46 protein-coding genes, 1 tRNA gene and 2 pseudogenes (1 of these 49 running past the window's edge) are annotated in these 57,671 nt (G+C 44.2%); 27 read left to right on the top strand and 22 right to left on the bottom strand.

All coding sequences use genetic code 11. The features are described from left to right. From RWY97_RS00245 to RWY97_RS00230, 4 genes are all read left to right on the top strand, one after another. Positions 1-1,056 carry the 3' end of a TonB-dependent receptor gene (locus tag RWY97_RS00245; protein WP_242400665.1) on the top strand. 1,266 nt of this gene lie to the left of the window's left edge, so 1,056 of the gene's 2,322 nt are visible here — the last part of the coding sequence; the start codon falls outside the window, past its left edge; the stop codon is at positions 1,054-1,056. A gap of 12 nt (positions 1,057-1,068) precedes the next feature. After that, complete coding sequence (locus RWY97_RS00240) at positions 1,069-2,511, top strand: hypothetical protein (RefSeq protein ID WP_315564921.1); 1,443 nt, start codon at positions 1,069-1,071, stop codon at positions 2,509-2,511. A 205-nt stretch (positions 2,512-2,716) separates the two neighbouring features. Continuing rightward, positions 2,717-4,123 (top strand): hypothetical protein, encoded by a 1,407-nt coding sequence (locus RWY97_RS00235; protein ID WP_315564920.1) that lies wholly within the window; start codon positions 2,717-2,719, stop codon positions 4,121-4,123. Between the two features lie 21 nt (positions 4,124-4,144). Next, positions 4,145-5,224, top strand: coding sequence for a DUF4876 domain-containing protein (locus RWY97_RS00230; RefSeq protein WP_021583184.1), 1,080 nt, complete (start codon positions 4,145-4,147; stop codon positions 5,222-5,224). A gap of 240 nt (positions 5,225-5,464) precedes the next feature. On the opposite strand, the gene RWY97_RS00225 is transcribed toward RWY97_RS00230, so the two are convergent. From RWY97_RS00225 to RWY97_RS00215, 3 genes are all read right to left on the bottom strand, one after another. Further along, positions 5,465-5,800, bottom strand: coding sequence for a hypothetical protein (locus RWY97_RS00225; RefSeq protein ID WP_315564919.1), 336 nt, complete (start codon positions 5,798-5,800; stop codon positions 5,465-5,467). A 12-nt stretch (positions 5,801-5,812) separates the two neighbouring features. Further along, the gene (locus RWY97_RS00220; protein ID WP_315564918.1) at positions 5,813-6,703 is read right to left on the bottom strand and encodes a hypothetical protein; all 891 of its coding nucleotides are present in this window, start codon (positions 6,701-6,703) and stop codon (positions 5,813-5,815) included. Between the two features lie 258 nt (positions 6,704-6,961). Continuing rightward, the gene (locus RWY97_RS00215; protein WP_315564917.1) at positions 6,962-7,291 is read right to left on the bottom strand and encodes a hypothetical protein; all 330 of its coding nucleotides are present in this window, start codon (positions 7,289-7,291) and stop codon (positions 6,962-6,964) included. A gap of 108 nt (positions 7,292-7,399) precedes the next feature. On the opposite strand from RWY97_RS00215, the pseudogene RWY97_RS00210 reads away from it, so the two are divergent. Further along, positions 7,400-7,801, top strand: a pseudogene (locus RWY97_RS00210) (DNA-processing protein DprA); the annotation flags it as partial. 35 nt (positions 7,802-7,836) lie between these two features. Here RWY97_RS00210 and RWY97_RS00205 read toward each other — a convergent pair. The 8 genes from RWY97_RS00205 to RWY97_RS00170 form a co-directional block, all read right to left on the bottom strand. Further along, positions 7,837-8,985 carry a thioredoxin family protein gene (locus RWY97_RS00205; RefSeq protein ID WP_315564916.1) on the bottom strand — a complete coding sequence of 383 codons (1,149 nt, stop codon included), beginning with the start codon at positions 8,983-8,985 and terminating at the stop codon, positions 7,837-7,839. A 9-nt stretch (positions 8,986-8,994) separates the two neighbouring features. Further along, entirely contained in the window at positions 8,995-10,164 is a 1,170-nt protein-coding gene (locus RWY97_RS00200) for a hypothetical protein (RefSeq protein ID WP_314078061.1), read from the bottom strand. Between the two features lie 67 nt (positions 10,165-10,231). Continuing rightward, complete coding sequence (locus tag RWY97_RS00195; RefSeq protein WP_315564915.1) at positions 10,232-11,944, bottom strand: S8 family serine peptidase; 1,713 nt, start codon at positions 11,942-11,944, stop codon at positions 10,232-10,234. A 71-nt stretch (positions 11,945-12,015) separates the two neighbouring features. After that, positions 12,016-12,903 carry a putative zinc-binding metallopeptidase gene (locus tag RWY97_RS00190; protein WP_315564914.1) on the bottom strand — a complete coding sequence of 296 codons (888 nt, stop codon included), beginning with the start codon at positions 12,901-12,903 and terminating at the stop codon, positions 12,016-12,018. 14 nt (positions 12,904-12,917) lie between these two features. Further along, positions 12,918-14,417, bottom strand: coding sequence for a RagB/SusD family nutrient uptake outer membrane protein (locus RWY97_RS00185; RefSeq protein WP_315564913.1), 1,500 nt, complete (start codon positions 14,415-14,417; stop codon positions 12,918-12,920). 17 nt (positions 14,418-14,434) lie between these two features. Beyond that, on the bottom strand, positions 14,435-18,076 hold the full coding sequence (locus tag RWY97_RS00180; RefSeq protein WP_315564912.1) for a SusC/RagA family TonB-linked outer membrane protein: 3,642 nt from the start codon (positions 18,074-18,076) through the stop codon (positions 14,435-14,437). A 61-nt stretch (positions 18,077-18,137) separates the two neighbouring features. Next, positions 18,138-19,310, bottom strand: a complete 1,173-nt coding sequence (locus tag RWY97_RS00175; RefSeq protein ID WP_314741045.1) for a FecR family protein — start codon at positions 19,308-19,310, stop codon at positions 18,138-18,140. A 17-nt stretch (positions 19,311-19,327) separates the two neighbouring features. Continuing rightward, positions 19,328-19,861: an RNA polymerase sigma-70 factor gene (locus tag RWY97_RS00170; RefSeq protein WP_273177504.1), complete on the bottom strand. Its 534-nt coding sequence runs from the start codon at positions 19,859-19,861 to the stop codon at positions 19,328-19,330. A 924-nt stretch (positions 19,862-20,785) separates the two neighbouring features. On the opposite strand from RWY97_RS00170, the gene RWY97_RS00165 reads away from it, so the two are divergent. The 15 genes and pseudogenes from RWY97_RS00165 (at position 20,786) to glmM (ending at position 35,987) form a co-directional block, all read left to right on the top strand. Next, positions 20,786-21,697 carry a glycosyltransferase family protein gene (locus RWY97_RS00165; protein WP_024991895.1) on the top strand — a complete coding sequence of 304 codons (912 nt, stop codon included), beginning with the start codon at positions 20,786-20,788 and terminating at the stop codon, positions 21,695-21,697. Between the two features lie 424 nt (positions 21,698-22,121). After that, positions 22,122-23,906, top strand: a complete 1,785-nt coding sequence (locus RWY97_RS00160; RefSeq protein ID WP_314078057.1) for a type VI secretion system Vgr family protein — start codon at positions 22,122-22,124, stop codon at positions 23,904-23,906. Positions 23,907-23,909: 3 nt separating this feature from the next. Next, positions 23,910-25,208, top strand: a complete 1,299-nt coding sequence (locus tag RWY97_RS00155) for a tetratricopeptide repeat protein (protein ID WP_315564911.1) — start codon at positions 23,910-23,912, stop codon at positions 25,206-25,208. After that, complete coding sequence (locus RWY97_RS00150) at positions 25,205-28,876, top strand: DUF6531 domain-containing protein (RefSeq protein WP_315564910.1); 3,672 nt, start codon at positions 25,205-25,207, stop codon at positions 28,874-28,876. Before RWY97_RS00155 ends, RWY97_RS00150 begins: the two co-directional genes overlap by 4 nt. A gap of 45 nt (positions 28,877-28,921) precedes the next feature. Then, positions 28,922-29,527, top strand: coding sequence for an RHS repeat-associated core domain-containing protein (locus RWY97_RS00145; RefSeq protein ID WP_315564986.1), 606 nt, complete (start codon positions 28,922-28,924; stop codon positions 29,525-29,527). Positions 29,528-29,556: 29 nt separating this feature from the next. Next, complete coding sequence (locus tag RWY97_RS00140; protein ID WP_315564909.1) at positions 29,557-30,168, top strand: DUF8309 domain-containing protein; 612 nt, start codon at positions 29,557-29,559, stop codon at positions 30,166-30,168. 156 nt (positions 30,169-30,324) lie between these two features. Next, positions 30,325-30,510 (top strand): annotated as a pseudogene (locus tag RWY97_RS09890) (RHS repeat-associated core domain-containing protein); the annotation flags it as partial. Positions 30,511-30,737: 227 nt separating this feature from the next. Further along, positions 30,738-31,085: a hypothetical protein gene (locus RWY97_RS00130; RefSeq protein ID WP_314741062.1), complete on the top strand. Its 348-nt coding sequence runs from the start codon at positions 30,738-30,740 to the stop codon at positions 31,083-31,085. Between the two features lie 262 nt (positions 31,086-31,347). After that, complete coding sequence (locus RWY97_RS00125; RefSeq protein WP_315564985.1) at positions 31,348-31,602, top strand: RHS repeat-associated core domain-containing protein; 255 nt, start codon at positions 31,348-31,350, stop codon at positions 31,600-31,602. A gap of 25 nt (positions 31,603-31,627) precedes the next feature. Continuing rightward, on the top strand, positions 31,628-31,879 hold the full coding sequence (locus tag RWY97_RS00120) for a hypothetical protein (protein WP_315564907.1): 252 nt from the start codon (positions 31,628-31,630) through the stop codon (positions 31,877-31,879). Next, entirely contained in the window at positions 31,879-32,340 is a 462-nt protein-coding gene (locus RWY97_RS00115) for a hypothetical protein (RefSeq protein WP_315564906.1), read from the top strand. Before RWY97_RS00120 ends, RWY97_RS00115 begins: the two co-directional genes overlap by 1 nt. Next, positions 32,297-32,596 carry an RHS repeat-associated core domain-containing protein gene (locus RWY97_RS00110; protein WP_314740948.1) on the top strand — a complete coding sequence of 100 codons (300 nt, stop codon included), beginning with the start codon at positions 32,297-32,299 and terminating at the stop codon, positions 32,594-32,596. Before RWY97_RS00115 ends, RWY97_RS00110 begins: the two co-directional genes overlap by 44 nt. A gap of 226 nt (positions 32,597-32,822) precedes the next feature. Further along, on the top strand, positions 32,823-33,860 hold the full coding sequence (locus RWY97_RS00105; RefSeq protein WP_315564905.1) for a DHH family phosphoesterase: 1,038 nt from the start codon (positions 32,823-32,825) through the stop codon (positions 33,858-33,860). Positions 33,861-33,960: 100 nt separating this feature from the next. Further along, positions 33,961-34,575: a BamK family beta-barrel-assembly machinery protein gene (locus tag RWY97_RS00100; RefSeq protein ID WP_021583258.1), complete on the top strand. Its 615-nt coding sequence runs from the start codon at positions 33,961-33,963 to the stop codon at positions 34,573-34,575. Positions 34,576-34,598: 23 nt separating this feature from the next. Next, entirely contained in the window at positions 34,599-35,987 is a 1,389-nt protein-coding gene (glmM, locus tag RWY97_RS00095) for a phosphoglucosamine mutase (protein ID WP_315564904.1), read from the top strand. A 66-nt stretch (positions 35,988-36,053) separates the two neighbouring features. Here glmM and RWY97_RS00090 read toward each other — a convergent pair whose 3' ends face one another. Both RWY97_RS00090 and RWY97_RS00085 read right to left on the bottom strand, forming a co-directional pair. Then, entirely contained in the window at positions 36,054-37,325 is a 1,272-nt protein-coding gene (locus tag RWY97_RS00090; protein ID WP_315564903.1) for a M64 family metallopeptidase, read from the bottom strand. A 3-nt stretch (positions 37,326-37,328) separates the two neighbouring features. Then, positions 37,329-38,246, bottom strand: coding sequence for a glucosaminidase domain-containing protein (locus RWY97_RS00085; RefSeq protein ID WP_314740940.1), 918 nt, complete (start codon positions 38,244-38,246; stop codon positions 37,329-37,331). Positions 38,247-38,452: 206 nt separating this feature from the next. On the opposite strand from RWY97_RS00085, the gene RWY97_RS00080 reads away from it, so the two are divergent. Further along, a complete protein-coding gene (locus tag RWY97_RS00080; protein ID WP_315564902.1) occupies positions 38,453-38,851 on the top strand; it encodes a 2-amino-4-hydroxy-6-hydroxymethyldihydropteridine diphosphokinase in 399 nt (132 codons plus the stop codon). Between the two features lie 92 nt (positions 38,852-38,943). Here RWY97_RS00080 and RWY97_RS00075 read toward each other — a convergent pair whose 3' ends face one another. The 3 genes from RWY97_RS00075 to radA form a co-directional block, all read right to left on the bottom strand. Next, the gene (locus RWY97_RS00075) at positions 38,944-39,390 is read right to left on the bottom strand and encodes a hypothetical protein (protein WP_315564901.1); all 447 of its coding nucleotides are present in this window, start codon (positions 39,388-39,390) and stop codon (positions 38,944-38,946) included. A 355-nt stretch (positions 39,391-39,745) separates the two neighbouring features. Continuing rightward, complete coding sequence (locus RWY97_RS00070; protein ID WP_314740934.1) at positions 39,746-40,996, bottom strand: phosphoglycerate kinase; 1,251 nt, start codon at positions 40,994-40,996, stop codon at positions 39,746-39,748. 160 nt (positions 40,997-41,156) lie between these two features. After that, entirely contained in the window at positions 41,157-42,575 is a 1,419-nt protein-coding gene (gene radA / locus RWY97_RS00065) for a DNA repair protein RadA (RefSeq protein ID WP_315564900.1), read from the bottom strand. 151 nt (positions 42,576-42,726) lie between these two features. Between radA and RWY97_RS00060 the strand changes: the two genes are divergently transcribed. Then, entirely contained in the window at positions 42,727-43,635 is a 909-nt protein-coding gene (locus RWY97_RS00060; RefSeq protein WP_024991879.1) for an ABC transporter substrate-binding protein, read from the top strand. Further along, positions 43,632-45,824 carry a tetratricopeptide repeat protein gene (locus RWY97_RS00055; protein WP_315564899.1) on the top strand — a complete coding sequence of 731 codons (2,193 nt, stop codon included), beginning with the start codon at positions 43,632-43,634 and terminating at the stop codon, positions 45,822-45,824. Before RWY97_RS00060 ends, RWY97_RS00055 begins: the two co-directional genes overlap by 4 nt. A 308-nt stretch (positions 45,825-46,132) precedes the next feature. Here RWY97_RS00055 and RWY97_RS00050 read toward each other — a convergent pair whose 3' ends face one another. The 6 genes from RWY97_RS00050 to RWY97_RS00025 form a co-directional block, all read right to left on the bottom strand. Next, a complete protein-coding gene (locus RWY97_RS00050) occupies positions 46,133-46,891 on the bottom strand; it encodes a lysophospholipid acyltransferase family protein (protein WP_021583325.1) in 759 nt (252 codons plus the stop codon). A gap of 21 nt (positions 46,892-46,912) precedes the next feature. Next, positions 46,913-48,082, bottom strand: coding sequence for a metallophosphoesterase (locus RWY97_RS00045; protein ID WP_315564898.1), 1,170 nt, complete (start codon positions 48,080-48,082; stop codon positions 46,913-46,915). Further along, a complete protein-coding gene (locus RWY97_RS00040; protein WP_315564897.1) occupies positions 48,079-49,410 on the bottom strand; it encodes a dihydroorotase in 1,332 nt (443 codons plus the stop codon). The genes RWY97_RS00045 and RWY97_RS00040 overlap by 4 nt, the downstream gene beginning before the upstream one ends. A 17-nt stretch (positions 49,411-49,427) precedes the next feature. Next, complete coding sequence (locus tag RWY97_RS00035) at positions 49,428-50,243, bottom strand: DUF4369 domain-containing protein (RefSeq protein WP_273177930.1); 816 nt, start codon at positions 50,241-50,243, stop codon at positions 49,428-49,430. A gap of 136 nt (positions 50,244-50,379) precedes the next feature. Further along, positions 50,380-50,808, bottom strand: a complete 429-nt coding sequence (locus tag RWY97_RS00030; RefSeq protein WP_314740950.1) for a hypothetical protein — start codon at positions 50,806-50,808, stop codon at positions 50,380-50,382. Continuing rightward, positions 50,792-51,130: an FtsB family cell division protein gene (locus RWY97_RS00025; RefSeq protein ID WP_314740923.1), complete on the bottom strand. Its 339-nt coding sequence runs from the start codon at positions 51,128-51,130 to the stop codon at positions 50,792-50,794. Before RWY97_RS00025 ends, RWY97_RS00030 begins: the two co-directional genes overlap by 17 nt. 89 nt (positions 51,131-51,219) lie before the next feature. Here RWY97_RS00025 and RWY97_RS00020 point away from each other — a divergent pair, with 89 nt between their 5' ends. From RWY97_RS00020 to RWY97_RS00005, 4 genes are all read left to right on the top strand, one after another. After that, positions 51,220-52,938, top strand: coding sequence for a DNA polymerase III subunit gamma/tau (locus RWY97_RS00020; RefSeq protein ID WP_315564896.1), 1,719 nt, complete (start codon positions 51,220-51,222; stop codon positions 52,936-52,938). A 399-nt stretch (positions 52,939-53,337) separates the two neighbouring features. Further along, positions 53,338-53,411 (top strand) — tRNA-Arg (locus tag RWY97_RS00015). A 156-nt stretch (positions 53,412-53,567) separates the two neighbouring features. After that, positions 53,568-54,791: a peptidase T gene (gene pepT, locus RWY97_RS00010; RefSeq protein ID WP_273177935.1), complete on the top strand. Its 1,224-nt coding sequence runs from the start codon at positions 53,568-53,570 to the stop codon at positions 54,789-54,791. A gap of 48 nt (positions 54,792-54,839) precedes the next feature. Further along, the gene (locus RWY97_RS00005; protein ID WP_315564895.1) at positions 54,840-57,089 is read left to right on the top strand and encodes a cation:proton antiporter domain-containing protein; all 2,250 of its coding nucleotides are present in this window, start codon (positions 54,840-54,842) and stop codon (positions 57,087-57,089) included. Positions 57,090-57,671: the final 582 nt, after the last annotated feature.

The following is a 57,671-nucleotide window of genomic DNA, read 5'->3' as shown; positions in this document are numbered from 1 at the left end:
AAATTATGGAATATGTCTACGGATGCCGGCATATCCAACACTTATCAAACCAACTATAACTATCCTGGAACGAAACAGCCAGCTTTCGTGCCCAACTTTGCGGCGCTGTCTATGGGCGGTTACTTCCTGCATAAGGCACAGTTCGGCAAGCTGCAATGCGCACTGGGAATGCGCTACGATTTCCGAGTGATGTCGGTCAATGGTTATACCAGTTTGAGCAATTATACCTATTACGACGACTTCAAGCTGTATAGCAATTTCACTTCCAGTTTTGCCGCGCACTATCAGTTTAACGATAACTGGGATATGCGTGCCAATATCGGATGGTCGTGGCGTCCGCCCGATATTAACGAGCTGTATGCCATTGGTTTGCAAGACGGCTCTTATTGGGTGGTAGGCAACAGACATCTGGCAAGCGAACGAGGCTATAAGTCGGTGATTGGTGCCAGATACCGCAACACATGGCTGTCCATAGAGCCGAGTGCATTCTTCCAACGTATCAACAGCTATATTTACGACCATATTGGTACGGGTAAGGACAGGTTCCATAATCATCCCAGTGGCAAGTATCCTAAGTTTATCTACGATCAGGATGACGTGAAGCTCTATGGTGGCGATATCGAAGCTACGGTTACGCCCATCAAAGGACTTACCTTTGTGGGTAAGGGCGAATGGATGTTTGCTCGCAATATCACGCGCAACGACTGGCTGCCCTTTATGCCCTCAGACAGGTATGGACTGTCGGGTACTTACAACCTGTCGTTCAAGCAGGACAAGAAATACGCTGCTTCGGTTTCACTATCGAGCATTTATGTCACCAAGCAGACACGTTTCGATCCGGATAAAGATCTCGTGCCCGACTCTCCCGATCCTTATTTCCTGCTCAATGGTACGGCAGAATTCAGCATCAAGTTGCCGCAGCATAGAGAGGTGAAGTTTATGATAGTCGGTGAGAATATTCTTAACGCTTTATATAAAGAGTATACCGACCGTTTCAGGTACTATGCCCACGAACGAGGTGCGAACTACTCTGTCAGAACATTATTTAAATTCTAAACACACAGAAAAATGAAATCGATATATACCAAATTTATAGGACTCATTTCCTGTGCAGCGATGTTGTTTTCAAACTGTACGAATGATCAGGTAGACGACTTTTTCAAAAAGTTCATTAAGGCTCCGGCTTCTTCTATTGAGCGTGACGTGAAAGGGCACGATCAGATTTATGCCGTTCATGCCATTTTGAGGATGGGATATAAGGGCGGACTTATTGGTGTAGGTCCTAACGGAACGGATTCGGTTCTGGCCTACAACACCTACCACGTAATAGGCGACACCACTTCCATCCCCATTATGCAGGAAATAGACATAGCCAAAGACGATGACGGACAAATGACGGTAACAACGGAGCGCGATCATTTCGATGTGGTGGCATCTGATGACATCTATTACGGCTTAGAATTGAAGTATTATGATCAGAACGGAATGCTTATCAACCATCAGTTCTCGGGCTATCCTTTTATGAAAGACAAAGATGGGGTAAACGTTCCTGATGAGAACAACTCTACGCTTTTGGTGCACCAGCATTTCTTCGGCATCGGCAACTCATCGCTTAATAAAGAAGCAAAAGATACGGGTAGTGGGCAGAAGAGTATGCAGTTGGCTTATCCGCGCTCATTGGATGAGAGGCCTACTTATTATGATAGGTACACGTTCAGGGAGAAAGGTGGAAACCCTGAACCGGCAACGAAATTCTCGGCATCCAATATCTTTGCTCCCGAAGGCTTTACCTTGGGGCAGAACAAGGTGGTTTACGATACGGAACTGGCCTGGAAGTCTATCGAGCTCTCGGGAAAGCCCGAGGCTCTGCTGCCTTATACAGCCAAAGACGGTAAAACTTATCGCCTTTATAGAACAATCGACTTAATGAAATTGAACAAGATAACACCCGAGATATTCACCTACGAGTATCGCGATACTGATCCCGTGGAAGAAGAGTTGGGCAAGTTGTTCGTAGACTCTTATAATGACGACTTTATCGACCCTGATACCGATGCACCACGCCAACGCTATGGCGAGACCGTAGGCTTCTTACGGCAGAATCGAAGTCTTGATAAAGGAACGGAAAGAGATCGTCTTGGTTTTAAGGGACTGTTGCAGTTTCATAAGGCCGACTTGGCTTTCCAATTGCAAGTGAAGATCTGCCATATCCTCAATAAAGGTCAGCAACACGTAGGCGAACCCGAGAAACCGGCTAAATATTGCAATACTAATAACAGCGAAAACGGTTATCTGTGGGATTTCAACCAGATACAACCCGGTTGGGACAGTTTTGACATCGATTATCCTATACCTGTTCGGGTGATAGCCAATGCCAAAGATGGAGCGGAGAAGTGTTACCGAGATGTAAAGCGCTTTTATCCCAATGTGAATAAAGACCAACTATGGCAGATGTTATCTGCCCCTGGCAGCTTCTTCCGGCAGTATAGAAGGAATATCGTATTGATGTAGCGCACATTCTCCCCTTAGGGATGACAATGGTCTACCCTTAGGGTAAACGACTGCCATCCCCAGGGGTAAACGATGGTCTACCCTTAGGGGTAATAACAGCCTTCCCTTAGGGATGGAGATTGATACCCCTTGGGAGGATCGGCGAAACAATATCAATTGATACGAATCTCACAAATAACAGTAGTAATGATAAGGAGATTATAGAATGAATAAAACAATAAAATACATATCGGTTACGGTGGCATTCATCGCCCTTTGTACGTCGTGCGACGATTTCGTGTTCGGCAATGTGAACGTGGATTATAATGACAATCCCTTGACGTCGAAATCCGTACCCCATAGCGGCGCAGACCGTTATGTGGATAGTCTGAAAAAAGTAAAAGTGGATGGTAGTCTTGCTAATCCCGACCCTGATGGAGCTTTCAACAATTGGGCAACCTGTCTGGCGATGTTTAAGGAAGGCCACTCGCACGGAGATGCGATGATGCATGGTAATTTCGTATATCAAAATGCGCCCTGGAAGCAGGAAGAGTTTGTCATTATCCATAACAATGCCGGTAAATGGCCTACTGTCGATGTGCAACGGCAGAGTACGGTAACTTACCTCGAACAGAATGAGGGAAAGCAAGGGCCCGACTATATCCGTATCATCGGTGGTAAGCTGAAACGGTGGGGACTATGTCTCTATTTTTTCGATAAAGACGGAAAACTGCTGAATGATGACATCTTGGAGCATTCGGACCAGTATCAGATTTTCTTCACCGTGAGCGAGGTAGATGACAAGGGCAATCCCTATGAGGTGATGGATTGCCGTGGCACGTGGAAACCCAATAAAGATAAATACGGAGAGTGGAAGAAAGGCGGAACGGTAGACACGACACCCGTCCCGTCCCCGTTTTTTGCCGGCAAGACGAAATGGAAAGAAAGAGCGGATGCTACACCGAAGATATTTGAGTATACTTATCGCGACACGTGGATACAGGATGCGATGGGCGACGGAGCACGCGAGCTGTTCAACCAAAGACTGCTGCCGCCGTTGACACGTAACGACGCCGATTGGGCGGTAGCGCCGTACGACCAAGACCGTGTAGGCTTGAAAGGACATTTCAACTTTGATATTGATGCCGACGAAAACGATAAGTTGCACGAGGAATGGCCATTTGAGATAACCAAGCGGGTAGACCCCGCAACGGGCGAGAGCGGCAGATATACCCGTCCCTCGTATCTGCTGCCCAAATTCTATCTCTCGATTCGGGTGATGAAATGCCCGAAAGGCAAGAAAGCCATCATCCCGCGTGATGAATATCTCAGTCGTCATTCAACCTATGAGTTCATCAGTAAGTTCATCTGTGCCGAAGCCTATAATCCTGATGAGCCCAAAGAGTATGGTGGAGACTCGGAATGGAAAGAAATCGTGCGCTTCAATATTCCCATTAAGATATTTTGCAGCAGTTTCGATACCGACCCCACAGCCATCGACCCTAACGATCCTTTTTATTTCTATTTGGGAAAGGAGATCGGATTGTCGTCCGAAGATGCTTTGGAAGCGGCGCAGAATGTCCAGACTCACGGTATCGGTGGTGGTTCTGGCTTCGGCAACTGGTTCTTGTAAAACATAAAATAATAGAAGACAATGGAAAAAATAAAGAAACTTCGACTCTTTGCAGTCCTTGCTGCACTTGCTGCCTTGACAAGCTGCACTCGTAACGAGATGCCCCAAAAGCAATCCAATTCAAGGACAAAGGTAGACCACCTCATCATCAAAGAGGTGTTTTACATAGGGCATTATTGGATGAAAGATCTGCGGAAATGGAATATGGGGCGTTCAACCCAGATGTACAACGATGACCAATACATCGTTATCTATAACCCCACAGATGAGGTGAAATACCTCGACGGACTGGCTTTGTGCGCTAATGCTATCGACCCGACGAAAGCAATTAAGTTTGCACCGAAAGACGATTTCGTCAATCGATACTACGGTGTCGTTTCTCTGTCCTATTTCCCTGGTAGTGGGCACGATCATCCCGTGAATCCCAAACAGTCTGTCGTCATTGCCAAATATGCCGTCGACCATAAGGCGCGGTTCCTAAAAGAACTTGAAGGCGAGGATCTCTCTTTGTACAAAGGCATCGATGCCTTCTTAGATTTGAGCAAGGCCGACTTTGAATGGACTAACATCGAATATGAACCTGATCATAAGAACAATCCTGCCATACCTGATATGAAAGCCATTATGACGTGGAAGGACAAGAAAGGGAAAACCGTTCCGTCTTATAATTTTCAGGAACTCACCGAGCACGGCGGCATTGCTTTGATAAGCTTACCGTGGACGCCCGAAGATTTCAAACAGAATTACAAAGATACAAAAGGCAAAAAGGGGTATCTGCATTATATCACTGTCACCAGCAGTAGTTTTGCTGACTTTGAAGCTATTGAGATTCCTTTTAAAGACGTTATAGACTGTATGACGATTTGTCCGAGAAGTCAATTCCAGATGCGGCCGAGCAAGTTGGATAAGGGCTATAACGCCGTGACCGATATCCCCTTTGTCAGTGTCAAAAAGAGCGACTATCCCACTTATTCGGGGCTGGCGTTGACCCGTAGATGGGATGGAAAGAAGTTTGTTGACGACAACAACTCTACATCGGATTTCGGCGTAAAGGTTGCCGCTTTGTCAAGAAAAGACGAAAGCGGAAAGATTATTAAGTAAGGAAGAGTTGGCAGCTGGCAAATAACGATTGCCGAGAATATCAGAAAATAAGAATGTGTATCTCTCAGTTATTCGCAAGAGATACGCATTTTTTTAAGATTTGGAAATAAACAGGTAACTTCTGATAAGTAATTTTTGCCGATAATGTAAATTGAACTTTATATTCACTCCATATCGATAATGCTATTCGTCAATCATAAATCATCGGAATAGATTAACTTGTTTACTCGACAAGAACTCTTATATTGTTTGAAGGAATTTTGAGAATTCATCTATTGATGTAAAATTTTTCATTATTACAGACTCTGTGTTTCTGGTACGTTTCTTCTTTCTTCCTTTCCAAACGATATCCATCATCTTTTGAACGTTTTCTTCCTTGTGTAGAAAATGGACATTATTATAATCCTGTGTCAGATTATAGAGTTCATCTGCAAACGACCGTGATATAAAAGTGACTCCTTCCATATCTATTATATATGGTATGCTTTCTACCATTTGTGATTTGATGGTAGTAATCGGAATCCTTGACCGTATTTCGGATCCGATAAGTTCTTTTATTTTTATCATCTTTCCCATATTCTTGTCTTTTTATTCTATATAATTATAAAAATCAAATCCTTTCGGAGCTTCAATAGGAATTTTAATTAGAATAATCGTACCATCCCATCTGTATGCATTCGGAATATTCACGATATTGATTCCATTTATGTCGTGTCGATAGAAAGCCGTACCCGAAAGCATAAAGAAAGCTCCACTCAGCCCTTTAACCACCATCTCTCTTGATTTAGAGATTCCATATCCTCTGTTCTCGGCTTCAGGTCTGTCTTTTGTTGAATATCCCTCATTGGCTATCCTTATAGCCTCTGCTTCATTTTTTCCCACAATATTAATGTATTTTTGTGTATCAATATAGCTTCCGTAAATCGTTTTTCCATTATCTGCAATGGTAATATATAATTCTTTTTTTACCCGTTGACAGAAAAGATAACCATACTTACTCCCCGAATGTTCGCCAATATTGCCGACAAGTTCACTGAGTAAATGTGATATAGGTTTTTTCATCTTGGAGGAGATCTTTGATTGGATTTCTATGATACCTTGGAGAATTTCTTGGATTCGATCTACATTTCCTCCGTTGATTAAAAAACGGGAGATTGGAATATAGCTTTTCTCCAAATAGGTACGAAGGGTATCTTGATTTGATAAGTCTGACGCATCGTATATTTCCTTGAAACATATGACTTTGAAATATTCTTCAATATTACTATTCAGGTCACTGCAAATAATATTTTTCTTGCAATAATCTTTGTAAATTGCAAGTGGTGCAAGGAAGAAAGGATGTAAAAATAGTGTACTTTTAAAACTCCATTCGATGTCGTTTGGTCTAGATTCTGTCTGTTGAATGACGATGAAAAGGTGGTTGAAAGCACTGCCAATCCTGTCATCTCTTGTTATATTGGGTATAGGAATTTTGGTCATATCCCCTTATTCTTTTTCTGCAAAGATACATTATTTTATAATGCAAAGCAAGATTTTAACAAATTTAGATAGTCTCTAAAAACTAAAAAATGATCAAAAATTGATAGTAAAGATGCCCAATAATCTTTGGATATGTCAGAATTCTGCATAGAGAGTTTTCTTCTGTCATTTTTTAAGGCATATTTTTGTTAAATAAGAAGTCGTATAGAGCTGCCTGACAAGTCGTATAGAGCAGCCCCACTACTATGGGACTTGTTGTCAGTCAATAGAGAGAGAGTTATTGAAAGATTTGAGACTCGGCCCATTATCAACATAATTGTCTGGCGTGATTGACGGAAGCAGTTTCTCGATTTGTTCCATTAGTGTCATCAAAAAGGAAGAATAGAAGTAAAGTCTGATTCTTTTCAGCAAGCGTGGAGAATAAACTGAGATATGACAAGGTACATCGCTGAAGCTGTCTTTGTCCAAATCATAGCCACTGTTTTTATCCCAATAGTTGTTGTTAAAGACATTACCGTTGAAAGAACTATTCGTCGATACATCAAAGGTATTCCCGATAAAGTTATTATGAGTGATAGTATCGTTCATAGAACTTGCCACCACACGCATTCCACAGCCATTTTTATGAAAGAGATTATGCTGCAAAGGTAATAAATAAAGGATATCCGAGAGGTTTCAGCCTACCAAATGTCCATTACGCCTAATAAAATGGTTTCACGTGGCGGATTGCTTACCGATTTTCATCCGCACCAATGCTGATAAAGCCAATTTCGTGCGGCGAAACCGTATCGTAGCCGATATGAGCGACGTCTGCATCCTTATGGAAAGTGTAGCGTATAGCGGCGGACTTATTACTGCAAGGCTGTCAAGCGACTGCAACCACGACGTTTTTGCATTCCCGGGTGCAGTGGGACGGAATACAGCGAAGATTGCAACAATATGATTCGCGATAATGTAGCCGCTTTCATCACTTTTGCAGAAGATTTTGTGAAAGCAATGGGATGAGCTATCAATCGCCTTGCTACAATACTTTTCAAACTGGAAATGGAAGGTATTGTCAAGTCGATAGCTGGCGGAAGCTATCACCTCATACAATAAGTATTTCTACAATAATTCTGAAAGTTTGGAAATACTTATTTTATCATCTTTTGAATCATCAATTCCAGCTCTTCGGATTTAGGTCCCACGACCTGTTGTGGCAATCCCTTTGCGGGAATCATATATAAAGTAGGTAAAGCTCCGATGCCCAAATCCTTGGATAATTGTTGTTCTGTATCGTAATTGACTTTGAAGAATCGAATCTTTCCCTTATACTTTTCTGCTAACCGGTTGAGTAAAGGAGAGAGCCGTTTGCAGGGAATACACCAGGTAGCCCAGAAATCTATCACAGCAGGAATTGTATCTTTATAGGCAAATTCACGATGGGTAGTGTATTCCCAAATATGATCTAAAAAATAGGTCCGGCCTATCTCCGCTACCTTTCCGCTCAAAGTAAGCAGTTGTTTTTTGGCAGATGAGCTGTAAGAGACGGGATTTTCGTCGAATGGCTGAAAATAAACAGCCGACTTGGTAAAGTCTATCGAAAGCAGTCCATAATGCAATAGGTTGTGCCCCAAATATGATCGGGCTGGCTGATCCGACTTGAATGCTACGCCCTGAATCGTGGTATTGGCAATGCGTACCGTGCAAGAATCTGTGCTTTCGATGCTTTTTCGATCATCGGGAGTTAGATAAAGAAGCGAAGGAAGATGAAGTAAAACGGGTAAAGAGAAATTCTTACCGTTAATAGAAAGAGGTATCCTCACTTCCTCTTCGGGTTCCGTCTGCAACCTGATCCGGTTGGATAACTTTATGAAATCAGGTCTGTAAGGACTGGAAAAGGTCAGTTTCCGAAGTCTGGAATCTATTGTCAGAATTACATTCCGCAACATATCGAGACCTAAGATTCCGACAATCTTATATGGTTGGAAACTTGATGGTCGTTTTACATATGGGAAAATTCGTCTGTCGGCATATAAGCTTTTCCCCAAAACAAGGGTATGAGGAATGTCGGGTGTAGCTTCTTTCGAGCACGTTTCGCTGAACAGAGCTGTTTTGTTGGAAACACTTAATACAAACAAAGCATTCTGAGAATCCATTTGTAAGGTGACGGCTATGGAGCCATCGGCTAATTCTTGGTAGTCGAAAGTTTCTTGCAGTGAGTTGACCGATTGGGCAAACAGACTTGAATGAGCCGACAATAAAAGAAGAAATAAGAATAGAAAAGAGTTGAGGATATGCATAATAGTATTTTAACGCCGATAAATGTTAATATCGAATTTCCGCTTTTTACGCCGAATTGTAATCGTAGCTTCGGAAGAAGTGATTTGGTCGAAGATATCGGAAACAGCTATTTCGCTTAAAGGTAGACGGGTAATGTCTTTTCCATTGACGGCTATCACCTCGTCGCCTATATCGACACGGTCTATAAGAGGTTCCCAAACGGTAGCTATTTCAAACTTTCCGCGAGCGGGGAGAATGCTCACACTCCAAATCGGTGCTGCCTTTGAAAGGTCTACGGGAGATTGTTTGTAGGGTTGGAAATAGAATCTTCCACGTGGATAATCGATCGTTACGATACCGTATCTCAGCACCTCTGCACCAAGTATCGTCGGTACATCAGAGGCTACAAGACACGTTGGATTTTTGAAAGACTTGCCACCTAATGTAAACTTATCTAACCGAACTTGCTTCAAATGTTTAGGTTCGGCCAGTCCTTCAAGTCCTGCACCTAATGTTCCCTTTCCTTTGTGAACGACTGTTGCTGCGTAGATCTGTGCCAATAAGAGATAATCCTTTTCATTCATCGTCAGCAGTTCGGGCACACCTGTGTCAAACATGACTTGCACGGATGTACCTGAAAATGACAAGGGAAAGTTTACTTGCCATGTTTCGGAATCAGCCAGTGGGATTCCGTCATTCAGTTTCAAGCCTTTCGGACGATATGGATAATGAATATGGATTTCACGGCTTGAACTTACTAAAGACATCACCACATCTTTGAAAGCATCTCCTCCCAAGATGCCGACCACTCCTAAATCTCGAAAGCCTTTGATGTTGGGCAAAGCAATAGTAGTGAGTTCTGGCTGTATCAGATGGTTGCCAATCTTTACTTTGGGCAGTTTTCCCATCGAATACATGTTGGCTTTACCGTTCATGTCTGCCGTTACTTTATTAGCTCCGGTCAGCTTTCCTCCCATTGTCTTTGCCTCTTCCCAAATGGTAGCTGTCTGTCCTCCGGTATCCAAAATGTATTTGCATTGCATTTGATTGACCGTAACTGGAATTATGATACGTCCATATTTTATTTCGTATCGTATCGTGTCGATGTACCGTTTAGCGGTAAACTCCTGTGCAGTGATCCGCAATGGCAGTAACAGCAACAGCAAGAAACCGGAGAGGATATAGTTATGATTTTTCATATTCTGAATGCTTAGATCTTTACTTTGCAGTCAACAGACTTCAGGCCTGTCAGTCCGTAATCCTCTCTTATTTTGTCTGCTTGATGGCTTCTTTTACGGCGTTGGCTGCATTGACGATACCTCCCGAAAGACAAATATCCGAATAAAAGAAAAGGTCTTGCACCTTACGCTCGTTTACGATCATTGCTTTTTCCACTTCCATATCATCCATTTGGGTTGCGGTTGTATTGAGCAACCGACGCACATCAGCAGCTTTCATTGTAGGGAAATAAGCTCTTACTAAAGCAGCTACTCCTGCCAATGATGCTGCAGCCATACCTGTTCCAGTAGCCAATCCATAAGTATTTCCCACTCCAGCAGTATAGATTTCTTTTCCTGGGGCATGTATGTCCAATTCCTTCCGACCAAAATTCGCACGTAGAGAAGGTCGTCCTTCCTTATCACTGGGTGCTACAATCATCAGGTTTGTAAGCTCATGTTCTGGTATCATAAAACGGTTAGGATAATATAAGGTATGTGCCATATCTTGAGAACTCTCGGTGACGGGCGCTATTACAAGTGCGTCTTTTTGTTCTGCATAAAGCAAAGCATCTTCTATCCATTTACGCTCAATGGCCGGATAAAGGGTATTTTGTGAAGGAAGAACGATGATTTTAGCTTCATGGTCGACTGCATACTTTATGGCCAACGCAATATCTTTAAGGTAGGGGTCGCCTGCGGTAGAAGCACGCAAGGGCATAATAAGCGCTTCGTTGCAAATACCGTCGATACCGATCCGATTATTCCTCACTCCAGCAATAATGCCGGCTTCCATTGTTCCGATGTTGGCATCTTCTGTCAATAGATTTCCATTTCCATAGCAGTTATCATGGATATCATTCGGATCATCGCCTATTATTTCATTGCGGTAGTCGTTGCCGTTAGCTTTAAGATATATTTCATACTCCTGCTGAGCTTGTCGGATGGGCGTACCTTGCATTTCTACGTCATATATCTTTTTCCATGATTCCGTTTTAGCAACAGGAAAACTGTAAGCTAATATCATAAAAGACATATCCGATAACGAATCTTTAGGAGCGTTTTTATCATAAAGTGTTTCAAACTCTTTTTGGGTTATCTCTTGATCAGGGTAGCGTTTACGAAGTCTTTCGTCAAATATCTTGGAATAATGGCGTACGATTTTTGCTGCCAATATACCCGCATAACGCGAAGCAAGGGGAGACTCATACACGATTGTATCACGATAATACTTGTATTCGTTTATGTCCTGAGGTGCCTCTACTTGCACCATTTCGTCACCAAAGAACTTATAAAACCGCTTACCGTCGGATACATAATCGGCATATTTCTCCTTCAATCTGAAATATTCTCGGTCACCTTGATTTAAAGTAAAGTTCATCGAATGGACGGTACTTTCCTTTTTCTTGTTTCCTAAAAAGTTCCAACCATTGATATCATCTATCAGCCCGTTGCCATCATCATCACGACCGTTGGCTTTCTCTCTTTGATTTTCCCACATATTTCCCCTCAAATCAGCGTGTTTCACATCCAGCCCAGAGCCGATAAGGGCTACGATGGTACGTTTAGCTTTGCGTCCTTTTAGTAACTTGTAGGCTTCGTTCGCACTAACCCCATAGATTGTATCCGTAGCAGGAGACAGGTTATACCAGTCGAGGTCACGCTGTTTGTATTCCTGTGCAGTCGTAGCCTGTAGCATAGAAGATGCAAGCAACAAAAATACGGCCGACGTAATTGTGTTCTTTACTTTCATATATTTCATAGTTTTATCTTGAAAATCCGATCGGATTCCCTTTTATATTTATTTATTCTTCTTTTGTTTTCTGTTTTGGTTCATTCACTCATATTGCCAATATTTTGTAGGTCTACATTGAATTGTTCTTTGAAATATCGGATTACGATATCATACTTCCGCCTAACCAACTCATGGGTCAGAATACCATCCGAGGCCTCAAGTTTTGTCAACGGAGTAGATACGATTGCCTGCAAATAGTCGAACCAGTCTTCACGCTCACTACTTTTATGGCTTGCATCCAAGAATCCTTCTTTCAAAGAACCATCTGCTTTTGGACCATAAGCAGACACTGAAATAAAGGTTTCAGGAATAACTTCACGGGTGGTGCCTTTATTTATGTAGGGGTAGATGCGGCGGAGAAAGAGAAGACACATATCTTTTCTGAATTGGTCTTTCTGTTCTTTGGTTATCTGTGACAGTTCGCCATTTCCCCAATTTACTGCAAAGTATTCGTATCCTTCAAAGGCATTGATGCGCTTATAATCTGTTTCTGCAGGCATTTCTGTATAACCGCTTTCAAGATAATAGAGCTTTCCGCAAAGTAGAATACGCAAGGGCAGATGTTTTTTCAAGAATTCTGTCGGGAATAAATTTAAAAACTGTGTTTCCAACAATTCCACCTGCTTCCCTACATATCTCTCGTCCGGCAATTCGTAAAGATAGCCTTCGTCTTTCATTCTATCCTTGCTCCACAAAAAGTTTTGTGTGACTCCCCATGCAAAGTCGGTATCGGTAAACTTATAGAGTAGGAATGTACTCGTTTTGCTATACACTTCCTGAATAATTTTATCATATGGGTGTGTGCCTTGGGGTAATGTATGCGGGCCTACAATCTTTTCTGAATTGTTATCAGGCTTAATGGGGTCTTCATTTCCACAGGCTGTCAAAGTCAATAGCAACCCCACACATAAAATCATTTGTTTCATACGATATTTAATCTTTATTTTTCCAATTCCGGATTACGGTCTTTTACTTCTCGGGCAATGGGCAGTACATATTTGCTGCTTCCCTTTTCCAAACGGTAAGTCTGTATTTGCCCATTTGTGATAGAGAAAGTGTGTTGGATAGCAGGCATTCCCAGCCGTCGCAAGTCGAACCAACGATGATCTTCAAAACTGAGTTCGCGTCTTCGCTCATCCAAGCAGGATTTCAACAATTCATCGCCATTCGTTATTTCCAGCTTCACATACGGTTCGGTAAATCGTGCTTCACGCAGTGTGTTGAGGTCGCTCAACGCCGCCATACGCATTTGTTCATCTTTAGTGAGCAGATATTTACGAGCGTAAGCCTCTGCTCTGTTTAGATATGCTTCCGAGACACGCATACCCTTTGTAGGATTCTGAACAACATTTTCGCTCTTACGACCTACCAGCAAATGTTTCTCCGGTATGAATCCATTCATAACAAGATAAGCGTTATAATAGGCTTCACGGCGAATATCGTTAGAGGTATACATAGTTTCCAATTCCTTGCTTACAGTAAAGGCCGGCAGCTTTCCTGGGTCGATATACAAGTTTACCCCCATAAAATATGCTGAGTATTCACCGTTAATCGAGTAACCCCAAATTAATTCCGGGCTGCTACTATTATATATTCCGCCTTTTGCTATATCGTACATTACCACACCCTGCCATTCATCATACGTGTAAAACTGGCGGAGTTTCAAGAGAGCAGGCTTCTGTTCTATGACGGAAGAGCTATACTTGATAACTTCATCCCACTTTCCCTCGTAGAGATATACACGTGCCAACAACATATCGATAAACAATGGTGACACAGTATATACACTATGATTTACCACACCGTTCTTGGCAAAAAGATTTCGTGCTTCTAGAAGATCCTTTACGATTTGTTCATATACCTCGGCCACACTATTGCGTTTCGGGAACTCATCTTTTACCGTAGATTTCAAGATGAGAGGTACTCCAGGAGCCGTGTTAGCACCAGAATCTTCTGTGTTATAGGGAACTGCATAGGCATTAACAAGCATAAAATAATAAAAAGAACGTAGGCCTAAAGCTTCGGCTTTTAGTCTTTCTTTGGCCTGTTTGGAACCTGTAACCAAAGGTAACTGATCGATGACCACGTTACAGCCATTGATCCAATGATAGAGATTTTGCCATGAATTATACCATGGCACGTTATTCTTTTGCAGCTGTTCATACATATCTTCAGCCCAAGTAAACACAGGAGCGCCGTTAAGGAGCATTGTCTCTTGCCCAGTTGCATTGGAGTAGTTGCTCTCCACATTATCCGTCAACAGCTCAAGATAGGGGAAAATAGGTGTACGAGAAGCATATCCTTCACCCAGTAGAAGTTCTTCCAAATCCGTTGTAGTATTCGGTCTTACTTCGTCCTGACTGCTTTCCGTAAGGAAATCGTCGCAACTTATAAATGACAAGGTTATCAATACTGCGCCTAAGAATATAATATTTTTCATTGAAGCCACAATTTAAATTACAAACTAAAATTCAAAGTAAGACTATAACTCGGAGTAATCGGTTGAGAACCGGTAGCTACTTCTGGGTCTACTCCATTATAATCTTTGCTCACGACGATAAATGGATTGCTGACAGAACCACTTATCGAAAGGTTTTTCAATGCCATCTTGTTCACAATCTTTGTAGGTACTGTATAAGACAAAGAGATATTGTTGCATCGTAAGAAAGAAGCATTTACTACCCGTGCCGTAGAATAATTGTACATTCGATGACGATACTCTGTTGATCCGTTCGGCAAGTCTACCAATGGTATGTTACGATGGGGGATGGTAGGGATCTGGGTATGCAATTCGTCGCCAGGTTTCTGCCACCGCTTCACCATGTCTTTAGACAAATTGGAATAGGCCGACGGCGTACTATTGTTCAGGTAATCTTCATCGAATAGGTCGGTAAGAAAACGCTTGCCTCCAAGAGCTATGCTAAACGATGCTGATAAGGTCAATGTCTTCCAACGCAGCACAGTCGACATACCGCCGGAAAAATCAGGCTCCGTCGTTCCGGCATATGTCATATATGTTGTGGCATCCAGCGGATTGGCTCCCTCCTCCTTTGTAGGAATATTGAATAAAGGGTAACCGCCTTGAGGGTCAAGTCCCGCAAAATTCCATGCCCAGAAGGATCCTACTGGATAACCTTTCTTATGAACGGATCCTCCCGCAGCTGCTCTCCAGTTCTGATTCTCAGCTATGGTGGATTGTATCTCATTGAAATTCTTTGCAGTGTTCATCGAAAAACTCCACACCCAATCTTTGGTTCTGATAGGAGTAATGCTTGCCGTGAACTCAAATCCTCGGTTCGTCATGCTGCCCCCGTTGATAGGCATGAATAAGACACCGTATTCATAGGGCACAGCTTTAGATACGATCATATCTGATGTATGTTTCAAGTAATACTCTGCACTGAAAGCGATACGGTTTTTCAAGACACCGAAGTCTATACCGAGATTGATGCTCTTCGTCTTTTCCCAGCGAAGATTATCATAAGGCAATGACTTTATTTTCAAGATATAGCGCCCTGTTCGTGTATCAATAAAATCACGTCCACGCCCCAATTCAGCAATCAAGTCAGGTCCATAGTTTTCAACTACATTTCCCTGCCACCCATAAGAGGCACGCACATTAAAGTCGCTAATCCAAGATACATTTTTCATCCAAGGCTCGTTGATGATATTCCAACGGGCGCCAACAGACCATACAGGCAGGAATCTGTTTCGTTCGTCTTGTCCGAAACGATTGGATGCATCCGAACGGATACTGGCAGAGAGGATATAACGTTCGTCATAACTATACATGCTGGTAGCAAATATGCCTACATTATTGATTTTACGATCGATAATAGAGTTGGAAAAGTTGTCATACAGATCATTGGCTATCAAATGTGAGCTGTTCAATGGGTCTACAACTTGGCGCGGAGGTAGCATAATCGATTTTCCGCGCTGGCGAAAATAACCGTAAACGGTAGTATTGTATCCATCATACTTATTGCTGCGCATCTCACCTCCAGCCATAAAACTCAGTCGATGGACATTATTTAATATCTTATTGTATGACAAGGTTGCACGCAAAGTGTAATTCTTATTGCGGCTTTCTGTCGTGTTCAATTCACCTCCATGTGGCAAGCGAGATTTCTTGTATTCCAGATCTCCTGGCCCATAAAGACCAAATTCATAGCCCCGCAGATTGGTAATAAAAAAACTCTGCTCATCGGCATACGACTCTCCAACCACATTGGATGTGTTATAACCTAGCAGACCTTCGAATCTCAAGCCTTCAAAGATCATCCATCTCAAGTTGGCAGAAAGAGCCATCGTGTTTGTCGTATTGATATTTCCGGTGCAATTAAGTTCGTTGATTATATTATATTTCCTGCGATTAGTATCCTGTGTCTTAGTATAATAAAACAATGATCCGTCATCGTTGTATGCAGGAATGGCCCGATTTATCGTTCTGGCATAATAGTAAGGGTTTACGCGAAAAAATCCGTGGGTCTCATGAGATGCCGCATTTAGGCGCACACTTAAGCTCACTTTATTGCTGAATTTGGTATCGATGCTTACCGAAGCGCTATAGTTTTTGGAATCGTTGCCTTTGGATATACCATTGGTGAACGAGCCATTGAGCGAAGCATAATAATTTATGTTGTCCGAACCTCCACTGATACTCACACTATGATTATAGCTGATTGAATTGCGAAATAATTCCTTAAACCAGTCTGTATTGTTGGAACGTGCTTTCCTGACCCCATCTGCAAATTGCTGATAATTGATCTCCTTACGCAAATACTGTCCCAAAAGTCCTTCATACCCGATTCGTTCGAGCGGGCGGTTGGCTTCACTGATAAGTCCCCTCCGATAAATTTCGCTCGACACATCGATACGTTCCGAGGAGTTCATCAAGTTCATTTGACTGTAATGTATGCGGGGTGATATGGAGAATCCGCCACTGTAATTAATGGAAACACGTCCGCTCTTACCTTGTTTGGTCGTAATGACAATGACACCGTTAGCAGCCTTTACGCCATACATCACAGTTGCCGAAGCATCTTTTAATACAGAAATCGTCTTAATATCATTCGGACTTAACCAAGAAATAGAATTGCCAACAAAATTCTTGATCATATCGAAATTATCTTGCGTGATATTGCCTAAAGCATCGAGGTCTCTCGTCTTGAACGGGAGAGGATCTTCCTGAATGATACCGTCGACTACCCATACTGGTTCTTGATTGCCAAGTAGGGTAGAAGTTCCACGCACCCGCACCCGCTGTGTGGAGCCTACCAATCCACTGGTATTCAGGACACTTGTTCCTGATAGTTTTCCCTGCAACATTTGTTCTATGCTCCTGTGGCCGTCATAGAAAAGATCTTCTATCTGTACTGTATTTGCAGAACCTACCATTTCGCTTTTTCGAATACGCTGATACCCAGTAACTACGACCTCATCAATGAGCGAAACATCATCTTCCATCATCACGCGAAGCATCTCTTCTCCACGCCATGTCATAGTCAAAGGCTTCATTCCGGCATAAGTAAATTGAAGAATAGGATGCTTTGTGGAGGTTTCTATCCTGAAAATCCCTTCCAGATTAGTTTGTGTACCCTCAGAGGTTCCTTTGATAAAGACAGTGACACCCGGCAAGGGATCTTTCATTGTCTTGGACAAGACTTTTCCCTGGATCACGATCTTATTTCTCCCCGAAAGCTGATTTCCTGAAAAAACATCCTGGGATTGATTATCGGAGATACAACTTGCTTGGGTATGTGTCTGCGTGATATGGATGAATTTACCATTTACAGAATACTTAAAAGGCTTGTTTTGCAGTAAAAGGGAGAGGGCTTTCTCTATGGTCTTGTTCTTGATTTGGATGCTGACCGTATATCCTTGTACTTCGTCGTAAGTGAACAATACCTTGAATCTGGATGCCTTTTCTACTTTTTTAAGAGCACTGGCTAAAGGCTCGTTATGGCACTCTACCGTAACTCTGTCAGTCAGCGATTGGGCCTCGACTACTCTGATACTCCCCAAAAGAGCAAACAATATCACTACAATTTTGCACGCAAACCTACTACATATCTGCCACTTTTTTATTTTATATTCCATAAATGATATATTTTTAAGGTATCACTTATTAAATATAACGATCCTAACTATATTTCGGGCATTAATTTTCTTCTCTTTTTGAGGAAAGAATGATTTTGTTACCTTTCAGTTCTGCTTTAAGATAGCTGAAAGCGTTCAGGTTTTTCACGACATGAGATATGCCGGCGTTACGATCGGCAATAAAGTGCAGGCGATAACTCATCAACGAATTATCGCATATCTCTATGCTCACATTATACCATCTGCCGATTTCTTTCAAGATGTCTACCAATGGCAGATTGTCGAAGTAGAAATAGCCGTCTTTCCACTGGACGTAATACTCCGTATCAATACAGGTCACATTGAATCTCTCGTTCTCGCTCAAAAAGGCGTCCTCACCTGGCTTTAGAACGACTTCCCTGCTATTGGCCTTATTACGTATTGCTACAGAACCGGATACCAGAGTCACATGATTCTCCGCCCCAGGATATGCTTTCAGGTTGAACTCCGTTCCCAAAACACGGGTCAGGAGCCTGTCGGTCTCTACGATGAAAGGGTGCTTGGCATTTTTTTTGACCTTGAAATAGGCTTCGCCTTTCAATTTCACCTGTCTGATGTCACCTGAAAAATGAACCGGAAAAATCAATTGGCTCTCGGCATTGAGCATAACTCTCGTGCCGTCGGAAAGAATCAGCTTGTAAGCTTTTCCGCGAGGTGTAGACAGCATACGCAATCCTGCTGCATTGGCCGAAGCATGCGAAAAATCGGCATGCTCGCTGTTGATTACTGTTCCTTCATCGTGATAGGCAAGTTCTATTTCTTTCATCTGTTCCTCGGCCTTACCCAATAATACTTTCTGTGGCCGGTCTTCTGCTACGAAAGCCATCAGATGATTGTCAGCTGGACGAGCCTGAAAATAGGAATAGGCTCCCCATACCAATGCGACAACAGCAGCAGCTGTGGCTGCAACAAACAGTAGTCTTCTACGATACAGGCTCCTCAAACGGCGAGGGGCAAGATTCGTATCGTAAAAAATCTTCCATACTTTTGCAACATCAGGAGTGGGACTGTTTTTCCTAAACCTTGCACAATGATAATCCCATAGCAATTGACAAACCTCTTTTGAGTCGTCGTCAGACAGCAACATGTCGATTTCTTTGTCAGTCAACTTGTCCCATCTTCCTATCTTGTTCACTGCTTCATCCTTTTCGGCAGCCTCTTTATTCTGATGTAAATAGTCAATTTCTATATCCATATATAATATAATAACGATTATAAGCGTCTTTTGGTTATTCTCCGTTCAGCATATTCTAAAGAAAATGATTCCCGTAAAAGCCTGAGAGCTTTCATCACATGCTGCTTCACGCCGCTGACTGAAATTCCCAGGATAGAAGCAACTTCCTTATAAGTATGTCCCTCATAAAAACATTGATCCATTACAAAACGTGTACGTGCAGGCATTCTTTCCATCACCCGGTCTATCAATTCCAGGTATTCCTCCTGCTTATCCGAATCCCATTCTATGCTGTGCCGGCTCATGTCGAGGAAGAACTTTACATAGGCCGACTCTACCTTGGAATGTTTCAAATAGTCCAGGCAGCGATTATAGACACACTGCCGCAGATAAGAAGCGCCATATCGATTATGTGAGTAGGAGAAATCTTCCCACGCACGAGTAAAGACATCGTTTACCACATCTCGGGCCACTTCTGAATCATGCACTATATAAAGGGCATTATAATATAGTGGGGAATAATTTTCTTTGAATAATTTTTCAAATGCGCGTTCCCGATCACATACTCCCATAACTATGCTCTTTCTTAACTAAAATACATTTACAAAGATAGTGATAAATCTATAAATCAGCAAACTTCATCAAAAAAAAATAGATACCGATTTGGTCTTGCTGAAAGGGCACGAGAAACGGAATATGAACTGCCGATATGCTGCTAAAATACCAGTCCTTTTGCTTCGTACCTTCTATTCTATGCAGCAGATGTACGTGTATAACCTTTTCTATGTTATCTAGTGCAAATATACTAAATCATCATAATATAAAATAGCACTCAATATTTTTGAGAAGCACAATAAAAACAGATAGTCTGTCCTCGATTGTACCCGTGATAGTTTTATGTAAACCCTCTGTAATCTTATGTAAATCTGCCACTAATGCTTTATGCCTCCGCACGCCCCAGATGTAAACCGAAATTAAACAAATGTAAATGTTTTATTTACGGGTGCATAATCCAATTAATTCACGTAACTCTTTGAAACATACAATGATACACCGTTTTTATCCTCACCTCATTTTATACGCTTCGTTCTGTGTCCTAATAAATGGTCAAAAATTGATAGTAAAAGATTCCCAATAACCTTTGGATATGTCGGAATTTGGCATAGAGAGTTTTCTTCTGTCATTTTTTAAGGCATATTTTTGTTAAATGAGAAGTCGTATAATACTGCTCGACAAGTCGTATAGGGCTGCCCCACTACTATGGGACTTGTTATTAGTTAATATAGAGAGATGTTATCGCTGTTTTCGTGTCTGTTTTCAGAAATACTTGTCGTATTACTTGTTCTAAATATGATGTACAAAGTTAATACTTCTTTCCGGAAAGAAACAAGGTGTCTGTTTTTTACAAGTAAAAAGATGAGGTAGAAAGACCGTTTTCTCGGTTAAAACTATTACTTTTGCAATATGAATTTTTAATCATAAAAAACAGAGTGGATATGAAACCTACATTATTACTTCTTGCTGCGGGGATGGGAAGCCGATATGGTGGACTGAAACAGTTGGACGGATTGGGACCCAACGGAGAGACCATTATGGATTATTCGATTTATGACGCGATTAAAGCCGGATTCGGAAAGATCGTTTTCGTGATCCGAAAAGATTTTGAAGAGGATTTCCGAAAGAAAGTCTTGTCTAAGTATGAGGGGCACATTCCTGCCGAGATTTGTTTCCAGTCGCTTGACAGTCTTCCTGCGGGCTTTTCCGTTCCCGAGGGGCGTCAGAAGCCGTGGGGCACCAATCACGCCGTGATGATGGCCGAAAATCTCATCCGTGAACCGTTTTGTGTAATCAACTGCGATGATTTTTATAATCGCGATGCATTTATGGTCATCGGCCGATTTTTAGCAGAACTGCCCGAAGGAAGTACCGATCGATATGCGATGGTGGGTTTCCGTGTAGGCAATACATTGAGTGAGAATGGCACGGTGGCGCGTGGCGTGTGCTCTACGGATGCCGCAGGTAATCTCTCGACGGTGGTAGAGCGTACGGAGATAATGCGTGTCAATGGTATTGTTTCATATAAAGACGAACGGGGCGAGTGGGTTGGTATTGATGACAATACACCTGTATCGATGAATATGTGGGGCTTTACACCCGACTATTTCGCACATAGTGATGCCTATTTCAAAGAATTTCTGTCCGATCCGAAGAATATGGAAAATCTGAAAGCTGAGTTCTTTATCCCTCTGATGGTTAACAAATTGGTGAACGAAAAGACTTCAACGGTTAAAGTACTCGATACTACCAGTAAGTGGTTCGGTGTAACCTATGCCGCCGATCGTGAGGGAACGGTGGCGCGTATCAGGCAACTGGTTGATGAGGGAGTCTATCCCGAGAAATTGTTCTAAGTAAAGCATTTAGTAAAAAGGCGCATCTGCGGTGCGCCTTTTTACGTATTTTTGATGCAATCAATAGTTATTTCTTTGACTACCATTAAGTAAAAAGAACTTTTCGATACGAGTATGCGCGAGATCAACAGCTACTTTGAGCGGGAGTTCAACACAAGGCTATTATTTCCATTGCATTGGAGGAATTCCTCTATCAGACTTACCCATACATCTATTAAGAAATGGGGGGTATGTCGTCGGCCGATCGGCCACTTGTTAAAAACTCTTTTTTTGTTATATTTTTCCTATTATTTTTTTGGCGATATCTTTTTTTTGTCTATTTTTGGAATTAAAACTGACAAGGCTTTGTGTTTTCTTTCTCTTTCCTTACAAAGTTTGTCAATTTTGTTTTTGTATGATTATTGAATAAAGAAAGCTAAAATATATGGGGGAATTAGTGGATAAAAAAATCTCTGTCAGCATAGATGGCCAGCGACTTTTTTCTTTCAAATCGCTCAAACTTCATCAGCCCATCAATGAGCATCATCGTTTCGAGCTGCTAATCGATCTCGAGACTGGAGGCAACCGGTACGTGCATAACCTTAAAGACAGTGCAGAATGGCTTGGCAAGAAGATATCAGTCCATATGAAAAAGCCTTTCCTCGGAGTTGTCACCAATGTAAGCCTGCACCGTAAAAACAGCGATTACGGATATATTCTCGTGTCGGGTTATTCTACAACTTATCTGTTGGAAACCGGTCGGAACTGTCATTCGTGGAATGACCGTAGCTTGGGCGACATCGTGAACGAGCTGTGCTCTAATGCCGGTGTGCGTGCTCAGGTCAATCCCGAACATACAGCATCTCTCGGCTATATCTGCCAGTACAACGAGTCGGACTTTATGTTTATCCGTCGACTTGCTTGCCAGTATAATGAATGGCTCTACTATAATGGTACGGAGCTTGTCTTCGGGCGTCCGAAACGCCCCGCCCCCGTGAGTCTTGAGTTCGGTACGAGTCTTTCTTCTCTTGATATCGGGGTGCAGACCTTGGCCCGTCCGGCTAAGGTGTTCTCCTATCTTTCTATGAATGACCAACGTATCGCAGAGGATACACCGAACAAGCCTGCTGGACAGGATATGTTAGGGTACAAAGCCTTTCAGGCTTCGATGGAGATGTTTAAGAAACCTGCTTATCAGTATGCGCAGTCTCGTGTTCGCTATATGCAGGAGATGGAGATGTATGTTAGGAAGAAACAGGAGGCAGAGACAGCCGAATCTCACTATGTCATCGGTACGAGCGAGAATACGGAACTCACAGTCGGATGCGCCGTGAAGTTGACGAGTTCTTTTCTTGAACGACGACGCAGTATCACGAGCGAATCTCTGGGCGAGTTCATCATCATTGAGATTTCCCATACTGTTGGTGAGGCCAGCTACTACGTCAACAAATTCAAAGCCATTCCCGCGGTCACGCACACGCTCCCTGCTCCTGATATAGCTATGCCGATGGCAGAAACTCAAATGGCACGGATCGTCAACAATACTGATCCTCGTGGTAAGGGGCGGGTACAAGTACAGATGAACTGGCAGACGGAGGGAATGCATACGGACTGGATACGGGTGATGACGCCCGACGGCGGTAGTAGCGATGACGTAAAGAGCAACCGCGGTTTTGTTTTCATTCCCGAAGTGGGCGACCAGGTTTTGGTAGGTTTCCGCTACAACGATCCCAACAGGCCGTATGTGATGGGAAGCCTGTTTAATGGGACCACGGGTGGTGGCGGAGGACAAGGAAACAAGTGTAAAAGCATTACGACCAGAAGCGGGAGTACACTGATGTTGGATGATGCTTTGGGAAGTGTTCATCTCTCTGATCCTGGTAATTCAAAACTGGATATGGACGGGTCCGGAAACGCAACGATAGATTCTGCGGAAACAATTAAACTCGTATGCGGGGAAGCATCGCTCGAACTCAGGAAAGACGGTACCATCCTCATCAACGGAAAACAAATAGAAGTCGGTGCAACCGATAGTGTAGATATAGGTGTAGGGTCAGACGGAGATGCAAGTTCCGGAATAGGAATGACTAAAGAGGAATTGCAAGCGACTTCTCAGAAAATGGTCATCAACGGTTCCTCTTCCCTCAATGTAGGATCCAGTGACGGAACAACAACTCTTGCGGCAAAGGGCGATGTGACGGTCGGCGGTAGCAAAGTATCTTTAAATTGACGAATGATGAATTCCGTAGAGTTAGAGTTACTCAAAATCGACAAGCAATGGTATCGGCAGGTAAAAGAAAATGCAGATGTCCGCTTGTTCGTCTGTTTAGGCGAGAAGCATACATTGAAACTGTTTGATGGCTATTTCAGAAGTCACGGGGCGGAGGAAGTCGAGACAAAAGATTTGTTTCTTGTCCACTATCGCCCGTTTGAGGATGCTTTGCAATACGGACATATATTAATTGAAGATTTGCAATTGGCTTACGGTTTATGGAGAGAAGAGCATACCTCCTCTGTTGGGTGTTCGGCGTGGCTACCGGATACCGACGACGGAAACACAACCTTTAAGACTGATGCTCGGTTTACGGCAAAATCATTGACAAGACTCTATGAAATTTTTCCCCCGTTGCAGGGACATAAGATCTTTATTCTCCTTTCTCCGCATACTATTAGCGACATATCTCTCTTTGAAATTTGGTTGCAGGAATGGTGCGTCAGTTTACTGATAGACGACATTAAATTGATTCTGTCAGAACAGTCTGGGAGCAGACTGTTCCATCATCTTCCCGACGACAGAAATGAGTTTGAGCTTGAAGAAACGGATATTGCCTCATTGATGAACAATGTCGCTGCTCAAACGGCTCAAGACCCCAACGATGACGAAAGTCGGCTGCAACAGCAAATGCTTTTGGCCAACCTTCATTTCAGTAAAAGAGAATTCGACGCTGCCGATGTTGCTTTGGACAATGCCATCAGGATTGCGAAAAGACATGGGCACGTAGAAGCCGAGTGTACCGCTCATCTGCTCAAAGCCTATATCCTGCTCATTCAGGGAAAGACTGCTGAAGCTGACGACCGATTCCAATGTTTGCAGGAGCTTGCAGGTAAAAACTCCTTATTCGGTGCGCAAATGCATATGAATTACGGCGGTTTTCTGCTTTCGATCAGAAAAAAGGAACAAGCAGTCAAAGCATTCGAGCAAGCGGCCGAAATCGGAGAAAAGATTCAAAATCCGATGATAGAGATAGAATGCTATCGTATCATCGGCCAATTGAAAGATAATCTCCTGAATGACAAGGACGCCCTTTCCTATTATGAAAAATGTATCCTTATCGGCGATCGGCTCGATAATACCGAGTTTCGCCAAAGTTCTATAAGCTATGTGGCTGTGTTGCTACTGAAAAAGTATGGCAATACGGAAAAAGCTACTTTGCTCCGTGAGAAAATGGAACTGCGGCTCGGGAATGCTTGGGAGCAAAGCGTTAATATCCCCGATTTCGATAGACAGAACCCTTATTCTTCCCTTTTATGAAAGTCGTTTCTATAGTTCCTGATATTCATAGTACCGCTGTTGAACACGTCGGTAAGCACTTTGATTTGGTCCTTGGTGTTGATATACATTGGACAAAGTTGCCTTTTCCTCCTTTTCCATTGCCTCTTCCTCATCCTTTCATCGGTTTTATTTTCGATCCGATGGAATATGTTCATTTTGAGATCTGCGTTCCTGGAATTTTACAGCAATTATTGAAATTGCCCGCCAAGCTTCCTATGGGTGCTTCTGTCTATGTGCACGGTCGCATCAAGGCCACGACGACGACTTCTGTTTTCGGTTTCGGTTGTACGATTAAGCCCAAGAATGCCGGTCCTTTGGCTGCGGCTTGTATGGTTGGCAAGGTAATCCCGATCAAACACATCACTGGCGGTCTTCCTTTTTACAAGATTTTCTTCGGCGATTTGGAAGGTCCTCACGACGGTGAGATTTACATCGGTTCCAATAGCGTTATTCTCAACGGCAGCGAGTGCAGCGGTTCATCTGCCGGACAGGTTCTTACTTGCTGGGGTTCCCCTTTCGGTCACCAGTATTTCCCTCCTGCTTGGCTTTCCCTTTATCAGCACATTCTGACGCTGTACGTACAGCTAAACTTCAAGCCTCCTGTTTTGGTTGGCGGTAGGTTCGTTCCGCACCAGTACAGCTTATCAGACATCCTGATGCGTGCCGCCGCCGTTTTCCTGATGAAGGGTCTGACCATCCTGGCCAGAAAGGGTCTGACGAGATTCAACCACCTGTTGCAAGGCAAGTTCGGCAGTCGCAATCCCGTCTCCCGGGCCCTTTGCTTCTTCGGTCTCGAACCGGTTAACTTCGTCACCGGAGCAATGAACTTCTGCTGGGACGACTTCGAACTTCTGGGCGACCACACCATCCGTTGGGCCAGCGCTTGGCAGAGCGACATCTCCTATTGCGGTATTCTTGGCAACGGCGTTCTCTGCAACTATGATCTCTTCATCATCCCGCAGTTCGTAGACGGCGTTGCTGCCTATAACAATCCCTTGGAAAATCAGGTTTTCCCCATTCCCATCGTTGAGGTGGGTTCTCCTGAGGAATACTACCGACCTCTTCACCTTTGGCAGCACCGGCCTGACGCCCGTACCTGGATTGTCAGGACTGTCTCTGCAACTTACACCTACCGCGCTTTCCCCGACAGAGAGTATGGCCTTGTGTACCGTGCTGTTCGTATCGCTTATGCTTCCGGCGGTTTCATCGTTCTTGACTACGACCGCGATACCCACCTTCTCTCTACGCTTTCTGACCACGTTGGTCGGTTGCTCGTCTTCGGTCAGGACACTGAGCGCGGTCTTATCCTCTCGGCTACGTATAAGTATGAGGATATCTCCGATCTTCTTGTTGTGTACGAATACGACGAGAGCCGGAACCTTCGGTCAGTTTCCGACCGCTTCGGCAAGAGCATCTCCTTTACCTATGATGAGCATAACCGGGTTGTTCGCCGTCAGAATCGCAACGGTATGAGCTACACTTGGTCGTACGACGACGCAGGCCGGGTTGTTCACACCTCTGGTGATGGTGGTGTTCAGGAAGGACGCATCACCTACCTCGAAGGCTGTAACGAGGTGATCTATCCCGGTACTGGCGGTCGCGAACGCTACTACTACGATGAGCACGACCTTGTCTACAAGAAGGTGGATGCCTTAGGCGGTGAGACTTGGTACGGCTACAATGCCTGGCAGGAGCGCACGCTTGTTGGCACGGCCGAGGGAAAAGTCTCGAAATATGAGTACGATACCCGCGGCAACTTAGTAAAGTTTACGGCCTCCGACGGCTCCGAATATACCTCCGAATATGATGCCCATAACCGTCTGATGGCGCGTACCTCTCCCTTGGGCAACCGCGAAGAGTGGGGATATGATGCCGAGTTCGGTCGCCTTGTCTTTCGCAAGGAGTCCGACGGCACTGTTGTTCGGTATACCTACGAAGCAGATAATGGACGCCCCTCGGCTATCGAATACGGCGATGGCCTTCGGGTAGAACTTCAATACAACGCCCTTGGTTTGTTGTCAGTTATCAAGGATAGCTTCGGTGTTCAGCAAACCCGTACTTACGACGCTTATGGTCGCCCTCTGACACACAGCCACGGCGATGGGACTCATACCCAGTGGCGTCGTGACCGCCTTGGTCGCGTCACCCGCTATGCCGCCCCCGGACAGCGGGTGCTGCATATCACCTACGACGCTTACGACCTTCCTGTTGAATTGACAAGCGGCAACGAGTGCTGGAATCTGGAATACACAGCTCTTGGCAGCCTTCTTAGTCAGACTCGCCGTACGCGCAGCCTTCGTAAGGTCAGCTCTGTGCACTACACTTACGATGCATACGACCGGCTGCGTAGCGTTGAGAACGAGCTCGGCGAACGGTACCTCTTCGGGCGCGACCTCAATGGTTCGGTGATTCTTGAAAAGGGTTTCGACGGTTCGGAACGTCGCTATGATCGAGACCTCGACGGTACTGTCATTAAGACACACCTTCCCGACGGCACGATCGTACACCACCAGCACGACCAGGCAGGCCGTCTGACCTACAACCGCTACGCCGACGGAAGCTGGGAGGCGTGGGAGTACGACAAGGGTGGGCTTCTTACCAAGGCTTATAATGCTGACAGCGTGACGGAGTTCGTGCACAATGCCATAGGACAGGTTGTGAAGGAAACGCAGGACGGCCAGAGCGTTGAGCACGTTTACGACGCCCGCTCTCGACTCGCCCGTACGATTAGCGGACTGGGCGCTGACCTTGGCTACGGCTATGATTTGACGGGGCTTTCCGATAGCATAACAGCCCGCTCCTCAGGTTCTCATCGTCCCTGGGAAGTCCGTATAGAACGCGACCGCCTTGGCCGCGAGACCCATCGGAGAATGACAGGCGGTGTAGAAAGCGCATATTTCTATGATACTGTCGGTTGCCCTTGTCGACAACGAGTGATGCGCGGTGAGCATCGTTTATACGATCGTTCCTACGGCTGGGGAGATGATTTTCGTCTTTTAGAAACACTCAATACAATAACGGGCGCCCGTGTTCGTTATGACTATGACGCCTTCGGGCGCCTGTCTGAGGCAGAGTACGGTGCCGGCTTCCGGCAATACCGCACGACAGACGCAATGGGTAACGTCTATGCCAGCTCAGAGTGTACGGACAGGACCTACGGCCGTGGCGGCCAACTTCGCCAAGACGGTACTTGGCACTACCACTACGACGCCCAGGGCAATCTCGTCTTAAAGACCAAACGCAGAATTGATCCGTCTTGTGGTTCTGAGGCTGTTTTGTGGCACAAAGGCGACTACGCCTATGTCTGGCAGGCCAACGGTATGCTCAGGAGCGTGACGCGTCCCGACGGCAAGACCGTTACTTTCAAGTATGATGCTTTAGGCCGGAGAAAGGAAAAGAGGTTCGACGGAAGAATACACCGTTATCTTTGGGACGGCAATGTCGTCCTGCACGAGTGGGCATATGCCGAGACGGACAGCCCCCAAGAAATCATTACCGAAGACGGGAGGATAACGTTTGACAGATCTGAGCCTGCGGATAATGTCATTACCTGGGTTTACGACACAGACAGTTATGTACCCACAGCCAAGATAGAGAACGGTAAAACGTATAGCATTGTCAGTGACTACATCGGCCGCCCCGTATAGGCTTACGACGAATGCGGAACGGTTGTCTGGCAAGCCGACTATGACATCTACGGCAACCTGCGCAACCTAAGGGGAGACAGGGAGTTCATTCCGTTTAGGCAAGTCGGACAGTATGAGGATGCTGAGACGGGATTGTATTACAACCGATTCCGTTATTATGACCCGAATATTGGTAATTATATCAGTCAGGACCCGATTGGGCTTGCTGGGAATAACCCGACGATGTATGGGTATGTTTTTGATAGCAATACGGAGGTTGACCCATTGGGTTTAAACAATGTAAAAACTGGAGCGGGAAGAACTCATGTAACATATCAGGGTGTAAAAAATGGACTTCCTTATACAGGTTATGCAAGCGCCCCTTCACATCTTGGATTATCTCCTGATGAAATTATAGCATATAGATATAATGGAAACTTTGATGATTTTGGAGGAGTTGCTCCCAAACATGTTTATGTTGGTGAGGGAGTAAAAGGAAAACAAACAGCAAGAGGTCTTGAACAAAGATTATATGAAGCCGATTTAAAAGCAGCAGGGGGTGATAAAACTAAAGTTGCCAATAAGCAAAATCCAGTTGGGGAGAATAATCTAAACAGGAAAAAATATTTAGCAGCAGCAGACGAACATCTGAAAACAAAAGGATGTTACTAATAAAAATACGAAATAAAATGACAAAAATAATGTGGAAAACTAATCAGGTGATTAGTATAGAAACAAAACGCAAAGATGAAAATAGAGAAGTCAATATTTATGTATTGGCACAGATGATAGGTAAAGCAGAACTACTTGTTTTTAATATGTTCAATACTGATAATAATTGGAAAGGGATAGATTTAAAAAAAGTTCCTATTCTTTTTTGTACCACTGTTACAAGACAATTCATAAAAAATAGCAATATTTTTAAGCAGAACCTTAAAGGATTAGCAAACTATGAACCGCCAAGGTGTAAAATAGATTCTTTAGGAACTGGAAGCAGATATGTTACAGTTTGGGAAGGAACACCTGAAGAAAAAAAAATACTTATATTGGGACAAGGAGGAGGAAGATTAATTGAAAAAGGTATATCTTCTGGAGGGTATGTCGAGAAAATTATTATTCCCTCAATAGATAAAACAGATTTGGAAACAATAAATAAATACGAATTGACCAATGTGCGAATTTATGCAGAGTTTAATGAAAGACTGTACCTTTGCTATAAGATGAAGAAGAATGTTGACCCAATGAAAGATTTGATTTTTGATTTGCCAATTCCCTTAGAATATAAAGAATACATTGATATTATATCCTCTTAAAATAATACACCCGCGCCTCAATCGAGGCGAGTTATTTTTGCTTTTTTCTCCGCCTTTGGCGGAACATTGGCGGGTGTTTTTGGGGGGTGCCACAGAAAAAAAATGACTTTTTGTCGGAAAAGTTGTAATTTCGCAATACGCGTTCTTTGAGGTAATTGTCCGTTCAGGCAATTGGGACAGTACGAAGATGCTGAGACGGGATTGTATTACAACCGGTTCAGGTATTATGACCCGAATATTGGTAATTATATCAGTCAGGATCCGATTGGATTGGCGGGGAATAACCCGACGCTGTATGGGTATGTGAGAGATATTAATACAGAATCTGATCTTTTAGGGCTATGGACAATAAAAATAGGAGGTTATAAGATTCAAGTCCATATGAATGATGTTGATCCTTGGCCGAGTTCTCCACATGGTCATATTTATGATAAAAATTTGGTAATAGATAAGGAGGGTAATATATTTAAAGCTCATAATGGTCCATTGGTTGATAAGTTAAACAAGAAAGATACAAAAACTTGGAAAAAGGCTTTAGAAAGGTGTAAATGATTATGAGAACGTTGTGTGTGAATAAGAGAAATATCTTATGTGATTTTGAAAGATTAAGTAATATTTGGACTACATCAGAGAATATATTCTTATGCCTTGATATTAAGCAATCTGATATAGAGTTTATTACTAATGAATTGTTGAAGAAATTGCCAAATGATTTAGCTTATAGTATTATGTCTGAATTGGCAGAAACTGAGGGTTTAGATGATAACCTGATGCGGTTGATTTATGAAAATGGAGATAAAGGCTGTAAAGTTGCAATTTGTTTGCGTGACGACTTAGCTCAAGAATTAAGAGATTGCTGCGAAAGATCTGACGATATTGACATTAGAGATCATTATATGCAGAAAATGAAAAAATAGTGACGGCAATGTCATTCTTCACGAGTGGGCACATGCCGAGACGGACAGCCCCCAAGAAATCATTACCGAAGACGGGAGGATAACGTTTGACAGATCTGAGCCTGCGGATAATGTCATTACCTGGGTTTACGACACAGACAGTTATGTACCCACAGCCAAGATAGAGAACGGTAAAACGTATAGCATTGTCAGTGACTACATCGGCCGCCCCGTATAGGCTTACGACGAATGCGGAACGGTTGTCTGGCAAGCCGACTATGACATCTACGGCAACCTGCGCAACCTAAGGGGAGACAGGGAGTTCGTGCCGTTTAGGCAAGTCAGACAGTATGAGGATGCTGAGACGGGATTATACTACAATCGCTTCAGGTACTATGACCCGAATACAGGTAATTATATCAGTCAGGACCCGATTGGGCTTGCTGGGAATAACCCGACGCTGTATGGATATGTGTCTGACACGAATATGTGGGTGGATATACTGGGATTGGATATTACGCCATTATACGAGCAATAAAGGACTTTAAGGAATTAAAGAATCAATGACAATCAAGGCGGGTGACCAAAATGCAGTATTTACAGTAAAGGCTAAAGGAAAACCTTTGAGTATGGCTGATGCCGCTAAGAAATATAAAATTTCAACTCCCAATCATACGAGAAATTATGTAGATTTTGATATAGATGACAGTCGTATTGAATTTAGAAAAAATGATTTGGGTGTTGAAGAGTATAAAATTAAAGGAGATGTTGAATTAGATTCTAAAACAACAAACTTTGTAAAACGTTGTAGATAATGAAAAAAATAGTATTAAATCAGCAGGAGTATCAAGAAATATTTCGCTTTCTTAATGTTACAATAGGTTATATAGATAAGATATCATCTGGTTTTTATGGGAAAGAAGAAACTGCTTTAGCTTTATTACTGGGATTTAAAGAGAACAAAACGTTAGATCATTTAGCTCAGATTAGATATATACTTCAGATAGCTATGGAAAAACAATTATCAAACCAAGAATATGATGAAATTATAGAACAAGAAGTGGAAATATGGAAACCTCCTTATAATAGTTCAAGGGAGGAGTTATTAGCTATGCTAAGGAGTAGAATTCTGATATGTGCTGAGAATGGATTAGGTAAAAATCAGAGCCGCCCACAACGGGCGATTTATACCTTTCAGGCAATTGTGGTAGTACGAGGATGCGGGGACGGGATTGTATTACAACCGGTTCCGTTATTACGACCCGAATACAGGTAATTATATCAGTCAGGATCCGATTGGATTGGCAGGAGATACCCCAACATTGTATGCCTTTGTCTCAGATATTAATATACAGGTAGATATATTGGGTTTACTATTGCTGATGTTATATATACAAATGCAATATGGAATAAGAGGTGATGTCGGGAGTTTTGGAAGTCAAAAAGGAGGATTGCATTCTGAACCTCAGATCCTGAATCAAATGGGTAACCAAAAAAGGAGGACATTTGGAGATTATATCAATGGGGCCTAAGGGAGATGGAAAAACATCGTTCTTTAAAGGCCCTAGTGGGAGAGCTTTCCCTGCCGGTCCATTACCTCCTTGTGGCCCAAAATCTAAGAATTGTGATGCCCTTTTACGCAATCACGCGAAAAGCCATAATATGACTATCACCGGGACGATTTAGAGGGCAATTTTTAGATGTAAAACGTTCAGAATTTTGTTGACGAAGAAAATTTCTCTATCTTTGCACTCGGTTATGAATATTAATATTCTCAATGAGGCTGAGTTGGCCTTACTCAAACAGTATATCAGTCAGTCAGAACATATTGTGATCTGTTGCCATAAATCGCCAGATGGAGATGCATTGGGTTCTTCGTTGGCGTGGGCCGACTATCTTGAAGGACAGGGCAAGAACCCGACAGTGATTATTCCGGATGCCTATCCTGATTTTTTGCAATGGCTTTCCAATACGGAAAAAATTGTCCGATATGACAAATGCGCAGCCGAAGCTGACCGCCTTTGGGCTAAGGCCGACCTGATCTTTTGTTTGGATTTCAATACTTCGAGTAGGGTAGAAGATATGCAAGGTGTTTTGGACAAGTCTACCGCACCTAAGATTATGTTCGACCATCATCTTTCGCCGTCTATGGAGACTGTCCTTACGGTGTCGCATACGGAGATGTGCAGTACCAGTGAAATCGTTTTCCGTATCATTTGGCAGTTAGGCGGATTCGAGCAGATGTCGCGCAGGTGTGCGGTGGACATTTACTGTGGAATGATGACAGACACTGGAGGTTTTACTTACAATTCTTCTCGCCCCGAGATTTACTTTATCATCGGGCAATTGCTCATCAAGGGTCTTGACAAAGACAAGATTTATCGCAATGTTTTTAATACTTATAGTCCGTGGGCTATTCGTTTCCGTGGGTATATGATGTATCAGAAACTCAATGTGATTGACGGTTTTCAGGCCTCATATTTTACTATCACGAGGCAGGAAATGAAACATTTCCACTTCATTAAAGGTGATGCCGAAGGATTGGTCAACGAGCCTTTGAAAATTAAAGGGATGAAATTGTCTATCTCCTTGCGCGAAGATGATCGAAAGGATCATCTGATTTGGGTCAGCCTGCGTTCTGTCGATGACTTTCCTTGCAATCGTATGGCTGAAGAATTTTTCAATGGTGGTGGGCATCTCAATGCTAGCGGTGGTAAATTGCAATGCAGTATGGCTGATGCCGAGCGTGTTGTGCGGGATGCTATTATATATTATGAGAAGTTGTTAAAATCCTAATAAATTGAAAAAGATGCGTGTGTCTCGATATTATTGCTTATTTTTGCACCTATAATCAAATATTGTTCACGTGAGAAAATTATCCTTTTTATTTCTGATATTGGACGTAGCTTTACTTTTAGCAGCGTGCAGCGACTCGGAGACTTATGCTGAGCAGAAGAAGAAAGAGCGTAAAGCCATCAGTTCATATATTCGCGATAAGGGAATCAAGGTGATTTCTGAAGCAACTTTCAAGGCCGCAGGAGAGACCACAGATACGGCTAAAAACGAGTTCGTTTTATTTGAGAGTTCGGGTGTCTATATGCAGATCGTTCGCAAGGGCTGCGGAAAGAAAATTGCAGACGGTGAGACTGCAACCGTGCTTTGCCGTTTCTCGGAATATAATCTGCTGGCAAATCCGGACACAGTGCAGCTTACTAATAATGTGCTTCGGTTTGCTTTCTTTGACGATAAAATGACTGTAATTAATAATTCGGGTACATTTCAAGGATCGTTTATTCCCGGTTTTAGTGTAATGCACACGGCTTATCGAAGCACGGCAGTACCGACAGGTTGGTTGGCTGCATTCAGTTATGTCAACATCGGTCGTCCTTCAAAGGCCGATGAGGAGTTGGCGAAAGTAAAGTTGATAGTTCCTCACGATAAAGGAACTACTGTTGCTACACGGCGGGTGTATCCTACACTTTATGTACTGACGTTCCAACGGGGATTGTAAACAGTATCATTAACTAAGATATAATGACATTAATCAAATCTATTTCAGGTATCCGCGGTACGATCGGCGGACGTGCGGGCGACACGTTAAACCCGCTTGACATCGTGAAATTTACGTCGGCATATGCTACTTTTATTCGAAAGAATCGTCCGAACGGCTCAAATAAGATTGTTGTAGGGCGTGATGCACGTATATCTGGCTATATGGTGAAGAATGTTGTGTGTGGAACACTGATGGGAATGGGCTATGATGTCATCAACATCGGTCTCGCAACAACTCCCACAACAGAATTGGCCGTACGCTGGTCGGGAGCAGACGGCGGTATCATTATTACTGCAAGCCATAACCCGAGACATTGGAATGCACTCAAGCTCTTAAATAATGAAGGTGAGTTCCTGACTGTTTCAGAAGGTGCGGAGGTGTTGGATATTGCTGAAAGAGAAGACTTTGATTATGCGGATGTAGATCATTTAGGCTGTTATTCGGATGATGCTTCGTTCAATCAGCGCCATATCGATAGTGTGCTTGCCTTGAAATTAGTAGATGTTGAGGCTATTCGCAATGCACATTTCAAGGTTGTTGTAGACAGCATTAATAGTGTGGGTGGTGTTATCTTGCCCGATTTACTGAAAGTGCTGGGTGTAGAATACAAGTTCCTGAATAGTGAACCGAATGGTGACTTTGCACATAATCCTGAACCGTTAGAGAAGAATCTCGGCGGTATTATGGATGAAATGGCCGTTGGAAAGTATGATCTCGGTATCGTAGTTGACCCGGATGTGGATCGTTTGGCTTTTATCTGCGAAAACGGAACGATGTTTGGAGAGGAATATACATTGGTGAGCGTGGCTGATTATGTACTCTCTCACACACCCGGCAATACGGTTTCCAATCTTAGTTCGACGCGTGCTTTGCGTGACGTAACCGAGAAGTATGGAGGTAAATATATGGCTTCGGCCGTAGGTGAGGTGAATGTCACCACACAGATGAAGGCTGTCCATGCGGTTATCGGTGGTGAAGGAAACGGTGGTGTGATCTATCCTGAGAGCCATTACGGCCGTGATGCTTTGGTGGGTATTGCACTGTTCTTGTCGAGTTTGGCGCATAAAGGCTGTACGGCAAGTGAACTTCGCAAGTCGTTCCCTACTTATTTTATTGCCAAGAATCGTATTGATCTTACTCCATTTACGGATGTAGATGCCATTCTTGCAAAGGTGAAAGACCTTTATAAAAATGAGACGGTGAATGATATAGACGGTGTTAAGATTGATTTTGCAGACAAGTGGGTGCACCTCCGCAAGAGTAATACAGAGCCGATTATCCGTGTTTACAGTGAGGCTGCAACTCCCGAAGAAGCCGATGCGTTAGGAAAGACACTTATGCAAGTGGTTTATGATATGCAAACCAATTGAGGATTGAGAATTGGTAATTGAGAATTCAGATTAATCATTCTTAATTACCAATTTTTTATTTACGAGTCATTTTGTATAAAAGTCGATGAGCTTGGTGAGGGCCAAGCGACACGCTGCACAGAATTCAGGGGTATCATTGGTGCGCATACGACAGTCTTGCATCGGGCGATACACGCCTTTGAGGCTGTAACCGGCTCCCTCAAAAGCACCGATAATACTCTTATCCTTACTGAGTGGGGTAGGGATGGGTGTCTTTTTCTTGATCAGATTTTTCCATTTGCCGTGGAAGTCTTTCAATGTCGTAATATTTTGTTCCCACGGTTCTATATCGTGTGGATACATTGGAATCTGTTCGGCTTCGTAAGCGTATTCGTCTGCCAAGCCAGCAAAGCTGTGTCCGAACTCGTGAACGACCACCGGACGGAACATTCTGTGGTGGGTCATTGACAAATTATAGGAGTTTAGGATACCACCGCCACCGTATTCGTCAGTATTTACTAACACGATGATATGCTCATAAGGTGTACCCGCCAACCAGTTATGGAGGTCTTTCAGACTGAGTGTGGTTAGATAACGGTTACTATAAAAGGTATCGAAATGAGAGTGAAGGGCCGTGTTCTTCCAGACTCCTTTCGATGGATAACTTGTTCCACTGTCTGTGGAGGGCGATTTTACAGCTATTATGTTGAAGCGATCGCGCATAGATTTGAATGGTTCGTGTGCAAACAGTGCCTCCATTGCTGCCTTGGCATCGTCGACGAATGTCTGCATCTCTTCGTTTTTATATCCTTCGGCGATATAAGCAATATGGATACAACGTGTCGAATCGGTCGCCTTTTGAAGTGTGATATATGGAGTGACGTTTTTTTTGCCAATATGTCGGATGAGGATGTCGGTCGGATCGACTTGATGACTGAATGAAGTCATTACTTCACGGCGATTGTTTCGGAGGTCGAGTGTGATGTCTATGGTGTCTTTCGGCATCGGGATGAGGAACACGTTTTCAAAAGAACGTCGTGTCTTTTGGGCTTCGGGATATGATAACCATTCCTGAAATAAGGTAGAGAAGCTGTTCCGATAAATTACGTTTCCTGTTTTATGGTCGCGCACGGTGATTTGTCCGTTTCCTTCAATAGGCAACTCCGACAAGTGTTGATGTTTGCCATACCAATGCGGTATCACTGAAAGCTCATCCAAAGAGATGGTTTGCTCTCGGATATTTCCTGCGAAGTTGTAATCTAAACGCAGTGTTCTGTCTTCAAAATAGTCTTCAAAGGTCTGTGCATTTGCACACATTATTCCGCATAAAAGCAGGCTCATTAAAAATGTTTTTCTCATATCTTAGTAAACTTTGAGTGTATCTCCGACGCATATTTGATAGTCTTCCGGCAGGTGATTTTTTTTGTACAGCGATTTTAGTCGTATACCGTAAAGCTGTGAAATGCTGTACATACTTTCTCCTGTTTTGACTACGTGTGGCCGGTTTTTATAGGCCTTGTCGGCTTTTCTGCGCTTCTTTTTTAGGTAGATGATATCTCCCTGGTGCAACACGTCTCGTTTGTCGCGTTCGTTATAACGTGCGAGTGCTCGGTAAGAGATACCCACTTCCTCGCCAATCGAGCGGAATGTATCACCCTCACGAGCTTGCAGATAATAGTTTTTATTATAGATGCGTATCGGATGTAATCGTTGACTGGGGCCGGCTGGCTTGTCGTGACCTGCTCGCTCGGCCATAAACCGGTCGTAACTGCGGGCTGTGTCGTATTGATATAGTTTATAAAGTTCGATGATTTGAATCAGTTTTATGGCATATTGCGGATTTGTTGCATAGCCACACTCTTTCAGTCCGTAAGCCCAACCGCGGTAGTCGGTTTCTTTAAGAGCGAACAATCGTTTGTAACGAGAACTCTTAGCTAAGAACTTGCTGTGATCTTCAAAACTGTCGAAAACATTGTCATAGGCTCTGAAACATTCGTTTGTAGCATCGTCGTCATGATAAACGGTTTTGCCGCTCCAACCGTGACATTTGATGCCGAAGTGATTGTTGCTGCGCAAAGCGAACTCGCTCTGTCCAGCTCTGCTCTCGAACAGCCCTTGGGCTAAAGTGATGCTGGCAGGTATGTGATACCGCTTCATTTGCTCAATGGCCAAATCTTTGTATTGATTGATATAGGTCTGGTATTGCCGATTCCATTTCATTTGGGCACTGATAGGCAGTGCCAATAAGATAATGAGCGACAGGACTGTGAGTTTTTTCATTGACATTATTATTTGGACGCAAATTTACGGAATAATGTCGAGATATGGAAAGGAGTGGTTTAGATTTTCAAATGGAGTGCAGGTATTTAACGGTTTATAATAAAAAAGGTGAAAGCTGCGTAACAGGTTCAGGTTTTTATTAATTTTGTAACGGCTTAATAGCAAAAAGAATAATTCATATAATGTTTGGATAGAGTGTTTATTAGATGGGTAAAAAACAAAAGGTGATATTGTCCTTGGGGGCGAACGAAAATCAGGAATCGAATATGCAGCTGGCGCAATACAAGCTTGAACGCCTTTTGAGTAATCAAGTAATTTTCTCGGAAATGATGTGGACGACTCCGATCGGCATTGACTCCGATCGGTTCTTGAACTGTTTGGCTGTGGCACATACACATCATAGCTTTACGCAGTTGTATCGAGCATTGAAGCAAATAGAGCGTTCGCTCGGTAGTTTGCGGGCTGAACGTAAGCGGGGAGTGGTAAAAATGGACATCGATATTCTGCTGTTCGGCGACAGCCGTTATCACATCGATGATTGGCAACGCAATTATGTGCGCCGGCTTTTGGAGCGAATGGGAGAGAAAACGTCAGTTGAGAATTGATGGTTGAGAAATCTGTGAATATGTTTTCCCAAAAACACAGATTGACAAACTGAGACATAAAGTAGTTATTCGTAACAATCTCATAATATTAGCTATTTTAGAAAACCTGTAATGAAATATAAACACTCATTATCCGAATAGTAAAGTTTTAAATAATACCCTTCTGTTTTATAAGTATACACATCTTTCAAGTGAGATTCAAAATAATGGCCGGGCTTATCGGTATTGTTCTCTACGATTCCTTTTATGTCATAAAACCGAATTTTATTGTCGCTGACGCTGAATCTTCCTGCTATTTGGTGGTCAAGGCATTTTCCTTCCATCGTTCCGTCACGATGGAGTGTGAGCGTGTATTTTTCTTCTTGCCAGTTGACCCATTGAATCTCCTTAGGATTGTTATCTTTATAAATGTAAGCGTTTAGTCTCCAAAAATATTCGGTGAGTTCTTCGGGCACTTTGTCTTTATCACTATCCGAACAACTGATAAAGCTTAGGGTTGCAACACAAGTGCATACCATTAACAAGATAAATTTTTTCATTTGTTAGTTCTTTCTTTAATATGCAGGCGATCGTTGATGTTGCAAATATAGTAAAAAAATGAATTACTTCTAAATTTTCGTAATTTTTTTGTTAGAAAAAGATTTAGGAAAGTTGAGGTTACATTCGCTTGAAAATCAGTAAGGTATAATTCGTTCTACAATTAGATGCTTTTTACTTTGTATTTAACGCTTACTCGTGCGCCGTTTAACGGCTTTTCGCAGCACCGAAAGAGGTTAATTGGAAAGGGAATCGTCAGGAGGGGCGTAGTGAGTGAGGGCGGAGGATTGGGCGGAAACGAAAAAAAGAGGAAGACTTTTGAATCTTCCTCCTTAATTTTCTTATCTGATGACGAGGTTATTTTTCAATAGCTGCAACGCCGGGAAGCACCTTTCCTTCAATGGCTTCGAGCATTGCACCGCCGCCTGTGGACACATAAGAAACCTTATCGGCCAAACCGAACTTGTTGACAGCCGCTACCGAATCGCCGCCACCTACCAAAGAGTAGGCACCGTTTTGCTGTGTTGCCTCGGCAACATACTTGGCTATTTCGCCCGTTCCGTGTGCGAAGTTCTCAAACTCGAATACACCCACGGGACCATTCCATAGGATTGTCTTGGACTCGAGGATGATTTTCTTCCAGATTTCGAGTGATTGCTCAGAGGCATCCATACCTTCCCAGCCGTCGGGGATGTTTTCGATGGGTACCGCCTTGCGGTTGGCGTCGTTGGCAAAGCGGTCGGCTGCCACCGTAGCCACAGACAAACTGAGGTTCACGCCTTTCTCTTTGGCTGCGGCGATAACATTAAGAGCCTCGGGCATCAGGTCGTCTTCGTGGAGAGAATTGCCGATATGGCCGCCCTGAGCTTTGACGAATGTATAGCCCATTCCGCCTCCGATGATGAGGTTATCCACCTTGTCGAGCAGGTTTTTAATTACGCCCAACTTAGAGCTTACTTTGCTTCCACCGATGATTGCGGTGAAAGGATGCTGTGCGTTCTTCAACACATTATTGATGGCTGTTACTTCTTTTTCCATCAAGAAGCCCAACATTTTAGCGTCGGGAGTGAAGAAATCGGCGATGACCGCAGTCGAAGCGTGTTTGCGGTGAGCCGTCCCGAAGGCATCGTTTACGTAAACATCGGCATAGGATGCGAGTTTTTGGGCAAATGCTTTTTGTTTGTCTTTCATCTCTTTCTTGGCGGCATCGTATTCGGGTGTGCCTTTTTCGACGCCCACGGGCTTACCTTCCTCTTCGGCATAGAACCGCAAGTTTTCGAGTAGCAACGCTTCGCCGGGCTTCAATGCGGCGGCTGCGGCAGAGGCATTGGCGCAATCGTCAGCGAATTTGACGTCGACACCGAGACGCTCGGACACTTTTCCGACGATCTGTGAGAGTGAAAATTTGGGGTTAACTTTGCCTTTCGGCTTGCCCATATGACTCATCATAATCACCGAACCGCCGTCAGACAGAATCTTTTTCAGTGTAGGTAATGCACCACGGATGCGGGTATCATCTGTCACATTACCATTTTCGTCCAAGGGAACATTGAAATCTACGCGGACGATTGCCTTTTTTCCGGCAAAGTTGAATTGATCGATCTTCATATAAACTTATTGATTTATAAATTTGAAAAATACGCTTTAATCATCTGCAAAATTACGAAAAAGATGAGAGATTGCGGTTTCTGAGGCCGGGAATTTTTGTTTTTTGTCCCGAATGGCGTGTTGGCTGTCGTCGAATGAGGGCAATATGCCCGCGTGCCGGTTATCCGAAAAGTATGCGTAGAGCTTCTTCCACTTTGCGAACGGAGTGGAGATGGATGTTATATTTTTTGGAATCGAATCCGCCGAGATTGTATTTCGGGATAATCATATCGGTAAATCCTAACTTTTCGGCTTCTGCCACGCGTTGCTCAATGCGGTTAACGGGACGTACTTCGCCGCTGAGTCCAACCTCACCGGCCATACACCAGCCCGCTTCAATGGCTGTATCGACGTTGCTTGACAACACGGCGGCGATGATACTGAGATCCATCGCGAGATCGGTTACGCGTAGTCCGCCGGCGATATTGATGAAAACATCTTTCTGCATCAGCTTGAAGCCCACGCGTTTTTCGAGAACTGCGAGCAGCATATTGAGTCTTCGCTGATCGAAACCTGTTGCCGAGCGCTGCGGCGTACCGTAAGCCGCTGACGAAACTAAAGCTTGTGTTTCCACTAAGAACGGTCTGACACCCTCGATGGCACTGCTGATAGCAATGCCGCTGAGTCCCTCTTCGCGGTCAGGCGTGAGCAGAAGTTCGCTCGGATTGTTTACTTGGCGCAAGCCGGTCTGCTGCATTTCATAGATGCCTAACTCCGAAGTAGAGCCAAATCGATTCTTGATGCTGCGCAGAATGCGGTACATATAATGCTGATCGCCCTCGAATTGGATGACTGTATCTACGATATGTTCTAAGATTTTGGGACCGGCCAGGGTCCCTTCTTTGGTGATATGGCCGATGAGCAGCACCGGGATGCCACTCGTTTTAGCAAAACGGAGTAGTGCCGAAGCACATTCGCGCACTTGGGTGATGCTTCCCGGCGAACTATCCACATCTTCCGTAGCAATGGTCTGAATGCTGTCGATGATGAGAAGTTCAGGTTTGACGTCGCGGATGTGTTCGAAAATGCGCTCCAACGATGTCTCGCAGAGTATCAATACATTGTCTGTCGCTGCGTTGTCGGCCTGTGGCAAATGTGCGGTAATGCGGTCGGCGCGCAACTTTAGTTGGTGAGCACTCTCCTCGCCGCTTACATATAGGATTCGCTTTTCGGGTAAATGAAGAATCGTTTGCAGCGTAAGCGTACTCTTTCCGATACCCGGTTCGCCTCCCAAAAGCACGATGGAACCGTGTACCAAGCCGCCTCCGAGAACACGATTCAGCTCTTCGTCGTGCATATCTATGCGTGGTTCGTCTTGTGCTGAGATATTACGGAGCACTGTCGGACGGTTTTTGTGCGCTGATTCGGCGTGACTCAACACCGAGTGAGCAGCTGTCTTGGCCGCCATCGAGCTCGTGTCGCCGGCTATGCGAATCTCTTTGAAAGTGTTCCATTGGCCGCAACTCGGGCATTTTCCTATCCATTTGGACGATTCTTGTCCGCAATTCGAGCAGACATAAGCAATCTTGTCTTTTGCCATAACGAGACAAAAGTACGAATAAATTTTGTAACACAAAAAAGAATTCGTACTTTTGCAGATGCTAATATTGCACATTTAATGAATAGAAACTCGGAAGGGCGACTCGTGTTTTCAATACGCTGGGCGCCCTTCTTTGGATAAATAAAAGCGGATGAAATATCTTTGCACACTCTTCACAGCGCTTGTTCTCATTGCGTCTTGCGGTCAGTCGTATGACGAAAAGCAGCGACTCTCGAAGGCAGAAAAGGCAAGACTGAAAACCGAAGACTCGTTGGCGTTGAAAGTGGCGGTGCTGCCCACCTTGGATGGGATGCCGATTTTCTTGGCCAAAGAGCGCCGATTGTTCGATACGTTGAACGTAGATGTCCGACTGCGACGTTGGAATGCGCAGATGGATTGCGATACGGCGCTCATCGGAAGCAGTATAGAAGGCTCGGTGACCGACCTTGTTCGCGCTGAGCGTATAAAGAAACGGGGAACGCCGTTGACGTATGTCGCTGCCACAAATGCTTATTGGCAATTGGTGAGTAATCGTCTGGCGCGTGTGAAAGAACTGAAGCAGTTATCGGATAAGATGATTGCGATGACCCGTTTTTCGGCTACCGATTATTTAGCCGACCTTGCCATAGACAGCGCCAAGCCCAAATACGATGTCTTTCGTGTGCAAATCAACGATGTGCATATCCGCTTGCGAATGTTGCTCAACAATGAGATGGACGCGATGTTGCTTACCGAACCGCAGGCCACTACCGCCCGATTATACCGCCATCCCGTGTTGATGGACAGCAGAGATAAGGGTCTTCGTTTCGGTGTTATTGCTTTCCGGACAGCAGCAATGCGCGATGTGCGCCGCCGAAAACAGATTCAGGCTTTCATCAAAGCGTATAATATGGCCTGCGATTCGCTTAATGAGAAAGGGTTGCAACATTATTCTGATTTGGTAATGAAGTATTGTGGCGCCGATAAGAAGACTATAAAGGCTTTACCGAAGATGCGTTTTGAACACGCGGTAAAGCCTCGCTCCCAAGATATTTTACGTGCACAGAAAGATAAACAATGAGTGAAACGGAATCTCTGAAAAGGATAGAAGCTGCCTTACTCGATGGCGAGAATGTAGGCAAAGCATTGCGTTTGCTGCAACAGTTCGTAACCGACAGACCCGATCCTGCTGTTTCCGGCGTATTGGAAAGTGTGAGTCAGGATTATGAATTGATGAAAGACTTTATGCTGAAAGGTTATCACGACGATAAACGGGCGATGCTTTACGAGGGTATGTTGCGCAAGTTGTATCGTGTGTGGGGCTATCTGCGTGTGTCAGTCAAGGTTCAAGAGAGTCAGGCTTATCGTTTGGCTGCTACTGTTGTGCCACCTGTCAGTCTGCATCCTGATGACATCCGCCGCCGACTTGAAGGTTTCGTGCAAGATGTAACGATGTTATCCCTGGAACCGGAAGCTGTCGGTCAATCGACGAAAAGCGATATCTACTCGACCCATCAAACGTATATCGAAGGGTTGTTTAATGCCGTTCTCGTCTCACCGCAATGGGATAGCGATACGGCCGAGGGTTTCGAGCAGCTTCTTCTGTCGCCGACCATCGATGCAAATGATGCCCAACTGTTGGTGAGTGCTGTGATGTTGTCGGCAATGAACGTCTTCGATATTCGCAAGGTGATGACTTTGATGGCAGTATATTGCAATACTTCCGACGAGCATATACGCCAGCGCGCGCTTGTGGGGTGGGTATTTGCCTTGCCTGAAAAGCTGCATCGGGTGTTCCGCCCACTATGGGATAAGGTATCGGAGCTTTGTAAGGACGAGGCTGTTCGCCGCGACTTGCTGGAGTTGCAGATGCAAGTATTTCATTGTCTCAATGCTGAACGCGACAACGACAGACTGCAACACGACATCATTCCGAATTTAATGAAGAACAATCATTTGCAGATTACGCGTTTCGGAATCAAAGAGAAAGAAGAAGATCCGATGCAGGACATTCTTGATCCCGGAGCTGCCGATCGTGCAATGGAGGAAGTGGAAGGCAGCTTCAAACGTATGGCCGATATGCAAAGAGCCGGTGCCGACATCTATTTCGGCGGTTTTTCGCAAATGAAGCGATTCCCGTTTTTTGGCACGTTAAGCAATTGGTTCTGTCCGTTTTATGTCGATCATCCCGCCTTGCAGAGTGTGAATGAACAGCTGAAAGATTATAAATTTATGGCCGTTTTGCTGCTCAAAGGACCTTTTTGCGACTCGGATAAATACTCGTTTGCACTCGCTCTGTCTACCATTATCGACAAACTGCCTGCTAATGTACGCGAAATGCTTAATAGCGGAGAGACGATGGGGGCTGTCGACAGTGGTTTAGACACTGGTAGCGCAGCTTATATCCGGCGCACTTATCTGCAAGATCTCTACCGTTTTTTTCGTGTTTACCCTTATCGAGATGACTTTCGGAATCCTTTTGAATGCGAGTCACCCACGTGGAATGCCCTCTTTTTTCTCAACGATGCTTTCAAGCGAGATGTTCTTTTATGTGAAGCACGTCAGCTGAAAGGCTTTCTTTTGAAGCGAAAACACTATGAGGCGGCCTCAGAAGTGTGTGACCGCTATGTGGAACCAGGCATTGTTGAAGACCTTTTCATACGTGCGACGTTGGCCGTTCATTATGGACATTATACAGATGCACAGGCTTTTTATGCGCAGATTCTCGATAAAGAGCCCGACAATTTGCGGGCTTTGCGAGGACTGGCGCAGGCAGATTTCCATTGCGGTGACTTCGAGTCGGCCGTGAAAGGCTATTCTGCTTTGTTGGAGAAACAGCCAGACAATAAGCATTACGCGCTGAATCTTGCCATCTCTCAAATCAACAGTGGGGCTGCCGAACAAGGAGTCAACGGACTGTTTCGCCTGAATCTTGACTTCCCCGACGATAAAAATATTCGTCGGGCGATAGCTTGGGGGCAGATGTTTCTATGCAAACCGTCTCAAGCTGAGCCCATTTACGATGACCTTCTGGCGTCTGCCGAGGCAGAAGACGCCGATTATCTGAATGCCGGTTACTGCAAATGGTTTGTCGGAAAAGTTTCTGCTGCTGCCGATTTGTTTAAAATGTATGTGCAAAAAACAGTTACTCGTGATTCGGTCAGCGTTGTAACGATAGCCGCTGCCTTTGCCGATGACCTCCCGTTGCTTACCCGCAACAATATTTCCGATACCGATATCAGGTTAATGGAAGATATTGTTGATTCATAGTTTCATAGGGATTGAGGAGCAAAGGAAAGAAAAACGTCATTGGTTTTATATCTTATTGACTATCAATAATTTATTATTTATATTATGATTCACCATTACTTGCAAAGCAAGTAATGGTGAATCGTTGTGTATTTAACGATTAAACGCGAAGTATTTAACCGTTAAATGCGATACGTTTAATGGCTTTTCGTGACGAAATTTATATATAGTTGATTCTCAATGAAATACAAATGAATTTCATTTTTTGCTTTTTTCCTTTTTGCAAAAGAATTTAGAGTGTCAGACAACTCTTGTAAAGAGTGTTGTTGTTATTGGTCGGGATTCTTCTCGAAGCCTTGATATTCGGGAACGAGACCGGACATAATGGCAGCGTAACTGCGGTTTTCGGTATTCTTGATATTATCGATTCCCTGTCCGATAGGAGGAATAGGACGGTGAATGGTGAGCCTGAGCGGATGCCGAATTACCCATTTCAGGTCGCGTGTTCGAGGCATTACGTCGAACGAACCGTTGATGGTAATGGGAACAACGGGCAATTGCAGCTCGTCGGCCAACATAAAAGCGCCGCGGCGGAAGGTACCCATATGACCTGTAAAGGTGCGTGCCCCCTCGGGGAAAACAACCAAAGACATTCCGTTTTTCAATGTTTTGCGTGCTTGTTCGTAGGTTTGTCTAATCTTGCTCGGGCCTCGTTTGTCTACGAAAATGTGGTGGGCGGCCTGACAGGCGATGCCCACAAAAGGCACGTTGCGTAGCTGGCGCTTCATCATCCATTTGAAGTTACGTCCTAAGAAACCGTAAATCAGGAAGATGTCGAAAGCTCCCTGGTGGTTACTCACAAAGACATACGACTGTCCTTTGACCAAATTCTCGCGCCCCTCTACCGTCACCGGTAACAGCAGAACGCGTACAATGAGCCACGCCCACCACTTACCGGGATAGTAACCCCAGAAGTGTCCGCTGCCGATCGTACACCCGATAACTACGATCAAGGCTGTGAAGATAGTGTAAAGAATGATAACGGGGAAAGCAAAAAAAAGCTGATAAATGCGATAGAGGTATCTCATTGTCGGAAGATTTGGTACGGGTTATTGGAGTTTATGCAACGTAATGACGGCGATTTCGCCCGGAATGCCGAAGCGAAAAGGAATCAGTCCGCCGATGCCTGCCGACACATAAAGTGCGCGGTTGCCGTCGAGATAGAGTCCGTAGTCTTCTTTACTGGTTAGCATTGTGGGTCTGAGACCGAACAATTGGATTTGGCCGCCGTGGGTATGACCGCTCAATGTGAGTTGCACTTGCGATTTGGGGAGAATCGAGCGACGCCAAGCCGAGGGGTCGTGTTGCAACATCACGACATAAGCTGAGGGTGAAATGCCTTCTAAAGTCTTGTTGATGTCGCCCCGATCGGGGAACGGCGGTAAGCCGTCATTCTCTTCTCCGGCTATCACGAGAGAGTCTTTCCCGCGGCGTATCGTATGGTGTTCGTTCAAGAGCACTGTCCAACCGAACTGTCGTTCACGCGAAATCACTTCTCGTTCGTTGGCCGCTTTCACAGCCGGATCGGCTTTGATATATTGGCTGTAATCGTGATTGCCGAGCACGGAAAATACACCGTCTTTGGCGTGTAGTGATTTCAGAAGGTCTTGAACGGGGTAAAGCTCAGACGGTTGCATATTCTGCAAGTCGCCGGTAAAGACGATTGCGTCTGCGTTTTGCGCGTTAAGGCTGTCGATAACACGCGTAAGCATCTTGTATTTGTTGCCCGTCAGTGTGCCCACATGGGCATCGGTGAACTGCGCAATACGATAACCGTCGAAAGCTTTGGGCAGTTCCCGCGAATAGATGTCTACGTGGCGGACTTCCAATTTGCGGAAACCGAGTGTGGATCCATATATTAATATGTATAGAGAAAAGAGACAGAGTGGTGGTGCAACGAGGTTACCCCAATTGTTGCGCGTGTGTGTCAGCCGGCAGTATAGCAGTCCGAGACCGGAGCAAAAGGCAAAAATGGCTTTGGGGGTAACGATCGATCCGACGAGAAACAGATAGAGATTAAGCCAAAAAAGATCATCAGGTGCGAAGTTGCGGATGGATGCCAATGCCACGGTATATCCCAAAAGACCTATCGAAGGCAGCCACCACAACAGCCGTTTCCACCAAATTCGCCACGAGGAACGGCGCAGATAATGGAGATCGAAATACAAATCCGGCAATACAATAGCCAATATTATCGGTATGAAAATTCGTGCAATCATCTGAATGCAATCTCCTCTCCGCGGCAATCGGTATCAAATATGCCGTCGTTGTAAAGCAATCGACCGTTGCAAAACGTCTGTCGCACTTGCCATTGATAGCAATGCCCGGTCATAGGACTCCATTTACATTTACTCTGAATTATCTCTTCACTCACAGTCCACGGCCTATTTGGCTGTACGATGGTGATATCTGCCTTGTAGTTTGGGCGCAGATACCCACGCTCGCGCACCTCGAATAGGCGGGCTGGATTGTGGCACATCAATTCGACTAACCGCTCGATAGAAAGTATGCCGCCGTCGACCAATTCCAACATTGTGACCAATGAGAATTGGATCATCGGCATTCCCGATGCTGCTTTACAGCATCCACCCTGCTTGTCTTGCATCGAATGCGGTGCGTGATCGGTCCCGACAACGGTAATCCGACCATCGGTAAGGGCCTGCCGAAGTGCTTCACGGTCAGCAGTAGATTTCACTGCTGGGTTACATTTAATCAAAGCACCTTTTGATAGATAGTCTTCGGCGGTGAAATTGAGGTGTGCTATTACAACTTCTGCGGTGATTCGGTTGTCTGATCCGAAGAGTTCCAACTCCTTGGCTGTGGTGAGATGGGCCACGTGCAGTCGTGTACCGTAAGTCTTGGCAAGTTCAACGGCCCAAGAAGAAGATTGATAACAAGCTTCGACCGAGCGTATCTGTGGATGTAGAAAGACCTCAGGATCATCGCCATAAACGGCTTTCATTGCCGTCATATTGCGATTAATGAGCTCTGTGTCTTCGCAATGCGTCATTATGGGAAGATCTATTCGGGCAGCTGTTTCAAATATTTGAGCCAATGATTCACGCCGATCTACAAGCATATTGCCTGTACTTGCACCCATAAAGAGCTTGATTCCCGGTGTGCGATGGCGATCTAAGCGTTCAAAAAGCAGTGAATTGTCATTCGTCGCACCGAAGAAGAAAGCATAATTTACATAACTTTTCTTCTTGCCCAAAGCTGTTTTCTGTTCCCAATGCTCGATAGTTGTTGTCTGCGGAACAGTATTCGGCATTTCGAAATATGATGTTACACCGCCGTAGGCAGCAGCTCTGCTCTCGCTCTCGATATCTGCTTTGGATGTAAGTCCAGGCTCGCGGAAGTGCACATGGTCATCGATGATACCCGGAAGAACGAAACATCCCGTGGCATCTACACATTTATCGTAATGACCACGGGGTGTTTTTACGTTTTCCATAACAGCTATTATGCGGTCATTATCAATCTCGATAGAACCTTCGAAAGCTCTACCTTCATTGATAATCGTGCCGCCATAAATGAGTGTTGACATCCGATCGGCTTGTTAGGTTATTGTGCTTCGCCGGCAGGTTTGGCCAATTCGTTAGGTGTCGGGGCAGCTTGTGGCGATACGGAACGGTCTGGATAAGCTCCGGGAACAGCCTGTTCGGAAGATGAAGAGGGTACTTCTTTCATTCCGTTCATAATCTGTTGATTCTCTTGAGCTTTCTTATAATAGTCCTTTACGTATGGATCGTTTTTGAAATGGTCGGTTGCTTTACTCATAATATCTTCTATCCAAGGTGTCAATTCAGGGTAACGATAACCGATGGTCACCATTAGAAATACGCCAGGACCAAGTACATTATCGAAGTTTTCGGTGACGAATCCGGTGATTAAGCTGTCTTCTTGCTGCGAGATGGCAATGCTCTCGGCACTTAGTCGGGCGTTCACCACTTCCATATTGAGGCCGTCCATAATTGCCTGATCGTGTTTATGAACAAGCTCTGCTTCCTGATTCTTCAACTGATTGTATTTATTCAGGAACTTAAACAGTTTGTCGTTCAGCGGTGTTCCGCTTACAATCTGTTGGGTATTGTCTATCTTGATAACGATGTCTCCACGTTCTAAGACTACGGGTAGCACGCTTTCTTCATCCATAAAGATACTCGCTATACGTGCCGAATCAATCGAACCGGTGAAGCTAAAGATGCCGTGAACCACCTCGCAAGAGTCTATCTTTTTGAAGTCATTGTCTTTGAGGACTTTCAAATACAACTTCTGTCCGTCCAATGTCGCAACATTCGAGGAACCCTGTATGTTGTAAGAACTCGCGCAGGAGGTAAAAGTCAGCAAAGAGATAAAAGCGTAAAAGACTTTATTCATAAACAATTTTCTTCTTCTTCTACACAAAGGTAATGTGTAAAATTGATGTCAGAAAAGATTTTTATGCTATTTAATTGATTCCTGCTTGCATTTAAGTATTTTTTATGAAAGTAAGTTTGAGATACGCAACACAGGCTTATTGATCAACTTCTTTCTTCAATTCGTTGCCGATCCGATGTGTAGTGTAAATCTCGAGAAGGGCTGCAATGAGTAGCAACAATACCCATTTGTTATACACATATTGTATATAATCCATATAACCGGTGCCTCCGCGCCCTCCGAAAAGCGGCAAAAGAAACTGATAGGCAGAATCAATCATCAGAATGGCAGATAGAACAAAGAAGATATCGGCTACTGCTTGGATGCGTTTCAAGCGTTTGATCACGAAGTTGTTGCCTTCATACAGCTGCATAGCCTGGATTAAAGTAAACATCAATGTGCCTGCGGCGAAAAACCAGCATACCACCTTTTGTTGCCACATAAATACATAACAGCCTGCTCCGATCACCATCAGCAGACCTCCGATCAGGAAAATGGCACTCTGAATATTAGTCTGTTGTCTCATCATTCTTATCTGTTTGTTGTTCGTCGTCATCTAAAACATAAATGTCTTCATTGTCAGCTTTCATAAAATAGCGCTCACGTGCAATCTTTTCAATGGCTTTCGGATTGCATCTCAGTTCTCTGAGTTTCTTGGAATCGGCCTCGTGTTGCGTTTTATATTTGCTGATTTGATCTTCCAATTCATTGATCTGTAATTCGTATTGTATGCGTTTCATAAAACTGTTCTCATCGAGAAATCCCACGACGAGCACACCGATTGCCACTACAATCAAGTATTTGTGACGACTGATGAACCTCCATATAAAGCCAAAACGATTGTTCATTCTGATTGATTTATGGTTGCAAAAGTAGGAAATAATATCGAGATTCTCGACTTTTTTACGTACTTTTGCCTCGAAAAATTCATTTCCATATGAACGAATACATTGTTTCTGCGCGCAAATATCGCCCTATGTCGTTCGACACTGTTGTCGGTCAGTCGGCTCTGACGACGACTTTGAAGAATGCAGTAACGAGCGGTAAGCTGGCGCACGCTTATCTTTTCTGCGGCCCCAGAGGCGTAGGTAAGACCACTTGTGCCCGTATTTTTGCCAAGGCTATCAACTGCTTGATACCCACCGAAGACGGAGAGGCTTGCAATCATTGCGAGAGTTGCCGGGCATTTAATGAACAGCGGTCTTACAACATCTTCGAACTCGATGCCGCAAGTAATAATTCTGTCGAGAACATCAAGGCCCTGATGGACCAGACTCGCATACCACCGCAAGTGGGGAAGTATAAAGTTTTCATCATCGATGAGGTGCATATGCTGTCTACGGCGGCATTCAACGCTTTTCTGAAAACACTTGAAGAACCGCCAGCACACGTTATTTTCATTCTCGCAACAACTGAGAAGCACAAGATTTTGCCTACAATTATCTCCCGTTGTCAGATTTACGACTTTGAGCGGATGACCGTTCAGGGCATCATCAATCATCTTAAAATGGTGGCCGAACGCGAAGGTATTGCCTGTGAAGAGGAAGCACTTAACGTGATTGCTGAAAAAGCGGATGGCGGAATGCGTGATGCGCTGTCGATATTCGATCAAGTTGCGAGTTTCAGCCAGGGCAATATTACTTATCAGAAGGTGATAGAAGATCTCAATGTGTTGGACAGTGACAATTATTTTCGCATCATCGACCTGGCTCTTCAAAACCGAGTGAGTGATACAATGGTGCTCCTAAACACCGTGATAGGTAAAGGATTCGATGGTGGGAATCTGATTAACGGACTCGCAACGCACGTTCGTAACGTGCTGATGGCTAAGGATTCAGCTACGCTTCCGCTGCTTGAAGTGAGTGAAAGACAACGTGCTCGTTACCGAGAACAGGCTGAGAAGTGTCCTACTCAATTCCTTTATAAGGCTTTGGAAATAATGAATCGTTGCGACATTAACTATCGGCAGAGCAGTAACAAGCGCCTGTTGGTGGAGCTGACGCTGATTCTGGTAGTGCAGATCACGCAACCCGACGATGACGAAAGCGCGGGGCATAGCCCCAAACGATTGAAATCCCTGTTCAAAAACCTTGTCATTCCTCAACCGAAACCGGCTATACAGGTAGCTGGAGTTGAGAAATCCCATTCAGAGATAGCGGCGTCTGCACCGTCGTTAGCCACCAGATCGCGTCTGAAATTAGGCTCTATGGGAATGACTTTCAGCGATCTGCGTCGGCGTTCCACTGCGGTCAACCCCCAAGAGACGGTAGATGACACCACCACGGGCGAGCATCAGACCTTTACACAGGATGCTTTGGAATTACAATGGATGATGATGTGCAACCGAATGCCACAGGAAATGACCGGTCTTGCAGCTCGAATGAAGAATATGATGCTGCGAATCACTACCTTTCCACACGTGGAAGTGGTCGTGGATAATGATTTGATACTTGACGGAATCAATAAAATCAAAGGCGACATACGGTCGACGCTGATCAAAAATTTACATAATGATGACATTCAGCTAAATATCCGATTGGCCAAAGGAAATGAGGTACGCAAGGTTTTGACCAAACGCGAACTCTTTGAAGAGATGAAACAGAAAAATCCTGCTATCGGAAAGTTGAGCGAGTTGCTTAGTTTAGAATTGTCTTGATAGTGATTTCACTTCCTAATCTTTCTTTTATGGAGAGGGGAACAACATCAGTTCTTGTTGAGATTGTAGTAAATACGTTGATATGCTCACAGCTCGTGAATGGGTAACTGATTATTTAGCTGCAAACTGGATGTTGTGTTTAATATGGGTAGATACTCTTGATAAACGGTCTGTAAACGATTGAATGCATTGCGATTAATAGTTAAATGTGCGGTGACTAACGGTTAATTGGAATGCATTTGATGACCTTTTACAAGATTCTTAGTATCTGTTTGGTTCTCAATTATATATAATATTATTTGTCCTTGCTATCCATAGGGTTTCTCTTTATACAGAATCGATATTTTAGTAGAAAGATTTGCTCATATCATTTTTTATTCTTAAATTTGCAAACACTAAGGCCTCGTAGTTCAGCTGAATAGAATGCAGGATTCCGGTTCCTGAGATCGCGGGTTTGAATCCCGCCGAGGTCACTCTCTTTGACATGGGTTCTTCCTTTCTTCCGGCCGAAGAACAAAAGAATGTCGAAATCAAATTTTAATTCAGCTTTTGTCCGGACGCTATCGGAGTCGGGTGAAACAGGACGTGTGTCTGAACCGAATTTCAGAACCAACAAATACGAATACTTTATGGAATTATCAGAAAGATTCATCAATTACACGCGATTCGACACACAGTCGAACGACGAATCGGAGAGTGTACCCAGTACTTCAAAACAGTTGATTTTTGCCGAATATCTCAAAAAGGAGCTCGAAATGGAGGGCTTCAGTGATGTAGAGATGGACGAGATGGGCTATATTTATGCTACACTTAAAGCCAATACTAAGAAAGAAATACCTACGATTGGATTTATTTCTCACTATGATACGAGTCCCGATTGCAGCGGAGCAAATATCCGACCGCGCATTGTGAAAGCCTATGACGGCGGTGATATCGAGTTATCTCCGGGTATTGTGTCGTCTCCGGAGAAGTTTCCTGAATTACTGTCGCACGTGGGCGAAGATCTCATCGTTACTGACGGGACTACGCTTTTAGGTGCCGATGATAAGGCAGGAATTGCAGAAATCGTACAGGCTATGTGTTGGTTGCGCGACCACAACGAGGTAAAACACGGCGATATACGCATTGGTTTCAATCCCGATGAGGAGATCGGGCGCGGCGCTCACCATTTCGATGTCGAGCGATTCGGTTGCCAATGGGCTTATACTATCGATGGAGGAGATCTTGGAGACTTAGAATACGAGAACTTCAATGCAGCCGGTGCTAAGGTATATATTAAAGGTGTGAGTGTTCATACGGGCTATGCCAAAGGTAAGATGATGAATGCCAACCGACTGGCTTGCGAGTTTAATGCACTTATTCCTGATACGGAGATTCCAGAGTCGACCGAAGGTTACGAGGGATTCTATCATCTCTTGGGCATTGAAAGTCGCACAGAAGAGGCCAAACTTACCTATATCATTCGTGATCACGACCGTGAACGGTTTGAAGATCGCAAGGATTTCATTGAAGAATGTGCCCGTAAGATGAATGGGAAATATGGCGAAGGAACAGTGAAAGTTGAGCTGAAAGATCAGTATTATAATATGAAAGAAAAGATTGATCCCAATATGCACGTCATCGAAATCGTGTTGCAGGCGATGCAAGAGTGTGGGGTTCCGCCGAAAGTGGAACCGATTCGCGGTGGAACTGACGGTGCGCAGCTCAGTTTCAAGGGGCTTCCCTGTCCCAATATCTTTGCCGGTGGTGTGAATTTCCACGGTCCTTACGAATTTGTTTCCATTCAAGTGATGGAGAAAGCAGTACAGGTAATTACGAAGATTTGCGAAATCACCGCTGCTTATAACGATTAATTCATTCGGCCACGGACACTTTGGTCTGTGGCCTTTATACTTTCTTCTATGGCCGAATTGCCAAACCTGGTCAAAGATCTTGCACTGATTTTGGTCGTTGCGGGAATCGTAACGCTTATTTTCAAGCGTCTCAAGCAGCCGTTGGTGCTGGGGTATATTGTTGCAGGATTTGTCGTTTCGCCTCATATGCCTTATACGATGTCGGTCGTTGATGAGGCAGATATACAGACATGGGCAGACATCGGCGTAATCTTCTTGCTGTTTTCGCTCGGACTGGATTTCTCTTTCAAGAAGATTATCAGGATGGGGATGTCCCCCGTGATAGCTGCACTCACAATCATCTTTTGTATGATGACGCTGGGAACAAGCGTTGGACATGCTTTTGGGTGGGGGCGAATGGACTGTATTTTCCTCGGAGGTATGTTGGCAATGTCGTCTACTACCATTATCTATAAGGCTTTCGATGATATGGGATTACGCCAGCAGCGGTTTGCAGGATTGGTGATGAGCGTGCTTATTCTCGAAGATGTGCTGGCTATTGTGATGATGGTGATGCTGAGTGCTGTAGCCGGCGGATCAAGTCCCGATGGCGGTCAGATGGCCGGTATCGTTTTGAAAATCGTTTTCTTCCTTGTTCTTTGGTTTGTTATCGGCATTTTCCTTATTCCCATTCTTTTCCGACGTACACGTCGACTGATGAGCGATGAGACAATGATTATTGTTTCCTTAGGTCTTTGCTGCGCAATGGCTGTCTTCTCATCAGCTGTCGGATTCAGTAGTGCTTTCGGCGCTTTTGTGATGGGAAGTATTCTTGCAGAGACGATCGAAGCTGATAAGATCACGCGTCTTGTAGAGCCGGTAAAGAACTTCTTCGGTGCTATTTTCTTCGTGTCTGTCGGTATGTTGGTCGACCCGAAGATTCTTGTAGTATACGCACTTCCCATCGGTATCATCGTACTCACGATTCTTTTAGGGCAAGGAGTATTCGGAACGGCAGGTTTTATGCTAAGTGGTCAACCGCTGAAAACATCGATGAAGTGTGGCTTTTCGATGGCACAGATTGGCGAGTTTGCCTTTATTATCGCCTCACTCGGACTCTCGCTCGGTGTCATCGGGCGGTTTCTTTATCCAGTGGTGGTGGCCGTCTCGGTCATTACTACGTTTCTCACACCTTATATGATACGTTTTGCGGAGCCTTGTTACAATCAGATTGAGCGACGCTTGCCAAAAAAATGGACGCGCAGACTAAATCATCTCGGCGTTGCCCATCATTCTTCGGCGGCGGAAGTCAACAATTGGCGCATACTTCTTCGTCAATTATTGCTTTATGTTATGGTCTTTTCCATTCTGAGCGCGGCCGTGATTGCATTGATGTTTACTTTCTTTCTGCCATTCATTCGGCATATTCTTCCGCATTGGTGGGCCAATGGCGTGTGCGGTGTGTTGACCGTCGGGCTCATTGCTCCGTTTCTTCGGGCGATGATAATGAAGAAGAATCATAGTGAAGAGTTTAAGTCTCTTTGGACGCAAAGCCGTCTTAATCGTCTCCCATTGACTTTTACCATTCTCGTGCGTATAGCCATCGCTGTGGCATTCGTTTTCTATATATGCAATTTCCTTACGCGATTTACCAATGCACTGATGATCAGTATCGCTGCGGCAGCCATCATCGTGATGGTGCTTTCGCGTGGATTGAAACGTCGCAGTATAATGCTCGAGCGTGTTTTCGTACAGAATCTTCGTTCGCGAGATATTGCAGCGCAGGTCAAAGGTCGTAAGAAACCGCTTTTTGAGGGGCATCTTTTAGATCGAGACATTCATATCTCAGATTTCGATGTGCCCGAAGACTCGGCGTGGACTGGTAAAACACTTCGTGACTTACAGTTTCGCAATCGCTTCGGCGTGCATATCAGTAGTATTCTTCGCGGTAGACAGCGCATCAATATACCTAATGGCAGCAACGTGATCTTTCCTAATGACAAGATTCAAATCATTGGTAATGACGACCAGTTGCGTGCTTTTGGTGAGGCACTCAAAGGCGAGCAGGTTGCTGAAGATCCTGACATCGAGAAGCGTGAAATGAAATTGCGCCAGTTGATTCTCACAGCTGCCAGTCCGTTTATCGGCAAGACACTTCGCGAAAGCGGCATCCGAGATCGATATAATTGTATGGTGATAGGCGTAGAAGAAGGTCAAGAGAATCTTGCTCTTATTGATCCCGCCCGTCGTTTTGAGCAAGGCGATATCATTTGGGTCGTCGGTGAGGAAAGCGCATTACGTGAGTTGATAGGAGAATGACATATTTAGTGCAGAGCATTGTTTTATAAATGAGCTGTAGAAAATCTTGGGGGAATGATAAATAGAGAAGCTGGCAATTCTGTTGAAATATAGAATAGCAATGATATAAAAACTTTATTTATAACTCTTCTTATTATTTGTGTATTACCCCACCGTTACACAATGGAAGTAGTGTCTATTTGCTGAAATCGGCGGAGAGTCCACGACATCCGGTATCCATTACGACACACGCCTCAATAAGCATACAAACTGGGGGATTTGAGTCGGGATAGCCTATATTTTTTCTCGTTCGGAAGATTTCCCAACAGTTCTCCGTTGCACTTTGGAATGGACATGCCATGTTGTTGTCAATTACCTGATAGATCGGGGCTGTCATCACTTTGAATTAGGCGATGATGCTGTTTTCGATTTCTATCGTTTATCCACTCCTATCTAATTCATCTAAAAAGGAAAAACACAATGTTGATAAGAAGTATAAAAGTAATAAATGATGTATCATTTCGAGCAGTATACGATCAGTAGGGCAGCAGTCGTATAGGAGTGGTCGAGAAGTATACGACCTCTCATCGTGCTTCTTAGATG

This window comes from Hoylesella pleuritidis, from assembly GCF_963541955.1.
Classification (GTDB): Bacteria; Bacteroidota; Bacteroidia; order Bacteroidales; family Bacteroidaceae; genus Prevotella; species Prevotella pleuritidis.
Note: the sequence above shows the minus strand (reverse complement) of the source record. Positions and strands in the feature narration are given on the sequence as shown.

Coding starts and splice junctions, on each gene's coding strand:
- RWY97_RS00105 (WP_315564905.1), top strand. CDS start 32,823: ATGAATATTAATATTCTCAATGAGGCTGAGTTGGCCTTACTCAAACAG.
- RWY97_RS00080 (WP_315564902.1), top strand. CDS start 38,453: ATGGGTAAAAAACAAAAGGTGATATTGTCCTTGGGGGCGAACGAAAAT.
- RWY97_RS00190 (WP_315564914.1), bottom strand. CDS start 12,903: ATGAAACAAATGATTTTATGTGTGGGGTTGCTATTGACTTTGACAGCC.
- RWY97_RS00075 (WP_315564901.1), bottom strand. CDS start 39,390: ATGAAAAAATTTATCTTGTTAATGGTATGCACTTGTGTTGCAACCCTA.
- RWY97_RS00045 (WP_315564898.1), bottom strand. CDS start 48,082: ATGATTGCACGAATTTTCATACCGATAATATTGGCTATTGTATTGCCG.
- RWY97_RS00120 (WP_315564907.1), top strand. CDS start 31,628: ATGACAATCAAGGCGGGTGACCAAAATGCAGTATTTACAGTAAAGGCT.
- glmM (WP_315564904.1), top strand. CDS start 34,599: ATGACATTAATCAAATCTATTTCAGGTATCCGCGGTACGATCGGCGGA.
- RWY97_RS00035 (WP_273177930.1), bottom strand. CDS start 50,243: ATGAATAAAGTCTTTTACGCTTTTATCTCTTTGCTGACTTTTACCTCC.
- RWY97_RS00195 (WP_315564915.1), bottom strand. CDS start 11,944: ATGAAATATATGAAAGTAAAGAACACAATTACGTCGGCCGTATTTTTG.
- RWY97_RS00170 (WP_273177504.1), bottom strand. CDS start 19,861: ATGGGAGTATGTGATCGGGAACGCGCATTTGAAAAATTATTCAAAGAA.
- RWY97_RS00005 (WP_315564895.1), top strand. CDS start 54,840: ATGGCCGAATTGCCAAACCTGGTCAAAGATCTTGCACTGATTTTGGTC.
- radA (WP_315564900.1), bottom strand. CDS start 42,575: ATGGCAAAAGACAAGATTGCTTATGTCTGCTCGAATTGCGGACAAGAA.
- RWY97_RS00030 (WP_314740950.1), bottom strand. CDS start 50,808: ATGAGACAACAGACTAATATTCAGAGTGCCATTTTCCTGATCGGAGGT.
- RWY97_RS00200 (WP_314078061.1), bottom strand. CDS start 10,164: ATGAAAAATCATAACTATATCCTCTCCGGTTTCTTGCTGTTGCTGTTA.
- RWY97_RS00225 (WP_315564919.1), bottom strand. CDS start 5,800: ATGGGAAAGATGATAAAAATAAAAGAACTTATCGGATCCGAAATACGG.
- RWY97_RS00140 (WP_315564909.1), top strand. CDS start 29,557: ATGTGGAAAACTAATCAGGTGATTAGTATAGAAACAAAACGCAAAGAT.
- RWY97_RS00155 (WP_315564911.1), top strand. CDS start 23,910: ATGATGAATTCCGTAGAGTTAGAGTTACTCAAAATCGACAAGCAATGG.
- RWY97_RS00090 (WP_315564903.1), bottom strand. CDS start 37,325: ATGAGAAAAACATTTTTAATGAGCCTGCTTTTATGCGGAATAATGTGT.
- pepT (WP_273177935.1), top strand. CDS start 53,568: ATGGAATTATCAGAAAGATTCATCAATTACACGCGATTCGACACACAG.
- RWY97_RS00180 (WP_315564912.1), bottom strand. CDS start 18,076: ATGGAATATAAAATAAAAAAGTGGCAGATATGTAGTAGGTTTGCGTGC.
- RWY97_RS00070 (WP_314740934.1), bottom strand. CDS start 40,996: ATGAAGATCGATCAATTCAACTTTGCCGGAAAAAAGGCAATCGTCCGC.
- RWY97_RS00175 (WP_314741045.1), bottom strand. CDS start 19,310: ATGGATATAGAAATTGACTATTTACATCAGAATAAAGAGGCTGCCGAA.
- RWY97_RS00230 (WP_021583184.1), top strand. CDS start 4,145: ATGGAAAAAATAAAGAAACTTCGACTCTTTGCAGTCCTTGCTGCACTT.
- RWY97_RS00165 (WP_024991895.1), top strand. CDS start 20,786: ATGAAACCTACATTATTACTTCTTGCTGCGGGGATGGGAAGCCGATAT.
- RWY97_RS00215 (WP_315564917.1), bottom strand. CDS start 7,291: ATGAACGATACTATCACTCATAATAACTTTATCGGGAATACCTTTGAT.
- RWY97_RS00040 (WP_315564897.1), bottom strand. CDS start 49,410: ATGTCAACACTCATTTATGGCGGCACGATTATCAATGAAGGTAGAGCT.
- RWY97_RS00085 (WP_314740940.1), bottom strand. CDS start 38,246: ATGAAAAAACTCACAGTCCTGTCGCTCATTATCTTATTGGCACTGCCT.
- RWY97_RS00025 (WP_314740923.1), bottom strand. CDS start 51,130: ATGAACAATCGTTTTGGCTTTATATGGAGGTTCATCAGTCGTCACAAA.
- RWY97_RS00160 (WP_314078057.1), top strand. CDS start 22,122: ATGGGGGAATTAGTGGATAAAAAAATCTCTGTCAGCATAGATGGCCAG.
- RWY97_RS00185 (WP_315564913.1), bottom strand. CDS start 14,417: ATGAAAAATATTATATTCTTAGGCGCAGTATTGATAACCTTGTCATTT.
- RWY97_RS00050 (WP_021583325.1), bottom strand. CDS start 46,891: ATGAGATACCTCTATCGCATTTATCAGCTTTTTTTTGCTTTCCCCGTT.
- RWY97_RS00150 (WP_315564910.1), top strand. CDS start 25,205: ATGAAAGTCGTTTCTATAGTTCCTGATATTCATAGTACCGCTGTTGAA.
- RWY97_RS00060 (WP_024991879.1), top strand. CDS start 42,727: ATGAAATATCTTTGCACACTCTTCACAGCGCTTGTTCTCATTGCGTCT.
- RWY97_RS00240 (WP_315564921.1), top strand. CDS start 1,069: ATGAAATCGATATATACCAAATTTATAGGACTCATTTCCTGTGCAGCG.
- RWY97_RS00055 (WP_315564899.1), top strand. CDS start 43,632: ATGAGTGAAACGGAATCTCTGAAAAGGATAGAAGCTGCCTTACTCGAT.
- RWY97_RS00220 (WP_315564918.1), bottom strand. CDS start 6,703: ATGACCAAAATTCCTATACCCAATATAACAAGAGATGACAGGATTGGC.
- RWY97_RS00020 (WP_315564896.1), top strand. CDS start 51,220: ATGAACGAATACATTGTTTCTGCGCGCAAATATCGCCCTATGTCGTTC.
- RWY97_RS00235 (WP_315564920.1), top strand. CDS start 2,717: ATGAATAAAACAATAAAATACATATCGGTTACGGTGGCATTCATCGCC.
- RWY97_RS00205 (WP_315564916.1), bottom strand. CDS start 8,985: ATGCATATCCTCAACTCTTTTCTATTCTTATTTCTTCTTTTATTGTCG.
- RWY97_RS00115 (WP_315564906.1), top strand. CDS start 31,879: ATGAAAAAAATAGTATTAAATCAGCAGGAGTATCAAGAAATATTTCGC.